This is a genomic window from Phreatobacter sp., from assembly GCF_016793595.1.
GTDB lineage: Bacteria > Pseudomonadota > Alphaproteobacteria > Rhizobiales > Phreatobacteraceae > Phreatobacter.
This window is the reverse complement of record NZ_JAEULY010000015.1, coordinates 280,640-335,852: the sequence shown is the minus strand read 5'-3', so window position 1 is coordinate 335,852 and position 55,213 is coordinate 280,640. Positions and strand designations below refer to the sequence as shown.

Below are 55,213 nucleotides of genomic sequence, written 5' to 3'. Positions count from 1 at the left end.
TCGCGCCGGTCGAGCCGCGCGAAGATGCCGAGGATCTTGGTCGCCCGCTGCGCGCCCATGATGGCGTAGAGCCGCGCGAAGGCGGCCATGTCGAAGGACGGGTCGGCAGCCTTCCGGGCGCTGGCGTAGCGGGAGAGGATCTGCAGCTCCAGCTCTTCGGAGACAGTGACACGGGCATCCTGCGCCAGCGAGGCGACGTCATAGGCCGCGGGCCCCATGACAGCGTCCTGGAAGTCGATCAGGCCGACCTTCTCGGCGCCGTCGCGCCCGGCGAGCCAGATCAGGTTCGGCGAATGGAAATCGCGCAGGACCCAGGTCTTGGGCGCCGCCTCGACCTCCTTGAACAGGTCCGTCCAGCGCTGGAGGAAGACGTATTTCTCGCTCGCCGGGATGCGGACATCCTTCATCGGCAGATACCAGTCGAGCAGCAGCTCCACCTCGATGCCGAGCGCCTCGCGGTCGTAGGCGGGCAGCGCATAGGGCCCCTTCGGCGTCGAGAGCGTCGCCGGGCGCGGGCGCGCATGGATCGCCGCCAGCACGTCGACGGCCGCCAGATAGCGCTCCGCCACCGGCGCGCCGTCCTTCAACACGCCGTCGCTGCCGAGGTCCTCGATGATCAGAAAACCCTGTTCGAGGTCGATGGCCTCGATCTCCGGCGGCGACAGGCCGGCATCGCGCAGGCCCTCGGCCATGGCCACGAAGGGCACCATGTCCTCGGCGAGATGGGCGATGCGGCTGTAGGGCAGGCCGTTTCTCACCGGCGGGCCGTCCGGCCTGCGCGGCGCGTTCATCAGAACGGCGCGACGCTGGCCGTCGAGCAGCCGCTCGTAGCTGCGGGTGGAGGCGTCGCCCTGGAGGTGGCGGCGGAGCGACCCGCCCCAGCCGGCATTGTCGAGGAACGTGCGCAGCGCCGCCATGCGGGCGAGACGCGCCGCCCAGGCTCCATGGCCGATCAGCTCGGCGCGGCGGGCGTTCGGCCCGTTGCCGGGGGCGAGCGACAGGGTGATCTCCAGCCGGTCGCCGGACAGCGCGCCGCCGAGCCGGTCGGGCCATTCGACGAGCAGCAGCGCGTTGTCCGACACCTCGTCCCAGCCGAGCTCGGCGATCTCGTCGGCCGAGGCGACCCGGTAGAGATCGGCGTGGACCACCGGCAGGCGTTTGAGGTCGTAGGGCTGGACCAGCGCGAAGGTCGGGCTCGGCACGTCGAGCTTGTCGTCCTCGGCGATGGCGCGGATAAGCGCGCGCGCCAGCGTCGACTTGCCTGTCCCGAGGTCGCCTTCCAGCGTCATGATGTCGTTGGCCTGCGCCGCCATGGCGAGATCCATGGCGAGACGGCGCGTCTCCGCCTCGTTGGCGAGGGTCAGGGCGAGGCGGAAGGGTTCTGTCATCGACGCTTCGGGCGGGGGAAACGCTGGCGGGAAATCTCGGGCGGGGGACGCGTAGGCGACGGACGCAGCGGGCATGGCGCTTGAACTCGGCGGCGATCGGGACGGCAAGCGATCGCGAACGATCTCGGCGCACAGTGAACTGCGTTTATCGTTAATGAAGCGTGTGCCTGAGCATATTTGCGGCCCGCGCGCGGCGGCTGGAAGGCAATCGAAGCGCCGTCCAATGTCCCGCCACACCGCCGATCAGGCGGTTCGCACGGCGCCCGCTGGCTATTCGGCGGCCTTGGAATAGTCGCCGAGATCGGCGGGGAAGGTCACCTTGACCTGGGTTCCGCGGCCCGGTGCGGAATCGACCTCGATCCGGCCCTTGTGGAGCTGCACGAAGCTCTGGACGATGGAAAGGCCGAGCCCGGCGCCGCGATGGCGCGTGCCGGTGGTGAGCGTCTCGAACCGCTCGAACATCCGCCCCATCATGTCAGGTGCGATGCCGGTGCCCTGGTCGCGGACCTTGAAGACGATGGTGTCGCCCTCACGCTCCGCGTCGAGCACGATCAGTCCGCCGCGCCCCGAGAAGCCGATGGCGTTCGACAGGAGGTTGAACAGCACCTGCCTGACACGCTGGGCATCCGCCTTGAACGAGCCGATGTCGCGCGCGACCCGCATCTCGATGCGGTTCTGGTTCTCCGCCAGCCGGTCCTTCACCGCATCGACGGCGGCCTGCATGGCCGCGCGGATATCGACGTCGGACAGTTCGAGCTGCATCACTCCGGCATCGATGGTGGCGAGGTCGAGCACATCGTTGATGATCGACAGCAGCGAGGCGGAGGAGGCGCCGATATAGCCGAGATATTCGCGCTGCCGTTCGTTCAGCGGCCCGATGGCCGGGTCGTCCAGCACCTGCGCGAAGCCGATGATCGTCGTGAGCGGCGTGCGCAGCTGGTATGAGACGTGGTGGACGAAGTCGTTGCGGATCTTGGCAGCCGCCTCCAGCGCCTCGTTCCGCTCGGTCAGAGCCCGTTCGACCATGACCATGTTGGTGACATTGCGGAACGTTACCAGCGTCGCCCCGCCAGGCAGCGGTGCCGTGACCGTGTCGAGAACCGAGCCGTCGGTGCGCTCGATGCGGAAGGAATGCTGGCGCCGCTCATAGGCGAGCGCCGTCACCGCGGAGCGGATCTCGGTCCACACCCCGCCGTCCCTGACATAGGGCAGGCAGAGACTGGCGATCTGGTCGATCCGCGGCTTTTCCGCCAGCACATCGTCCGCGAAATCCCATAGCGCGGCGAACGCGCGGTTTGAGAGCGACAGCCGCCCGTCCGAACCGAACACCGCCACCGCCTCGTCGAGATGGTCGATGGTCTCGCGCTGGACGCGCCCGAGCGCGGCCACCTGCGTCTCCAGCTGCAGGCGTTGGGTCAGGTCGTCGAAGACATAGGTGACGCCGCCTGCCGGGTCCGGATTCTGCACGACCCGCAGGAAGCGCCCGCTCGGCAGCGACCATTCGTGGAGGCGCGGCTCGGTATCCACGGCTTCGTAGACCGTGTGCAGGCCCTTCTTCCACTCGCGGTAGTTCGACTGCTCGGGCAGCTGGCCACGCTCGCGCAGGCGATCGAGAATATCGCCGTCGGTCGGGCCCTGATGCAGGAAGGCCGGCGGCAGGTCCCAGAGCTGGCGGAACGCCTCGTTGTGGAAGACCAGCCGCTTGGCCGAATCGAAGATGGCGACGGCGGTGGCGAGCTGGTCGAGCGTGCGCTTGTGCGTCTCCATCTCGACGGAAAGCTCGGAACGCACGGTCTCCAGCTCGGTCACGTCGATGGCCATCCCGGCCGCCCCGCCCGCTGCGGGCCGCTCGATCACGTCGAAGACGCGCCGCTGGCCGGCGGCGATGGCCGCGACGCGCCGCGCGAAGGGCTCGCCGGCGCCGCGCTGGCGAGCCGCTTCGGTGCGGTCGCCCGTCTCAAGCAGTTCCGCGCCGGCCGCCACCGCTGCAGCGCCCGTCTCCGCGTCGGTCGCCGTCGCATAGGCATCGTTGACCCAGGCGATCCGGCCGTCGGCGTCGCGCAGCCAGACCGGAACCGGGATGGAGCCGAGGAAGGAGCGGATCGTCTGCGTCTCGCGGCTCAGCGCCTCGTGGCGGGCGGCGAGCTGGATCAGCTCCTCGCGCACGCCCGAGACGAGGCGCAGGCGCAGCACGGCGCGCCCGCCGATGGCGCGCCCCTCGGCCTCGATGGGCCGTCCGGCGAGCGTCACAAGATCCGCCCGGAACGGCGTGCCGCCGCGGCGCAGCGCCTCCACGGCGCGCTCGAGTTCCGCCGCGCGTTCCGCCGGCAGCCAGGCACCGAAGGCCAGCGCCCGGCGGGCGGCCGGCAGCTCGGTGACCAGCGACACGTCGCCGACGATCTCGGGCTCGTCCTTGTCGCCGCCCCAGACGACGACAATGTGCGGATCGAGGGTCAGCAGCGCGTTCGTCCTGTCCAGGGCGAGCTTCAGCGCGTTGATTTCCTCGCGTGTGCGCACCTGGTCCTGCGATGCCTTGGTGCGGCTGCGCAGCAGCGCGATGCCGGTGATGACGCCGAACACGACGACACCGACATTGAGTCCGAACGCCGCCCATTCGTGTGCGCGGATTGCGGAGAAGGCATGGAAGACGTCGATCCCGGACTCTTCGGCCGAGACGAGCGCGGTGGATGACAGGAGCAAGGCGGTCGCGGCAGCCGCAAGACGGATCGGGCGCTGGAACAGCGCGCGTGCGGCGCGTTGCCCGCCGCCGGATGCATCGTCGACCTGATCCAGGCCCGGCATCGCTGATCCTTCACCACGCGGCCCGCATCATCCCCGCTTCAGCGGCATCGCAGCAACGCCGCCCCGCGCCGCGAATCACTGCCAATCTACCCTCTCGGCGACTCGCGGTTTAAGAGTCCGAAACGGGAACGTTGCGACGAAATTGCAAGGCGCGGAATCCGGGCAACACGGTCAGAGCGGCGGCAGCTCGCGCCGCATGGTAATCGCATCCGCCGCGCCGCTTGCTGACTTGTAGTAGCCTTTGCGTCTGCCGATCGTCGCAAAGCCCCGCCGTGCATAGAGTTTCAGCGCCGGAGCGTTCTCCGATTCGACCTCCAGGAACAGGTTGCGGATGCCCGCGCGCATCAGGTCCTTGACGTGCTCGTCGAGCAGGCGGCCGGCCAGCCCGCGTCCGCGCAGGCGCGGATCGACGGCGACAGTGAGAATCTCGGCCTCGTCGGCGGCGAGGCGGCTCAGCACGAAGCCGGCTGCCGGCGCGCCGGCACGGCGGCGGATGACATGGGCCAGTACGGCGCTCTCGCCCAGCATGGCGACGAAGTCGTCAGCGGGCCAGCCGCGATGGAAAGCGTCGGCGTGGATGGTGGCGAGGTCCTCGGCATCGGCGGTCTCGGCCCGGGCAATGACGAGGCTCGTCTGCGGCCACCAGGACCAGAGGTCGAGAAAGGGGCTCACCGCGCCCTCCCGAACAGCGGCGCGGACGCCTGCGGCTTGGCGTCGACGGCCTTGAGATAGAGCGGCCGGCAGGGCGAGGTTGCGGGATCTGCGGCAGCGCCGAGCCGCGCGACGACGGCGATGTCGGGATAGGCCGCCTCGTCGAGGATCACCGGCGGCGAGGCGCCGACCGGCCAGGCGCCGAGCACGGCATCCGCGCCGGGTCCCACCAGGGCCACGGGCGCGGCGGCAGCAAGTCCGGCGGCCTCGGCCACCGGCATATATCGCGGCGGCACGGCGAGCATCCGGTCATGGCCGGTCAGCGACGCATAGACATGATCGTGCCGGGCATCGATGGCGGCGAGGACCGCGACGGGTTCGGCGGTGGCAAGATGGGGTTCGGAAAGGGCGGCAAGCGTCGGAATGCCCACCGCGTCGCCGCCGGCCGCCAGAGCCATGCCGCGCGCCGCGGCGATGGCGACGCGCAGGCCCGTGAAGCTGCCAGGGCCGACGGTCGCGACGAAGCGCCGGCAGTCGCCCGCGCCGATGCCGGCCTCGCCGCACACTTCGGCGGCGAGCGGCACGAGCCGCTCGGCATGGCCGCGCTCCATCGGCTCGGAGCGCCGCGCGAGCACGCGGCCGGAGCCGGTGTCGAGGATGGCGGCCGAACAGGCGCCGAGCGCCGTGTCGAGTGCAAGAACGAGCATGACAGGGTGCTACACCCTCTGGCGCGCTGCCGGAAGGGTGTCGAACGGCGCCGTGGCGGCGATGGCCGACGGACGGTCCGGTCCGTCAGACGGACTGGACCTCGCGCACGTCCGGCAGGAAATGCCGCATCAGGTTCTGAATGCCGTGCTTGAGCGTCGCGGTCGAGGACGGGCAGCCCGCGCAGGAACCCTGCATGGCGAGATAGACGATGCCGTCCTTGAAGCCGCGGAAGGTGATGTCGCCGCCGTCGGCCGCAACCGCCGGGCGCACGCGCGTCTCCAGCAGTTCCTTGATCGTATCGACGGTCTCGGCGTCGGCGGGATCGAAGAACTCCTCGTTGCCGTCCGGCACGAGGCTCGCCTCGCCGCGCACCAGCGGCTGGCCGGACATGTAATGCTCCATGATCGCGCCGAGGATCGCCGGCTTCAGGTGCGGCCACTCGGCCGAGCCCTTGGTCACGGTGATGAAGTCGTTGCCGAAGAACACGCCAGCGACGCCGTCGATGGCGAACAGCTTCTCGGCCAGCGGCGACTGCTTTGCGGCCTCGGGCGTCGGCATGTGCAGGGTGCCCTCGTCAAGAACGACGCGGCCGGGCAGAAACTTCAGGGTCGCCGGATTCGGCGTGGCTTCGGTCTGGATGAACATGGCTGGCTCCTCGAACGCCCGGTTCAAGGCCGGGGCCGGTTTGGAATGATTCAATCGAACCATTCCACGAAACATGTGGCGAGGGCGGGGCGCGCCGTCAACCGGATTCAGGGGGCGACGATCAGGCCAGCGCCGCGATGTCGTCGTCGGAGAGGTGTCCCGGCACGATCGCGACCGGAATCGGGTAGGAACCGGCGGACCGGGCGAGGCTCGAGACCAGCGGTCCCGGCCCGTCCTTGCCGGTGCCGGCGGCGAGAATAAGGATCGCGACGTCCGGATCATCCTCGATCTGCGCCAGGATCGCGTCGGCCAGCACACCCTCGCGCACCACCAGTTCGGGCTCGACGCCGACGAGCTTCATGGTCCGGTCGGCGGCGGCGTCGAGCTTCGCGCGCGCCTCCGCGTGCGCCTCCGCGCGCATGACGTCCGCGACCCCGAACAGCGCCTGTCCGTCGCCGACGCTCGGTTCGATCACCGCCAGCATCAGCAGCCCGTGGCCGGTGCGCGAGGCACGGCGGGCGGCGAAGACGACGGCGCGGTCGCATTCGGGGCTCTCGTCCACCACCACCATGAATTTGGGGTTGTGTCCGCTCTGGTAGGCTTCGCGCTTGCGGGGCATCGGGGCCTCTCATCGACCGCAAGGCCACAATGTCGCACCCACCGGGCAGGCCGCGCAAGCTAGCCGGCGACGATGAGCCCGGCGAAACAGGCCAGCACCACGGCGGCGACGCGCGAAATCCCGTGCTGCGCCCTGCCTGCCGCCAGCCTGCCGATGCCGGCCCCGACCAATATCCATGCGGTCGCAACCACGACAACGAGGCCCGAGAAGGCGAGGAGGTAGGCCAGGGCGTCCGCCTCGGACAAGGGCAGGACGACGAGAGCGAAGATCGCCGCCTTCGGATTGAGCAGCGTCGTCACGAAGACGCGCGCCGGGCCGATGCCCTGGGCTTCGGCATCGGCGAGCACCGGCCGCCGCCACAAGGCGATGGCGACGAGGACGAGGTAGAGCCCCGCCACAAGGCGCAGGACCTGACCGAATGCCGGATAAGCGGCGATCGTCGGAGCGAGAACGACGTGTATTGTGAGGATCGCAAGCAGATATCCCGCGATCTCCGCGCCGATCAGCGGCAACGAGCGCATTGCGCCGACCAGTGCCCCGGAGGTCGCCAGCAACGTGTTGGTCGGTCCGGGCGTGCCGAGCAGGGCGAGGACGGCGAGGGCGAAGAGCATGGGATCGGTCATGGCGCGACCTTCGTCCAGTGGACGCCGGCCCGCCTTGATCTCGCTCAGCCGCCGTTCCGCCCCCCGAAAGCCCAGCACATCCTTCCAAACGGGGGCTGCTGCTGCTATGTGCGGCCCATGACCGACACGCCTCTCGACCTGATCCGCAACTTCTCGATTGTCGCGCATATCGACCACGGCAAATCGACGCTCGCCGACCGCCTCATCCAGGTGACCGGCGGCCTGTCCGAGCGCGAGATGACCGAGCAGGTCCTCGACAACATGGACATCGAGAAGGAGCGCGGCATCACCATCAAGGCGCAGACCGTGCGCCTCGAATACAAGGCCGAGGATGGCAAGACCTATGTCCTGAATCTCATGGACACGCCCGGTCACGTCGACTTCGCCTATGAGGTGTCGCGCTCTCTCGCAGCCTGCGAGGGCTCGATCCTCGTCGTCGACGCCAGCCAGGGCGTCGAGGCCCAGACCCTCGCCAACGTCTATCAGGCGCTCGATGCCGGCCACGAGATCGTGCCGGTGCTGAACAAGATCGACCTGCCGGCGGCCGAGCCGGAACGCGTCAAGCAGCAGATCGAGGACGTGATCGGTCTCGACGCCTCGGACGCGGTCGAGGTCTCGGCCAAGACCGGCCTCAACATTCCGGCCGTGCTGGAAGCCATCGTGAAGCGCCTGCCGGCCCCGAAGGGCGACCGCTCGGCGCCGCTCAAGGCCATGCTGGTCGATAGCTGGTACGACGCCTATCTCGGCGTGATCGTGCTGGTCCGCGTCATCGACGGCTCGATGAAGAAGGGCCAGCGCATCAAGATGATGGGCACGGACGCGGTCTACGACATCGACAAGATCGGCGTTTTCACGCCGAAGCTGAAGGATGTGCCGGATCTCGGTCCCGGCGAGGTCGGCTTCATCACCGCGTCGATCAAGGAAGTCGCGGATACCCGCGTCGGCGACACCATCACCGACGAGAAGAAGCCGACGGCGCAGGCGCTGCCGGGCTTCAAGCCGGCGCAGCCGGTGGTCTTCTGTGGCCTCTTTCCGCAGGATGCCGCCGATTTCGAGGATCTGCGCGCCGCCATGGGCCGGCTGCGTCTCAACGATGCCAGCTTCTCCTTCGAGATGGAGAGCTCCGCCGCCCTCGGCTTCGGCTTCCGCTGCGGCTTCCTCGGGCTTCTGCACCTCGAGATCATCCAGGAGCGGCTGGAGCGCGAGTTCAATCTCGATCTGATCGCAACCGCGCCCTCGGTCGTCTACCAGATCCTGCTGCGCGACGGCTCGTTGCTGGAACTGCACAATCCCGCCGACATGCCGGATCCGATGAAGATCGAGATCATCTCGGAGCCGTGGATTCGCGCCAAGATCATGACGCCGGACGACTATCTCGGCTCGGTCTTGAAGCTCTGTCAGGATCGCCGGGGCATCCAGGTGGACCTGACCTATGTCGGCTCGCGCGCCATGGTCACCTACGATCTGCCGCTGAACGAGGTGGTTTTCGATTTCTACGACCGGCTGAAGTCGATCTCGAAGGGCTATGCCTCCTTCGACTACCAGATCACCGACTATCGCGAGGGCGATCTCGTGAAGATGTCGATTCTCGTCAACGGCGAGCCGGTGGACGCGCTCTCCATGCTGGTCCATCGCAACCGCGCCGAGAGCCGCGGCCGCGCCATGTGCGAGAAGCTGAAGGACCTGATCCCGCAGCACCTGTTCAAGATTCCGATCCAGGCGTCGATCGGCGCCAAGGTCATTGCCCGCGAAACCATCTCGGCCCTGCGCAAGGACGTCACCGCCAAGTGCTATGGCGGCGACATCTCCCGCAAGCGCAAGCTTCTCGACAAGCAGAAGGAGGGCAAGAAGAAGATGCGCCAGTTCGGCAAGGTCGATATTCCGCAGGAAGCCTTCATCGCCGCACTCAAGATGGACGCCTGACGCAGGCGCGGAGCGCCCGGTCCGCCGGGTCGCATGCGGCGTCTGCGTGAAAGGAGAAATATCTTCTCCTTTCACGGACGACCGCCCCGCTGCGGAGAAGGACGCTCTCCTCAAGGCTGGCTGTTTTGCCAGATCGGGTCCATGGACCCACCGGCTGCTCCGGCTCGGGGGAGAAGCCTGTCCTCCTGACAGCGCGTCCAGACGACAAGACCCTTCCCCTTTCATCCGTGGATTCGACGGGTTTGGTCTTATTTCCCGGAACATATTGAATAGTCGTATGTTTTCGGACTTCCTCCGATCTCAGGTTGGCGCTTTCCGGCGCGGCCGCATCGAGGAAGACCGACATGTCGAGCCCGTCCGTTCCGTCCCGCCTGCGCGATGCCGCCGGCGTCCTGCTGGCCTTCGGGCTGGTGCTCGGCACCACGATCTATGCCCGTGGCCAGACGGCGCCCCCGCCGGTCAATCTGGTCAACGTCTCCTATGATCCGACACGCGAGCTCTACCGGGCCATCAACGAGGCCTTCACCCGCCACTGGCGCGAGACGGCCGGTCAGCAGGTCACCATCCGGGCCTCGCACGGCGGTTCCGGCCGTCAGGCGCGCTCGGTCATCGACGGGCTCGACGCCGATGTCGTGACGCTGGCGCTGGCCGGCGACATCGACGCCATCGCCCAGCATTCGCGCCGCCTGCCGGCCAACTGGCAGACCCGCCTGCCCAACAATTCCTCGCCCTACACCTCGACCATCGTCTTCATCGTCCGCAAGGGCAATCCGAAGGGCGTCCGCGACTGGGCCGACCTTGCCCGACCCGGCGTCGGCGTCGTGACACCCAATCCGAAGACCTCCGGCGGCGCGCGCTGGAACTATCTCGCCGCCTGGGCCTACGAGCTCGACCGCACCAGCAACGACCAGGCCGCCGCGAAGCGCTTCGTCGAGGCCATCTACCGCAACGTCTCGGTGCTCGACACCGGCGCGCGCGGCTCGCTCACCACCTTCGCCCAGCGCAATGTCGGCGACGTCTTCATCTCCTGGGAAAACGAGGCGCATCTGGCGCTGAAGGAATTCGGCGAGGACAAGTTCGAGATCGTCTTCCCGTCGCTGTCGATCCTCGCCGAGCCGCCGGTGGCCCTCGTCGACCAGGTGGTCGACCGGCGCGGCACGCGGGCGGTGGCGCAGGCCTATCTCGACTTCCTCTATTCGCCCGAGGCGCAGCGCATCATCGCGCACAATTTCTATCGGCCGAACCTGCCGCAGCATGCCGACGTCGCCGATCTCGCCCGCTTTCCCCAGATCAGGCTGGTGACCATCGATCAGGTCTTCGGCGGCTGGACCAGGGCGCAGGCCGAGCACTTCGCCGACGGCGGCATTTTCGACCAGATCCATCGTCCCTCGGCAGCCACGCGATGACCGCTTTCGCGCTACCCTCCCGCGCGATCGCGATCCCGAAGCCGAGCGCCTTGCCCGGCTTCGGGATCACTTTCGGCTTCGCGCTGGCCTACCTGTCGCTGATCGTGCTCATCCCGCTCAGCCTGCTCGTCTGGCGCGCGAGCGGCCTCGGCCTTGGCGGTCTCATCGGCATCGCAACCCAGCCGCGGGTGCGCGCGGCGCTGGAAACCAGCTTCTACCTGTCCTTCGCCGCGGCCGCGTTGAACGCCGTCTTCGGCCTCGTCATTGCCTGGGTCCTGACGCGCTACAGCTTTCCCGCCCGCGCGCTGATCGACGCCATGGTCGACCTGCCCTTCGCGCTGCCGACGGCGGTCGCCGGCATTGCGCTCGCCGCGCTTTACGCGCCGAACGGCTGGGTCGGCTCGTGGCTGGATGCGTGGTTCGACCTGAAAGTCGCCTTTACCCCGCTCGGCATTTTCGTGGCGCTGACCTTCATCGGCCTGCCCTTCGTCGTGCGCACCGTGCAGCCGGTCGTCGCCGAGCTCGACCGCGAGATCGAGGAGGCCTCCGCGACCCTCGGCGCAAGTCGCTTCCAGACCATCGCACGGGTCATCCTGCCGACGCTGGTGCCGGCCGTGCTGACCGGCTTCGCGCTCGCCTTCGCGCGGGCCGTCGGTGAATACGGCTCGGTGATCTTCATCGCCGGCAACATGCCCTTCGTCTCCGAGATCGCGCCGCTGCTCATCATCGTGCAGCTCGAGGAGTTCAACTATGCCGGCGCGACCGCCATCGCGACGATCATGCTGGCGCTGTCCTTCGCAACCCTCTTCTCCATCAACCTGATCCAGGCCTGGAGCCGACGGAGGCTCGGTCATGGCTGAGGCGCTCCACGCAGTCCGGGGGCAGGGCTGGCGACCGGTCGCGTCCGAGCAGCCCGTGGTGCGTTGGGCTCTCACTGTGATCGCGGTCGGCTTCGTCGCGCTGTTCATCCTTCTGCCGCTCGCCGCCGTCTTCGCCGAGGCGCTGCGCAAGGGCGTGCCGGCCTTCGTCGAGGCCTTCAACGACGAAGCGACGCTGGCGGCGGTGCAGTTGACGTTGCTGGTGGCGGCCATTGCCGTACCTGCGAACCTCGTCTTCGGCCTCGCTGCCGCATGGGCCATCGCCAAGTTCGAATTTCCTGGCAAGAGCCTTGTCATCACGCTGATCGACCTGCCGTTCTCGGTCTCTCCGGTCGTCTCCGGGCTCGTCTTCGTCCTGCTGTTCGGGTCGCACGGCCTGTTCGGCGAATGGCTTCAGGCGAACGACATCAAGATCATCTTCGCGGTGCCGGGCATCGTGCTCGCCACCATCTTCGTGACCTTCCCCTTCGTCGCGCGCGAACTCATCCCGCTGATGCAGGAGCAGGGCACATCCGAGGAGGAGGCGGCGCTGACCCTTGGTGCCTCCGGCCTGACCACTTTCCTGACCGTCACTCTGCCGAACGTGAAATGGGCGCTGCTCTACGGCGTCCTGCTCTGCAATGCCCGCGCCATGGGCGAGTTCGGCGCGGTCGCCGTCGTCTCCGGCCATATCCGTGGCCTGACCAACACAATGCCTCTCCACGTGGAGATCCTCTACAATGAGTACAATTTCGTTGGCGCCTTCGCCGTCGCTTCGCTTCTCGCCGGCCTCGCCCTCGTTACGCTTCTCGCCAAATCCCTCCTCGAATGGCGATACGGCGACGAGCTTGCGGGCGCGCACCGGCATTGAGGCGGCGCCCGCCGCCATCCACGTCGAGGCCATCACCAAGGCCTTCGGCGGGACGGCGGCGCTCGACGGCATCGACCTCGATATCCGTGGTGGCGAACTGCTGGCGCTGCTCGGACCGTCCGGTTCCGGCAAGACGACGCTGCTGCGCGTGATTGCGGGCCTCGAGTCGATCTCGTCCGGCCGCGTGCTGTTCGGCGACGAGGATGCGACGCGCCTTGCCGTACAGCGCCGCCATGTCGGCTTCGTCTTTCAGCACTACGCGCTGTTCCGGCACATGACGGTGGCCGACAACATCGCCTACGGCCTTTCCGTGCGCCCCCGCGCACAGCGCCCCTCGCGCGCCGATATCCGCCGGCGCGTGTCCGAGCTTCTCGACCTCGTCCGGCTGCCGGGACTGGAGAGGCGCTATCCCGGCCAGTTGTCCGGCGGCCAGCGCCAACGCGTCGCGCTCGCCCGCGCGCTCGCGGTCGACCCCAAGGTGCTGCTGCTGGACGAGCCCTTCGGCGCGCTCGACGCGCAGGTGCGCCGCGACCTCCGGCGCTGGCTGCGGGAGATCCACGAGCGCACCGGCCACACCACCATCTTCGTCACCCACGACCAGGACGAGGCCCTGGAGCTCGCCGACCGCGTCGCGGTGCTGAACCGTGGCCGCATCGAACAGATCGGCACGCCCGACGAGATCTACGATCGACCGGCCTCGGCCTTTGTTGCCGGCTTCGTCGGCGAGCCCTCGCGCCTCGACGTGCTGGTCGCGGACGGCAAGGTCCGCCTCGGCGACGTCACGCTTGCGCCCGCCATACCGAACGCACCGGCCGGTCCCGCAGCGCTGTTCATTCGGCCCGCCGATATCGACCTGGAAGCGGCAACCGGGCCGCGCATTGCGGCGACCGTCGCAGGCGTCCGTCGTGCCGGCGCCGTCCGTCGCGTCGAGCTGCTGGTCGCGGATGGTCACCCGCCCGTCGAGGCCGAGATTGCGCCCGGCCGCGTCATCGCTCGCGGCGATACGGTGGGCTTCTCCCTCAAGACCCTGCGCCTGTTTCCGTCGCATTGAGGAGCCGTCCCGTGTCGCGTTTCAGGTTCTTCCCCGTTTCCTACGATATCGCCGGCCGCCGGGTGGTCGTCGCCGGTAGTGGCGAACAGGCCTTGCAGAAGCTTCGGCTGCTGGTGCGCACGGAGGCGAACCTCGTGCTCTGCGCGCAGTCGCCCACGGCCGACCTCGCACGGTTTGCAGCGGCCAACGGTGTGGCGCTTGCCGACGCCGAACCTGACGCGGCTTTCCTCGCGGGCGCGGCTCTCCTCTTCGTCGCGATGGGCCATGAAGCCGAGGATGCCCGCATCGCGATGATCGGCCGTGCGGCCGGAGTGCCGGTCAATGTCGTGGACCGGCCGCATCTTTCCGACTTCGCCGTCCCCGCCATTGTCGATCGTGCGCCGGTCTCCATCGCCATTGCGACGGACGGTCATGCCCCGGTGCTGGCCCAGAAAGTGCGCGCGCTGATCGAGGCGCTGCTGCCGCCCGCCTTCGGCCGGCTCGGGGAACTCGCGGCGCGCATCCGCGGCGGCGTCAACGAGGCGCTGGCCGAGGGCGCGCCGCGCCGCCGCTTCTGGACGCGCCTGTTCGAGGGCCGTGCCGCTGACGTGGCGCTTGCCGGCGAACTCGACCGCGCCGAGATCATCGCCCGCAAGGCGCTCGGCTCGGCCGAAAGCGAGGCCGCCGAAGGCAAGGTGTTTCTGGTCGGTGCCGGCCCCGGCGCCGAGGACCTTTTGACCCTGCGCGCCCAGCGCCTGCTTCAGACCGCCGATGTCATCGTTCATGACGCGCTGGTGCCGGACGCCGTCATCGCCATGGGCCGCCGCGACGCGCACCGCATGTCCGTCGGCAAGCGCAAGGGGCGGCATTCGGTCACGCAGGGCGAGATCGACGCGTTGCTGGTCCATCTCGCGCATGAGGGCCGCCGCGTCGTCCGCCTCAAGGCCGGCGACCCCATGGTCTATGGCCGCGCCGGCGAGGAGATCGCCGCGCTGCGCGCTGCCGGCGTTCCCTACGAGATCGTGCCCGGCATCACCGCTTCGCTCGCCGCCGCCGCCGATGCCGCCGTGCCGCTGACCCTGCGCGGCGTCTCCCAGCACCTGATCCTCGCGACGGGCCACGGGGCCGATGGCGGAGAGCCCCAGGGTTGGGAACATCTCGCGGCATCGGGCAGCACGGTTGCGCTCTACATGGGCAAGTCGGTGGCCGACCGGATCGTCGCGCGCCTCGTTGGCGCCGGCCTTCCGCTCTCGACGCCGGTCCTCGCCGTCGAGAATGCCGGCCGGGCCAGCCGCCGCCTCTTCGCGGGAACGCTCGGCGAGCTCCGGAGCCTCGCCGCGCGCGACGATCTCTCCGGCCCGGTCCTCATTCTGATCGGCGAGGCGACCGCCCATGGCGACATCGCGGCAGCCGAGCCCTTCGCGCTGACGCTGGCCGAAGCGGCCTGAAGGAGACGCCCATGTCCGCCAATCCTCAGCAGGCCCGCAAGTCCAAGGTCTTCAAGCCGGTCGTCGCCACTTCCAACGATCTCGCCACTGGTGCGGTGGTCTTCCGTCACGGCGACGGCACATGGTCCATCGATATCGGCCGAGCCGAAGTCGCCGAGACGTCGGAAGACGCCGACGCCCTGCTCGCCCGCGCAAATGCCGATCAGGACGCCTGCCTCATCGTCGAGCCGGCGCTGATCGAGATCATCCGCGAAGGCGGCTTCGTGCGGCCCGTGTCGCTGCGCGAACTGATCCGCGCGACCGGCCCGACCGTGCCGCTGCCCCCCGAAGCCTACGCCCACCTCTGAAGGTCGTTCTGTCCATGTATCGCTATGACGAATTCGACCATGCCTTCGTGAACGAGCGGGTCGCCGAGTTCTCCGATCAGGTGGCGCGCCGCCTCTCGGGCGAACTGACCGAGGACCAGTTCAAGCCGCTCAGGCTGATGAACGGCGTCTATCTGCAGCTTCACGCCTATATGCTGCGCATCGCCATTCCCTACGGCACGCTGTCGTCGCGCCAGATGCGCCGGCTCGCCCATATCGCGCGCTCCTATGACCGCGACTACGGCCATTTCACCACGCGCCAGAACCTGCAGTTCAACTGGATCAGGCTGGCCGACATGCCGGCCATTCTGAAGGAACTCGCCGAGGTCGAGATGCACGCCATTCAGACCTCCGGCAACTGCATCCGCAACGTCACGGCCGATCATTTTGCCGGCGCTGCGGCGGACGAGGTGGGCGATCCACGTCCCTATGCCGAGATCCTCCGGCAATGGTCGTCGATCCACCCCGAATTCACCTACCTGCCGCGCAAGTTCAAGCTGGCGGTGACCGGCGCGCCGAACGATCGCGCGGCGATCCAGGTGCACGATATCGGTCTCGAGCTGAAGCGGAACGCCAAGGGCGAGCTTGGCTTCGCCGTCTTCGTCGGCGGCGGTCAGGGTCGCACGCCCATGGTCGCCAGGAAGATCAGGGATTTCCTGCCCGAAGCGGACCTGCTGACCTATTGCGAGGCGATCCTGCGCGTCTACAACCTCGATGGCCGGCGCGACAACAAGTACAAGGCGCGCATCAAGATCCTCGTCCACGAGATGGGCGAGGACGAGATGCGGCAGGCGGTGGAGCGCGAGTTCGCCGCCCTCGGCCGCACGGCACTCACTTTGCCGGCTGATGAGATCTCGCGCATCCAGTCCTATTTCGCGCCACCGGTGCTCGCCACCCTGCCGGCCCATTCGGACGTGCTGGAAAAGGCCAAGGCCGCCGACCCGGAGCTCGCCCGGTTCCTCCGCCGCAATCTCCATGCCCATCGCACGCCGGGCTACGGCATCCTCACCGTCTCGCTGAAGCCCACCGGCCTGCCGCCGGGCGATGCCACCTCGGCGCAGATGGACATGATCGCCGATATCGCCGAGCGCTATTCCGCCGACGAGATCCGCGTCAGCCACGAGCAGAATCTCGTCCTGCCCTGGGTGCACCTCGACGACATTCCCGCCGTCTATGCCGCGCTGAAGCGGGCGGGGCTCGCCACCCCGAATGCCGGCCTCGTCACCGACATCATCGCCTGCCCGGGCCTCGACTACTGCGCCCTCGCCAATGCCCGCTCGATCCCCGTCGCGCAGCGCATTTCCGAGCGTTTCGCGGCGCTCGACCGGCAGGAGGAAATCGGCGAGCTGAAGCTGAAGATATCCGGCTGCATCAATGCCTGCGGCCATCACCATGTCGGCCATATCGGCATTCTCGGTGTCGACCGGAAGGGTGAGGAATTCTACCAGATCACGCTGGGCGGCTCAGGCGACGAGATCACCTCCATCGGCGAAATCGTCGGCCGTGGCTTCTCCTCCGATGAGGTTGTCGATGCGGTGGAGACCGTCGTCGAGACCTATCTGAAGATCCGGACGTCGCCGCAGGAAAAGTTCCTCGATGCCTATCGCCGCGTCGGCGAGGCGCCGTTCCGCGAGGCGCTCTATGCCGAGGCTTGACCTGTCCCGCGCGCGTCCTGAGCCGCTCGCCGCGCTGTCCGAGGAGGCGGCCGCGCTAGAGCGCTTCCATGGCGGCCGCGAACCTGCCGCGCTTGTGGAACTGGCGCTGAGCCACCTGTTCGCCGGTCGCATCGCACTGGTCTCGTCTTTCGGCGCGGAATCGGCCGTGCTGCTGCACATGGCGGCGGAGGTCGACCGCCATGTTCCCGTGATCTTCGTCGATACTGGCCGCCACTTCCGCGAGACGCTCGGCTACCGCGACGCGCTGGTCACGCGTCTCGGCCTGACGGACGTCCGGTCGGTCGGTCCCTCTGCGGATGAGGCGCGCGTGCGCGATCCATGGCTGGCGCTGGCCGAACAGAATCCCGATGCCTGCTGCGGCTTCCGCAAGGTCGCGCCGCTCGCACGTGCCCTTGAACCCTTCGCGGCGTGGATGTCGGGCCGCAAGCGCTTTCAGGCCGAGACGCGGAGCAGCCTCGATGTCTTCGAGGCCGAGGGTGCTCGGATCAAGGTCAATCCGCTCGCGGGCTGGGGCGCGGCCGAGATCGCCGCCTATGCCGAGGCTCACGATCTGCCGCCGCATCCGCTGGTGGCGGAACGCTATGCCTCCATCGGCTGCGCGCCCTGCACCTCGCGGGTCGCCAGTGACGAGGACGTCCGCGCCGGTCGCTGGCGCGGCACGGCCAAGACGGAATGCGGCATCCATCGGCCGGCGGCAGCAACGGCAGGGTATTGATCATGGCACTCTTCCGACACGGGGTTCGCGTCACCGACGACTGGACCTTTCCAGCCGAGGGCGAGGCTTTCCCCGACAGTGGTCCCGTGGGCCTGCCCAAGGCGCGGCTTGTCGCCGAATGGCCCGCGCTGGAGGCCCGCAACGCGCCGCTCGGCGTCGTCATCGCCTCGGGCGAGAAGCTCGACGGGCTGGAGGCCATCCTGCCGCGGCTGTCGCTCGTGAAGCTGGTCATCCCGCGCTATGCCGACGGCCGCCTCTATTCCATCGCCCGACTGCTGCGTGATCGGCACTTATTTGCCGGCGAAATACGCGCATCCGGCGATGTGCTCCGCGACCAGGTCACGCTGCTCGCGCGCGCCGGCGTCGACGCGTTCGACGTGGCTCACGAAGGCACCGCCCGCGCCATCGAGACGGGACGCATCGTCGCCGTCTCCCGTCATTATCAGCCGGCGTCGAATGACACGGCCGAGGTTCCCGCCGCTCCCGGCGCGCGCCCCTGGCTGCGCCGCACGCCGGTCCCGTTTCCACCCGCCTGAGGCCTATCGGAGTATCCCGTCGTGACTGCTTCCGCCGCCCGCATTCCGGGCGCTGACACCTTCTCCTCCGGGGAGGGCCGCCGGCCGCTTTCGCCCCACCTTCAGCGCCTCGAGGACGAGGCCATCTTCGTCATGCGCGAGGTCGTGGCCGAATTCCGCAACCCGGTAATGCTCTATTCGGTGGGCAAGGATTCCAGCGTGATGCTGCACATCGCGCGCAAGGCCTTCTACCCCGCGCCGCCGCCCTTCCCGTTCCTGCACATCGCCTCCGGCTGGGACTTCCGCGCGCTGATCGACCACCGCGACCGGATCGCCGGCAAATACGGGCTGAACGTTCTCGTCCACAGCAACGAGGCGGCCGCGGCGGCGGGGGTCACGCCCTTCGACACCGAGACCGGCGAGTACTCCCGCCAGATGCTCACCGAGACGCTGAAGGCGGCGCTCGACCAGCACGGCTTCGACGCGGCCTTCGGCGGCGGGCGCCGCGACGAGGAAAAGGCGCGCGCCAAGGAGCGCATCTTCTCGCATCGCTCGTCGGGTCATGTCTGGGATCCGCGCAACCAGCGCCCCGAACTCTGGCGGCTCTACAATACCCGCCTCGCCCCCGGTGACACGATGCGCGTCTTCCCGCTGTCCAACTGGACCGAGCTGGATGTGTGGGACTACATCCGCGCCGAAGCCATCCCGATCGTGCCGATCTATCTCGCCGCCGAGCAGAAGGTGGTCGAGCGCGGCGGCGCGCTGATCATGGTCGACGACGAGCGCATGCGATTTCGGCCCGGCGAGACCGTCGTCACGAAGCGTGTCCGCTTCCGCACGCTCGGCTGCTGGCCGCTGACCGGCGCCATCGAATCCGAGGCCGTCACGGTCGAGGCCATCATCGCCGAGATCGTCGCCTCGCGTTCGTCGGAGCGGCAGGGCCGGCTCGTCGACGGCGCGCTCCAGGCCTCGATGGAACGCAAGAAGCGCGAAGGGTATTTCTGATGACCGTCTCGCTCGCCACCCGGCCACTCGGCCTCGATCCTGCCAATGACCTGCTCCCCGTTCGTGACCGCGGCGCGCTGCGCTTCATCACCTGCGGCTCGGTCGATGACGGAAAGTCGACGCTGATCGGCCGCCTGCTTCACGATTCCATCGGCCTGCTTGAGGATCAGGTCGCGGGGTTGGCATCGGATTCGCGCCGCTTCGGCACGACGGGCGAGGATCTCGATCTTGCCCTGCTGCTCGACGGACTGGAGGCCGAGCGCGAGCAGGGCATCACCATCGATGTCGCCTACCGTTTCTTCTCCACCGCGCGGCGCGCCTTCATCGTCGCGGACACGCCCGGCCACGCCCAGTACACGCGCAACATGGCGACGGGCGCCTCCACCGCCGAGCTGGCCATCCTGCTGGTCGATGCGCGCAAGGGCCTGCTTGAGCAGACCCGCCGCCATGCCGCCATCGTCTCGCTGCTCGGCATCCGCCATGTCGTGCTGGCGGTGAACAAGATCGACCTCGTCGATTTCTCGCGGGACGGCTTCGAAGCAATCGTCGCGGACTTCCATGCCTTCGCCGCGCCGCTCGGCTTCCGTTCGGTTGTCGCGGTGCCGGTCTCGGCGCGATTCGGCGACAATGTCACCATCCGCAGCCGCAATACGCCCTGGTATGAGGGGCCGACGCTGATCCGCCACCTCGAGCAGGTTCAGACGACAGGCGAGGATGCCGCCGCGCCCTTCCGCATGGCGGTGCAGTGGGTCAACCGCGCGAGTCTCGATTTCCGCGGCTTCGCCGGCACGATCGCTTCGGGTCGCGTCGCGGTCGGCGATCCCGTGGTGGTCGCGGCTTCGGGGCGCGCCTCGCGCGTCAGGCGCATCGTCACGCAGGACGGAGATCTGGCCGCCGCCGAGGCGGCGCGCGCCGTCACGCTCACCCTTTCGGACGAAGTCGACATCTCGCGCGGCGACCTCCTAGCCGACCCGCGCCAGCGTCCGGCCACAGCGCGCCGCCTTGCCGCCGACCTCGTCTGGATGGACGAGAAGGCCGGCCGCGCCGGCGACCGCTATCTCCTGAAGATCGGCAGCGCCACCGTGCCCGCCACCGTCACGCGCCTCGTGGACCGGCTGGACGTGGCGAGCCTCGCCCGCCTCCCCGCTCCGCAGGGGTTCGAGCTGAACGCCATCGGCCGGGCGGAGATCGAGACGGCAAGCCGCATCGCCTTCGACCCCTATTCCGATAACCGCGAGACCGGCGGCTTCATCCTCGTCGACCGCGCGACGCATCTGACGGTCGCGGCCGGCATGATCGTCGAGAGCCTCGACCGTGCGCGCGAGGTTCACCGCCATCCGACAGAAGTGACGCCGGCCGCGCGCGCTGGTCTCAAGGGGCAGTCTCCCCTTGTCGTCTGGCTGACCGGCCTGCCGGGCTCGGGGAAATCGACCATCGCCAATCTGGTGGAGCGCCGCCTCGTGGCGTTCGGCCGGCACACGGCGCTGCTCGACGGCGACAATCTCCGACAGGGGCTGAACGCCGATCTCGGCTTCGATGCGGCCGCGCGCTCGGAGAACGTCCGGCGCGTCGGGGAAGTGGCCAAGCTGATGACCGAGGCAGGGCTGATCGTGCTCGTGGCGCTGGTCTCGCCGTTTCGCGCGGACCGCGACCGGGTGGCGGCGCAGTTCGGCGGTGGGCAGTTCCTCGAAATCTTCGTCGATGCCTCGCCGGATACCTGCCGCGAGCGTGATCCGAAAGGCCTCTATGCGCGTGCCGAGGCGGGCAGCATCGCCCACTTTACCGGTCGCGCGCAGGCCTACGAGCCGCCGCTCGACCCGGCGTTGGTGCTGCGCTCGGACGTCGTGACGGCCGAGGATGCGGCGGAACAAGTGGTGGAACTGATCCTCGCGCGCTCGGAAGCTGCGCTGACCTCGCTCGATGCCTCGCAGCTGTGAGTGTTGATCAGTGGTGGATCGCTTACCCGATGGTTCGACGGAGAGGCTCGACCCCTTATTGGGGGGCTCCGAACCCTCTCCCCTTGCGGGAGAGGGTGCCCGCGCAGCGGGCGGGTGAAGGTGCCTGCTGATCCCCCTCATCCGGCGCTGGTGAGAGGCTATTGATCCACGCAGAGACGAGCTCGCCCTATGCCGCGACCGCCTGAAGCCGCACCGTGCCGCCGAGACGAGCGGACAGCTGGTTTTCCAGAACCGCGATGCCATCGGCATTGGCGAGCAGGTCGCGCGTCTCGGCCTCCCTGCCGACGAGGTCGAGCCGATAGCTGCCGCCCTCGCGCAGCAGCGCCCCGGCGACCGCTCCGTCCAGCGTCAGCGTCCAGAGCGCCAGATGGTCCGCCGGCGCGAATGTACGGCGGAGCGTGGCGAGCGCGCTCCTGAGGCCAGTTGCATGTGATTCGGCCACGCTGACGGACATGCCGCGCCTCCATCGAGGAAAACGCAGCGATTGTAAGGGGATGGATCAGCGACAGAAAGGGAAGGCATTTGCCTTTTGCGCCCGTCGGACAGCAACCCTCCTCTCCGGAGAGGGCGCTAGCCAGCCTATTCCTCTTCTTCCTCGTCGTCCTCCCGCGCCACGACGCGCCGGGCCGATTGCTGGCGTGACCACATCGTGGCGTAGAGACCGTCCTGCCTGAGCAGCGCGCTGTGCGTGCCGGTCTCGACGATATGGCCGTGCTCCAGCACGATGATGCGGTCGGCTGTGACGACGCTGCCGAGCCGATGGGTCACCGAGACCACGGTACGCGTCTCCGCGATCTTGCGCAGCGTGTCGTTGAGCTTCGCTTCCGTCGCGGCGTCGAGGGCGCTGGTCGCCTCGTCGAGGATCAGCAGCGCGGGGTTGCGCACGAGCGCGCGCGCGATGGCGACGCGCTGCCGCTGCCCGCCCGAGAGCTGGCCGCCGCGCTCGCCGACCACCGTGTCGTAGCCGGCCGGCAGCGAGATGATGAAATCATGCACCTCCGCCTGGCGCGCCGCTTCGTGGATCTCCTCGATCGTGGCGGCGGGATGCGCCATGCGGATGTTCTCGGCGATGGAGGTGTTGAACAGGAAGCTCTCCTGGAACACCACGGCCATCTGCCGACGCAGCGATTCCTGCGTCACCGTGCGGATGTCGGTGCCATCGATCGTCACGCGCCCCTCGCTCGGGTCGTAGAAGCGCATCAGCAGGTTGAGGAAGGTGCTCTTGCCGGAGCCGGAGGGTCCGACAATGCCGAGGAACGAACCCTTCGGCACCGTGACGTCGAGCCCCTCGGTCCGGAACGACGAACCCGGATAGGAGAAGGCGACCGTCTCGAAACGCACCTCGCGCTCGAACGGCTTCAGTTCGCCGGCGCCGGGCGGGTCGACCATGGTCGGCTTCACCGCGAGGAGGTCGTTGAGGTGGTGGATGGAGCCGGCGGCCTGCGCCAGCGTCGGCACGTATTGCGTGACGTTGGTGAGCGCATAGCCCATCGACAGGAACACGCCCTCGAAGGCGATGATCGTGCCGACCGTGATCCGCTCCGTATAGGCCCAGTAGGCGCCGAGCGCGAAGACCGCGATGTGGATGACATAGAGGCCGGTCTGCGCGGTGCGCTCGACCAGCGCCGAGGCGAAATTCGTGCGCCGCGCGATGCCGAACCATGATGTGTTCAGCGTCGAGAAGTCGATGCGCGCGCGGGGCGCGAGCCCGAACGCCTTGATCACCGGCTGGGCCGCGACGTTCTCCTGGACCGCGCCGATCAGGCGGCCCTCGGTCTGGCGCTTCTCATAGGCCGCGATGAAGGCCTTGCGCGCGAAGATGCGCGGCCACCACAGGATCAGCGGGAAGATCAGCGAGGCGATCAGGCCGAGCCAGATGTCGAACATGAACATCAGGATGGTCGCGTAGATGACCTCCATGAACGGCATGATGAATTGCGGCACCACGCCGACAATGCCGGCTTCCAGCGCGACGAGGTCGCCGGAGAAGCGCGACAGCACCGTGCCGGTCGGCGTCGTGTGGAAGAACGGCATCGACATCGACTGCACGTGGTCGAACAGGTGCTGCCGGATGTCCTTGGTCATCTGGGTGAACAGGCGCGTGTAGACGTAGTCGGCGATCAGCGCGACCACGGAGACCGCCAGCGCCGCCACGCCCATGAAGATCAGCGAGTTGATGAGCGCCCGCCACTCCTTCTTGATGAGGCCTTCGTCGATCAGATACTGGGTGACGAGCGGGAAGGAGAAGTTGAGCCCCGCCTCGATCAGGATCAGGACGCCGAGAAAGGCCAGCAGGCCCTTGTAGGGCGCGGCGAAGGGCGAGAGGAACCGCAGGATCGCCTTGATGTCGTCGGCGCTGACGTCCTCTTCTTCCTCCTCGTCGTTGTCCTCTTCGGGCTCGACGTAGTTCTTGTCCTGGATCATGTCCGGCTCTGGATCCTGCCTGCCCGGGGCGAGGGGTGCGAGAAGTGCGCTCCACCCGTCTTGCCTCATTCAACGGCGCGATGCACCCGAAATCCGTCGCGATGCAAGCCTTCTTCCGGCAGAAACGAAGAAGGCCGGGCAAAAAGCCCGGCCTCCGATACCGTTGAGATCGATTGCAGCGTGATCAGCGCTTGCCGCCGGCCACCAGCTTCAGCTTGCTCGTCGGGCCCTTCTCACGGCCCGCCATGAGCTTTTCCACCCACTTGCCGGCATCGGGCTTGGCGTAGAAGCAATAGCGCATGGTCTCCATATCCGGATACCAGGGGAAGTCGCCCTCGTTGGCGTCGCACTCGATCTTCCACGCCTTCTTGAGAATTTTCTGGTCGTGAACCGCCGGGCGCCAGCCGTGGCGCTGGAAGCGCTCCGACCACTGCCAGGTCGATTCCAGCGTCAGCACGCCGTCGAAGACGTCGTGATACTCGATCACTTCGCGGGTCATGTCGGCGGTGATGCCGCCGAAGAAGATGCCGATGCGGGTGACGCGGTAGAGCTCGGCGATCGCCTTGTCGATCAGCTCTTCCGGTACGTAGCAGAGGCACGTGTCGTAGATCACGTCGAAAGACTGGTCCTCGAACGGCAGGTTGGTGACGTCGCCGAGCAGGTTGCGGTGCAGCCAGTCCTTCGGCGTCTGGGCATGGACGTGACGCGAGTTCTCGATGCCCCAGGCGTCGATGCCGATATCGGCGAAGCACTTCAGCGTCAGGCCGGAGGCCGAGCCGACATCGAGGAGCGTGTAGGGCGCCTTGATGCCGAAAATGCACTCGTAGAGGTCGGCATTGTACTGCTCGTCGAAATACTCGCGGAAGCTCTCCTCGTAGGAGAGGCCGACGGCATATTTGTCGTGGTAGTCGTCGGTGAGCGTCGACTCGACGAAGCCCTCCTCGACCACGCCCTTCTGCTTCTCGAGATCGGCCTTCTTGCGGGCGCCCGAATAGGCGGCTCCGCGCAGCTTGCCCATCATCATGTCGACGGCGAAATTGGCCGAGTCGTAGGCGCCGTTGACGGTCGAGTCGAACAGGTAATCGCCGACCAGATAGAGGTTCGGCAGCACCTTGCCGTCCGGCTGGTGCCGCTCGCGCAGCTCGGGAGCCGGATGGCCGCCCGGGAGGCCCGAGATCGTGCCGACCCAGCGCTGCACCTTCGCGTCGAGATACTGCTTGCGGGCGGTGGCGATCAGGTCCTGCGGCAGCGAGTCGAGCGCGAGCTCGATCAACCTGTCATCGTCGAGGTTCGACAGCGCGAGGGCCTGCGTCGCCGGGATCAGCCAGCTGAGCACGCCGTGCTTGGAGGGATGGCGCGAGGACTCGTCATAGAGGCAGGCGCCGCCGAAGGCGTCCGTCATGATGTAGCTGCCCTGGAAATGCTCGTTCCAGAACGGCTTCTTGAACTGGATCGTCACCCGCAGGTAATGAGCGGGATTGTCATAGCGCGCCTGGTGCTTCTGGATCGCCATGCGGGCGCCGCGGCCCTCGAACTCGATCTGGCTGACCCAGTAGTTCGGCAGCGCGACCACGACATGGTCGAACTCGTGCACCTCGTCGCGACCCTTGCGGCGCACCGTCAGATTGTAGGTGCCGCCCTCGTTGCGGGTGATCTTCGAGACGCGGCTTTCCAGCATCACCTTGGCCGAGATGCGCTCGGCGAGGCCGTCGATCAGCCGCTCGTTGCCGCCGACGATGGAATAGAGCCGCAGGTACTTCGGATCGTCCATCAGGACGTTCTTGAGGCCGTTCAGCGCGTTGGTCAGCTGCGATTCGGTGGCGACGTCGGACTTGGCGGCGACCTCGATATATTTGCGCGCGGTCTCGTCCGGAATTTCGTCCAGCACGTCGCGGAAGGTCTTGCCCGCCCAGGGGTGCTTGTTGTCGTCGCCGGAATAGCCCTCGTAATACTCGTCCGGAGAGCACAGTTCGCGACATTTGGCGTGGAACTCGTCCAGCGCCTTCAGCGTCGCCTCGCCGCAGTGCTTCTTGATGTCCCGGCGGTTGTTGAGGATGTTGCCGTCGAGAATGACGCCCTTGCCGTCCATCGGCACCACGTCGAGCTCCATCACCTCGGTGATGATCCGCTTCAGCGGATCCGGGCCGAAATGCGAGTAGTCGTAGTACTCGGCGACACCACGCTCGAACAGCGACTTGCCCTTGTCGAACTGGTCGGTGACCACCTTGCCGCCGAGGCGGTCGGAGGCCTCGAACAGCGTGGCCGTGAACAGGCCATCGCAGAACCGGTCGAGGAGGTAGTTGGTGAACAGGCCACCCGGCCCGCCACCGACGATCGCGACACGTGTCATATTCGAGCTTTCGTCTCTTGCCGGCCTGGTCGCAGCCGACTTTGTGCGTTGATTTCCGGGCATGTGCTATAGCGATGGTCTGCGCACGAATAAAGCGTTGGCGGGCAAATCCCCGCAGCAACGGTTATTCCCGGAAGACCCCTCGCCGCACGACCCGGTGGGGTTGTGAGAGCCGATCAATGGACGCGGAGAACTGAACGCCACCTGAACCGCCATGTCAGGCAACGCGTTCCGCTGATTGAAAGCGCAATGGGGCCTCAAGATGGCGGCGCTTCACCGCCGCCGCCGTAGCACGCCACCTAACGCATCACTGTCGGCAGCCATAGCGCGATGGACGGGAAGATCATCAGGATGCCCACCGCGAGGATGTAGACGAGCATAAAGGGCAGCACGCCGGAGAAGACATCGGTGATCGGCCCGCCATCCTTTCTCATGCCCTGCAGCACGTAGAGCACCGTCCCGTCCGGTGGCGATATCAGCGCGATCTCGACCAGCATGACGACGATGACGCCGAACCAGATCGGATCGTAGCCGAGCGCCGTGACGACCGGGAAGATCACGGGGATCGTGGTGATCATCATGGAGAAGCCCTCCATGAAGGTGCCGAGCGCCAGGTAGAAGCCGATGATCAGCAGCATGATCGCCCAGGGCGGCAGCGGCATTTCGGAGACGAGCTTGGCCAGCGCCTGCGGCACGCCGAGCGCCGTGAAGACGTAGTTGAGCAGATAGGCGCCGAACAGGATCAGGCCGATCAGCGCGGTGTTGCGCGCGGTCGCCTCGGCCGAGTCGTTGAGCATCTTGAAGCTGAGCTTGCCGTCGATCGCCGCCAGCACGATGGCCGCGATGACGCCGAGCGCCGCGGATTCCGTCGCCGTGGCGAGGCCGCCATAGATCGTGCCGAGCACGATCAGGATGAGGATGGCGGTGGGCAGGAGGTCGATCAGGCTGCGGAATTTCTCGCCCCAGGAATAGCGCGGCCCGTCCGGATCGCGCGGGGCGGCGGTCTTCGCCTTCATCAGGATGATGGCGATGAACAGCGCGACCACCAGGATGCTCGGCCCGATGGCCGCGACATAGAGCGCGCCGACCGACGTCTCGGTGATCAGGCCATAGATGATGAAGGTGATGCCCGGAGGGATCAGGTTGCCGAGCGCGCCGCCGGCGGCGAGCGAGCCGAGCACCATTTTCGGGTCGTAGGGCTTGTCCTTGAAGAAGGGCAGCGCGACCGAGCCCATGGTCGCGGCGGTGGCGACCGACGAGCCGGAAATGGCCGAGAACACGCCGGATGCCGCGATATTGGTGTGAAGGAGGCCGCCGGGCATCCGGTTCAGCCAGATGTTCAGCGTCCGATAGAGCCGGTCGGAGAGGCCGGCGCGCAGCAGGATCTCGCCCATCAGCAGGAACAGCGGCACGGCCACCAGCACGAAGGACGAGGACGGGTTCCAGATGGTCTGGCCGATGAACAGCCAGAACGGCCGGTCGGAGAAGGCATAGCCGACGATCAGGCCGAGCACGCCCAGCGCCGCGCCAACATAGATGCCCATGCCGAAGAACAAGACGAACAGGCCGACGAGCAGCAGGATCTCGCCCATCAGTTCGCCGGAGGGAGCATGACCTGTGAAGGTCATGCCGAACATGATGCCGACGAGGATCAGCAGAAAGACGACGGCGATCACGGCTTCACCTCGGGCTGGATGGACTTGGCGATCTCTTCCGCATTGGGCTCGCCGACAGCTTCCAGCGCTTCGGCGACCTCCTCCTGATAGGTGCGGCTGTGCAGCAGCGATTCAGCTTCGCCGCCACGGCCCGCGACGATCAGCAGGAAGCACTCGATCAGGAGGGCGAGGATAAGCAGCAGGAAGATGCCGATGCCGAAGGCCCACAGCCCCTGCGGAATGGCGAGCGGCGTGCGGATGACGGAGATGTCGGTGGCGTTGAACAGCATGGATTCCTCGACCAGCGTCCAGGCTCCGTAGAACAGGTAGCCGGCCAGCACCGCGAGGAAGGCGAGGCTCGTCAGGTGCAGCCAGTAGCGGATGCGGTCGGGGAACAGGTTGACGATCACGTCGATGCGGACATGCGCGCGCATGGACAGCGTGTGCGACAGCCCCCAGGCCATGCCGAAGGCCAGCGCATAGCCGGAGAGCTCCGTCGTCGCCTGTGTCGAGAAGCCGAGGAACCGGCGCGCCAGCACGTCGAAAGTGATAAGTCCCGCCGTGCCGATGAAGCACCAGCCCGCGGCATAGCCCATCATCCGGCCGAGCCAGGCCACGGAACGCCGCCCGGCGCCCGCGGCGTCGATCAGGGTGTTCAGCATTGACGGTCCCCTCGGCCGGTTGCGGCCATCAGAAGCGATCCTTGACCGGATCGCCTTGTCTTGTCGTCAGGGCTTTCACGCGGGCGGCGGCTGCTGCCCGCGTGAGAGCGGTTCGATATCCGGTCAGTTGCCGGCGTAGCGAACGCCGGTGATCGGCGCGACGAGACGGTTGTAGGTCTCGCCACAGCGCGCGCCGCAGCGCTTCACCCAGTTCGGCAGGATGGTCGAGGACAGCGTCGCGCGCATCACCTCGGTATCGGCCGGGACCGGGCGGAACACGCGCATCGGATTGGCGTCCGGCACGCGGCCGAGCTTGCAGCCCTCGCGGTTGCCGGTGTTGCAGGCGATGCCGTCCTCGGTCTGCTCGAGGCCGAGCTTCCACTGCGCCTCCTCCACCTCCTTGATGGTCGCTTCCATCAGGGCGCGCACGGCCGGATCGAGCCGGTTCCACCACTGGATGTTCACGACATAGGCGGAGACCGACCAGAACAGCGGCAGCGCGTAGAGGCTCTGGGTCACTTCGTACCAGCGGGCCGAGTTGCCCGAGCCAGTGCCGGTGATGGCGCAGTCGACCACGCCGCGCTCCAGCGCTGAATAGACCTCGGGGAAGCCGATGCCGGTCGGCTGGCCGCCGATCGAGGTGACGAAGTCGTTGGACGAGCCGCCGCCGGTGCGGATGCGTTTTCCCCGCAGGTCGGCGAGGCTGGTCACCTGGCCACGGCAGAAGAACTCCTGCGCCGCGAAGGGATACATGGCGAGGATGCGGACGCCGAAGCGCTCCAGCTCCTTGTTGACCTCCGGCAGCATGGCGGCGGCAACCTTGCGCGCCTGCTCGAGGTCCGGGTTGAGGCCGGCGAGATCGATGACGTCGAGCAGCGGCACGTCGCCGGCGACCGTGTTCAGCGGCACCGCGCCGATATCGACCTGACCCGAGCGGACGAGACGCAGGATCTCCGGGCCGTTCAGGTTGCGCTCCGGCCAGGAGGCGAGCGTCACGCGAATACGGCCGTTCGACTTGGTGGCGAGGCCGTCACGCAGCAGCGGCTGGTCGACGCGGGTGAACTGCGGCATGGCAGGTCCCGGCTGGGTGACGATCTGCATGTTGATCGGCGGGCCCGGCGGAATGGTCTGCGCGAGCGCGGGCGCAGCCAGCCCCAGTGTCAGCGCGGCGGCGGCCGCGGCGGATCGCAATCCGGTCATGGTGGTCTCTCCTCGTGGGTCCGCCGCTTTGCGCGGCAGGGGTCGGTCGGCGGTCTCTGGAATGCTTGTTATGAATGCGGAGGGTAGTACATGAATTCGATCAGCAGGCAGCCGTCGTCGCTGAAGAAGGGACCATGCACGATGTCGGGTGGCCTGACGGCATAGGTGCCGGCGGGCAACCGAACGCCGTCCTGCTTTGCAGCAAGCGTGCCAATCGACAGCGATCCCGAGACGATGAACACCTCCTCGCACCAGTCATGCGCGACCGTGCGGTCGACCGCCGCGCCCGGCTGCCAGCGGGCGAGGCGGGTCACGGCGCCGGTGCGGGCCTGATGGTCGAGCGTGCCGGAGAGGATCTTCTCCTCGACGCCAGAATAGCCGGCGATCGGGGTCCAGCCCTCGTCGGCGAGGGCGTCGTGGAACTCGCGATGGACTTTCGCGAACACCCCGAAGCCGGGGTGGGGCGTCGAGGCGGGGGCCGTCACAGCGCGGCGATCCGGCTGTTGGACAGGTCCGTCACCAGCATCGAGCCCGGCGCGTGGGTGATGGCGAAGGGCGGCTTCGCGGCCGCGATGACCGATTGCGGGGTGACGCCGCAGGCCCAGAAGACCGGCAGTTCGTCGGCCTTCACCTCTATCGGGTCGCCGTAATCGGGCTTGCTGATGTCTTTGATGCCGATGGATTCGGGCAGGCCGATATGAACCGGCGCGCCGTGCACTGCGGGGAAGCGCGAGGTGATCTGCACCGCACGGATCGCGTCGGCCGGCTTCAGTGGCCGCATCGAGACGACCAGCGGACCGGCGAAGGGGCCGGCGGGCTGGCACTGGATCGAGGTCCGCCACATCGGCACGGTCGTATTGTTCTCGATATGGCGCATGGGCAGGCCGTCCTGCAGCAGCGCTTCCTCGAACGAGAACGAGCAGCCGATGACGAAGGCGACGAGGTCGTCGCGCCACACCGACCGGATGTCGGTCGGGTCATCGACCATCACGCCGTCCTTCCAGACCCGGTAGCGCGGAATATCCGTGCGGATGTCGAGGTCGGCACCAAGCGCGGGGATCGCGGCATTGCCGGGCTCCGACATGCCAATGATCGGGCAGGGCTTGGGGTTCAGCGTGCAGAAGCGCAGGAAGTCGGCTGCGAGGTCCTTCGGCAGGATGGCGAGGTTACCTTGCACGCGGCCGGGCGCGAGGCCTGCGGTATGGCCGGTAATGTCGCCGCGCCGAACCGCCTGGCGGACCTTCACCGGGTCGGTGACGTCGACGTTCGGTGCGCGGAACTGTGCGATGGCCATGGCCGATCCCCAAGGAACTGTGGTCCGAAGTTGGTCCTTGGGATTCTACACCATCATTCCGCTTGCATTGCGTCCAATCCGAAGTTTGGATCGGTATCGATAGAATTTTCTTATCGATCAGAACGCCGATGGTAGATTTCAAGGCTCTGGAGACGCTGGTCTGGGTGGCGACGCTGAAGAGCTTCAACCGAGCGGCGGCGAAGCTGAACACCACCCAGCCGGCGGTTTCCCAACGCATCGCGCAGCTGGAAGCCGATATTGGCCACCGCCTGCTCGAACGCGAGAAGCGGACGGTCATGCCGACCGAGGCCGGTCGGCGCGTGCTCGACTATGCCGAGCGTCTGCTCAAGTTGCGCACCGAGATGATGCATGCCGTTGCCGACCGGACGGCCATCCGCGGCACACTGCGCCTCGGCGTCGCCGAAACCATCGTCCACACCTGGCTCTCCCGCTTCGTCGAGCGCATGGCCAAGGCCTATCCGGGGCTGGCGCTGGAGATCGAGGTCGATATCACGCCGAACCTGCGCGACCGTCTGGTAGGGCAGGAACTCGACCTCGTCTTCGCGCTCGGAGCCTTCGCGGCGACGCAGCTGAAGAACATGCCGCTCTGCACATACCGGATGGCCTTCCTCGCCGGACCCGGCCTCGCCCTGCCGCAGCCGGCGCCGCTGGCCATGCTGGCGGCCCATCCGATCCTGACTTTCTCGCGCAACACGCGGCCCTATCTGGTCATGCGCGAACTGTTTTCGGCGCCGGGCTTGCCGCCGGTGCGCATCCACGCCTCGTCCTCCATGGCGACGATCCTGCGCATGGCCGAGGATGGTCTCGGCATCGCCGCCGTGCCCGAGGAGATCGCGGGGCCGGAGCTTGGCTCCGGTCGCCTGCGTGCGCTGCGCACCAGCGTGCCGCTGCCCGATCTCGACTTCTTCGCGTCCTGGCGCATGACGCCGGCTGCCGCGACCGTCGAGGCCGTGGCGACCATTGCCGCCGAGGTGGCAAGGGCGGCGTAGGATCGGCCTCAGCCGTGGTTCGGCGTAGGCTGCACGGGGCCGAGCGCGCCGAGGTCGTCCATCGCCGCCTCGATGCAGTCGACGTCGAGGCGCAGCCCCGCACCGCCGGCGAAGACGAGTTCGATGACGCCGGCGGGCGCCGTGCCCGGCTCGAACCGCAACGCGAGCAGTTGCAGCGGCGCTTCCGAGCCCTGCGGCACGTCGCGGGCCTTCACAGCGCGGACGCGCTCGAAGCGCAGTCCCGTGCGCCTGCGCGCGCACGCGAGGCCGTCGGCCGCGCCCCAGTCGAACCGGTCGCAGACGAGAGCGAAGCGCTGCTCGCGCGCGAGGAAGGCGACATCGGCGGCCGTCAGCACCGCGTCCTGCAGGTGCATGGACACGACGGAAAGGTCGTCGGCGTCGAAAGCGAGGAGCCTGAGCGGCGGTCCGTCCATTGGATTTCCCGTTTCGTCGGCACTATAGGACGTGAACAACCGACGCCACGCAATCGTTGCCTCCCGGACACCCGCCATGACCATCCGCTCGCATGTCGACGACCTGCCCGATCTCTCGCACTACCGCGTCGGGGCCGTCGCGATCGATACCGAGACGCTCGGTCTCAACCCCCACCGCGACCGCCTCTGCGTGGTCCAGCTCTCGCCCGGCGACGGCACGGCCGACGTGGTGCAGATCCGCCCGGGACGGCCGGCGCCGAAGAATCTCTGCGCCCTCCTGACCGACCCCGCCATCGTCAAGCTGTTCCATTTCGCCCGGTTCGACGTCGCGGTGCTGAAGAACGCCTTCGGTGTCGTCACCAGCCCGGTCTATTGCACCAAGATCGCCTCCAAGCTCGCCCGCACCTATACCGACCGGCACGGCCTGAAGGATCTCGCCAAGGACCTGATCGGCCTCGACATGTCCAAGGCCCAGCAGAGCTCGGACTGGGCGGCGGAGACATTGTCGCTGGCCCAGCTCGAATATGCTGCCTCCGACGTGCTGTACCTCCATGCGCTGAAGGACCGGCTGGACATGATGCTGGCGCGCGAGAACCGCGCGGCGCTGGCCGAGGCCTGCTTCGCCTTCCTGCCGACCCGCGCCGAACTCGACCTCGCGGGTTGGCCCGAAACGGATATCTTTGCCCATTCCTAAGGATTTGGAGGTAGCAGAGGGTTCCCAGAGGCGAATTGCTGCCAATCCGGGCGCGGTTCGCCTTTGCTCTCGCCACGCTCGGGCCATAGAATAATGATGAATGCGTCGCGCGAGGCCGCACCGGAAGGGGCGGTCAGGTCACGGCGAACGGGATCGGGCATGGCTGCACGCCGCATCGAGGATATCGGGGGCTCCATCGGGGGCGGCCGCGCGCAGGGCGCCGAGGCCGACCGCGAGGCTGCCTTCGCCCGGGCCTACCGGCATTCGCGCCGGGTCCGCCGCCTGCGCGTCGCGGTGCCCATCGTGACGATCGGGCTGTTCTCGCTGGTCGTTTTCATCTCGTGGTGGGATCCGCTCAAGGCGCTGAACCTGCCGGTTTCGATCGGCTCGATCTCCATGTCGGGCTCGAAAGTGACCATGGAGGCGCCGCGCCTCACCGGCTACACGACCGATAACCGCTTCTACCGGGTCGCCGCGACCCGCGCCGAGCACGACATCACCCAGTCCCACATCGTCGCCCTCTCGGCCATCGACGCCGAGATGGAGATGGAAGGCGGCGGCACGGCCCGTGTCATCTCGCCGGCTGGCGTGCTCGACACCAAGACCGGCCGCGTCGAGCTGAACCAGGAAGTCTCCGTCACCACGTCCAACGGCCAGTCCGGCAAGGTCGGTCACGCGCTGATCGACACGCGCGGCGGTACCATCCAGTCGAACGGGCCGGTCGCGCTGGCCTCGCCGCGCGGCGAGCTCTTCTCCGAGCGGATGGACATACGAGACAATGGCAAGGTGATCGTGCTTGAGGGCCGCGTGCGTGGTAACTTCATGCCCGAACCGCCCGACCCGACCATCACAGACCTGTCGGCGCCCTCGCCCGAGACCGCGCGACCCTGATCCGGAGACACCCATGCCGCTCGCCGGCTCGCCCGCCCGCCGCTTCAAGAGCTTGACCGTCAAGGCGCTGGCCGTTTTCGGCTTCGCCAGCCTCATGATGCCGGCCGCCATGGCCCAGCAGTCAGGCAGCCCCTTCGTCGGCTTCACCCAGAACCGCAGCGAGCCGATCAATTTCGAGGCCGACCGCGCCGAGGTCTTCGACAACGAGAAGCGCGCCGTGCTCTCCGGCAATGTCCGCATCCGCCAGGGCGAATCCACCCTCCAGACCGCGCGCCTCGTGATCTTCTACGAGGGCGGTGATAGCGGCCAGCAGACGCGCGCCTCGACCACCACGCCGCGGCAGGGCAGCGGCGCGGGCGCGGCGTCCCCGACCCAGAATGTCCGCCGCTTCGAGATGCAGGGCGGCGTCATCGTCTCGTCGCGCAACCAGCAGGCGACCGCCGAGCGCGGCTCCTTCGACGCCCGCCGTAATGAGGCGATCATGGAAGGCAATGTCGTCCTGACCCAGTGCGAGAACGTGCTGCGCGGCGGGCGCCTGCACGCCGACCTTACCGCCAACCGGGTCCGGCTCGATTCGGCGCCGTCCGGCGGCCGCGTTTCCGGCGTCCTGTCGGGCACGGCCGGCGGTGGCGGCGCGCGCGGCGCGGCCAATCCCGACTGCGCGCCCGCGCGCCCGCAGCAGCGCTCGTCGCGGAGCTGACCGGCTCCATGTCCGTCCTCGATCGCGTTTCCGGTCTGCTCGGCCGCCGGGCGGAGCCGCCGCCGGCGGAGATCGATTCCGACTGGCTGGTGAAGGAAATGGCCGCCGACGTGGCGCTGCTCGACGCGCCGCCCCCGGTCCCCGTGCCGGCGGAGCAGCATGAGCCGCGCTCGGGACAGGGCGTGCTTGGCGTCCACGGCGTCTGGAAGAGCTACAAGGGTCGCGCGGTCGTCCGCGGCGTCAGCCTCGACGTGCGCCGTGGCGAGGCGGTCGGCCTGCTCGGCCCCAACGGCGCTGGCAAGACCACCGTGTTCTATATGATCACGGGGCTGGTCGAGGCCGACAAGGGTCATATCGAGCTCGACGGTCACGACATTACCGCGCTGCCCATGTATCGCCGCGCCCGCCTCGGCATCGGCTACCTGCCGCAGGAGGCCTCGATCTTCCGCGGCCTCAATGTCGAGGACAATATCCGCGCCGTCCTCGAAGTGACCGAGAAGGACAAGGCCAAGCGCGAGCGCGAACTGGACGAGCTGCTCGACGAGTTTACCATCACCAAGCTGCGCAAGAGCCCGGCCATCGCGCTCTCCGGCGGCGAGCGGCGTCGCCTCGAAATCGCCCGCGCGCTGGCCACCAAACCGTCCTTCATGCTGCTCGACGAGCCCTTCGCCGGCATCGACCCCATCGCGGTCGGCGATATTCAGAACCTCGTCAGGCATCTGAAGGAGCGCGGCATCGGCGTGCTCATCACCGACCACAATGTCCGCGAGACGCTCGGCCTCATCGACCGCGCCTACATCATCCATTCCGGCCAGGTGCTGATGGAGGGTTCGCCCGCCGAGATCGTCGCGAACCCCGACGTGCGCCGGCTCTATCTCGGCGAGGAGTTCCGGCTCTAGCCTCTACCGCCGCGTGGCGGAGTGCGGCGACGAATGGTGGTGCAGGATCATCCAGCGCCCCTCGCGCCGGACCACCAGCATGGAGAAGCGCGACGGACGCGGGGCATTCCCCTCCGCCGCGCGCGCGAAAGCATAGAAGCCGGTGCCCAGCACCGCGTCTGGCCCGAGAACGAGCGTGCGCCGTTCGGTGATTCGGTTCGACCTGCCGCTGCCGGGCAGTTCGTCGAAGTAGGTTCTGATCTGTTCGGTGCCCTCGGAGATCACCGGGCTGGTCGTGCCGAGCAATATCGCGTCGGGCGCATAGAGCCCGACCACGCCGTCCCTGTCATTGGCGCTGTAGCGCGCGACCCAGGCGTCGATAACGGCATTGGCTTCGTCGGCCGGGGCCGGGGAGGGCGGGAAACGCCGATGCGCTCACCAGCAGGCAAACGGCAAGAACAAGGCGCGCGACCATGGTCTCTCTCTCGTGAGGTCTGCCGGAAGAGAATAGGGAAACGGGTCCGCTGATTGAATCCGGCGTCATCCGGGGCCCTTAACCGATCCGTCATCTGATCTATGGCATGAACCTTGCTAACCGCGCCCGCCCATCTATGATGCAGCGCGGTAAACCCTAGGGACGCTCCTGATCCGATGGCGCTGTCAGCCAGACTAGAGCTTCGCGTCGGCCAGTCGCTGGTCATGACGCCCCAGCTCATGCAGGCCATCAAGCTCCTGCAGCTGTCGAATCTCGACCTCGTCGCCTATGTCGAGCAGGAGCTGGAGAAGAACCCGCTTCTGGAGCGCGCCGACGCGCCCGAGCCCGCCGTGGACGGCGAGGCGGCCGATGCCGCCCCTGCTGCCGCCCCCGGCGATGCCCAGGACGGCGACTGGCTCGGCGACGACATGGGCAACAGCCGCACCGAGATCGAGGAGCGGCTCGGCACCGATCTCGAAAACGTCTTCCCCGACGACAAGGGCCCCGAGGCCAAGCATGTCGACGCCGCCTCCGATCCGATGACCTCGTCCTGGGCCAATGTCGGCTCCGGCGGCAGCGACAACGAGGACTACAACCTCGAAGCCTTCGTCTCGGCCGACCTGTCGCTGGCCGACCATCTGTCGAACCAACTCGTCCTGGCGGTCGAGACCCTGTCCGACCGGCTGATCGGCCAGATGCTGATCGACTCGGTCGACGATGCCGGTTACCTGACCGTCACGGTCGAGGATGTCGCCGACCGGCTCGGCGCGGAAGCCGCCGATGTCGAGAGCGTGCTGGAGGTGATCCAGAGCTTCGAGCCATCGGGCGTCGCCGCGCGCAATCTTGCCGAATGCCTCGCCATCCAGCTCCGCGACAAGAACCGTTTCGACCCGGCCATGCAGGTGCTGGTCGCCCATCTCGACCTGCTCGGCAAGCGCGATTTCGCCGGCCTGAAGAAGCTCTGTCAGGTGGACGATGAGGACCTCGCCGACATGGTGTCGGAAATCCGCCGGCTGAACCCGAAGCCGGGCCTCGCCTTTGGTTTCGCGCCGGTCCAGCCGCTGGTGCCGGACGTCATGGTGCGCTCGGGCCCCGATGGCGGCTGGATCGTCGAGCTCAATACCGAGACCCTGCCGAAGGTGCTGGTCAACCAGAGCTATTACTCGCGCATTTCCAAGACCGCGAAGAACGACACCGACAAGACCTTCCTCGCCGATGCGCTGCAGACGGCGACCTGGCTGACCCGCGCGCTCGACCAGCGCGCCCGCACCATCCTGAAGGTCGCGACCGAGATCGTCCGCCAGCAGGACGCCTTCTTCGCGCTCGGCGTGCAGTATCTGAGGCCCTTGAACCTCAAGACCATCGCCGACGCCATCGGCATGCATGAATCGACGGTGTCGCGCGTCACCTCGAACAAGTCGATCGCCACGAGCCGCGGCATTTTCGAGATGAAGTACTTCTTCACCTCGTCGATCGCGAGTTCGGAAGGCGGCGAGAGCCATTCGGCCGAGGCCGTGCGCTACCGCATCAAGCAGATGATCGATGCCGAGACACCGGACGACGTGCTCTCGGACGACGCGATCATGGACAAGCTGAAGGAAGCCGGGATCGACATCGCCCGCCGCACGGTCGCGAAATATCGCGAGGCCCTGCGCATTCCGTCCTCGGTGCAGCGCCGGCGCGAGAAGCAGGCCATGGCGGTGTGAGCTGTTACTCCGCCGCCAGCGCCAGGTCGTCGCGGTGGATCATCTCGGTGCGGCCCTTGTAGCCGAGCACAGCCTCCACGGCCTGCGAGTTGCGGCCCATGATCTGCACGGCGGCGACCGCGTCGAAGGCGACGAGGCCGCGGCCGACCTCAGCTCCGTCCGGACCGCGCACGATCACGGCGTCGCCGCGCTCGAACACGCCATCGACCTTCTTCACGCCTGCGGGGAGGAGGCTGCGCCCCTTGCGCAGGGCGTCGACCGCGCCGGCATCGAGCCAGAGCACGCCGCGCGGCTCCAGCGAGCCGGCGATCCACTTCTTGCGTGACGTGACCGGGCTCGCGGGTGCCAGAAACCAGGTGCAGGGGCCACCGCCCTCGATGCGCGCGAGCGGAGCCTCGTGCTTGCCGGAGGCGATGACCATGGCCGTGCCGCCGGTGGTCGCGATCTTGCCGGCCTCGACCTTGGTGGTCATGCCGCCGCGCGAGGTCTCCGAGGCGGCTCCCCCGGCCATGGCCTCGATCTCGGCGGTGATGCGCGGCACGACCGGGATCAGCGTCGCGGCCGGGTCCTTCTGCGGCGGCGCCGTATAGAGCCCGTCAATGTCGGAGAGCAGGACGAGGCAGTCGGCGCCGACCATGGTCGCGACACGCGCCGCCAGCCGGTCATTGTCGCCGTAGCGGATTTCGTCGGTCGCCACCGTGTCGTTCTCGTTGACCACCGGCACGGCGCGCACGGCGAACAGCGTCTCGACGGTGTTGCGGGCGTTGAGGTAGCGGCGGCGCTCCTCGGTGTCGTTAAGGGTCACGAGGATCTGGCCGGCGACGATGCCATGGCGGCCAAGCACTTCGGACCACGCGCGCGCCAGCGCGATCTGGCCGACGGAGGCCGCCGCCTGGCTCTGTTCGAGGCCAAGCGGCCCCTTCGGCAGTTTCAGGATGGTGCGGCCGAGCGCGATGGCGCCGGACGAGACGACCAGGATGTCGGCCCCGCGCGCGGCGTGGCGGGCGATGTCCTCGCCGAGCGTATCCAGCCACGCCTGTTTCAGCGCGCCCTTCTCGCCGTCGACAAGCAGCGACGAGCCGACCTTCACGACGATGCGGCGGAACGAGGAGAGGGTGGGAATGGCGGTCATGGGCGGCAGACGGATAAGCCCGCCGCGGGAGGCGGCGGGCCATTGAGGACTGCGGTTTAGACGATTGCGCGCCGCGGAGGCAACGGTCCCGTCAGTTCGCCGCCGGCACCCGCTCGTCGATGCCGCGGATGTAGAAGTTCATGCCGAGGATCTGCGGGTCGGACAGCGTGCCATTGCCCTCGCAGGGCACGGTCGTTCCGTCCTGCCGCACCACGGGACAACGGAACGGATGCAGCGTGCCCGCCTTGATCGCGGCCTCCGTCGCTTCCGCCATGGCCTTCACGTCGGCCGGCATGTTGGTATAGGGCGCCATGTGGACGAGGCCGGTATTGAGGCCGCCCCAGGTGTCGCCGGAGGTCCACTTGCCGTCCAGCATCGCCTGCACGCGCTGGGTGTAGTAGGGCACCCAGTCGTTGACGATCGAGGTCAGCTGCGCCTTCGGGCCGAAGCGGATCATGTCGGAATCCTGCCCGAAGGCGAGGATGCCGCGCTGCTCGGCGATCTGCATGGCGGCCGGCGAATCCGTGTGCTGGGACAGGATGTCCGCGCCCTGGTCGGCCAGCGCCTTGGCGGCGTCCGCCTCCTTGCCGGGATCGTACCAGGAGTTCACCCAGACGATCTTGATCTTGATGTCCGGCCGGATCGACTGAGCGCCCAGCATGAAGGCGTTGATGCCGGACACCACCTCGGGGATGGCGAAGGAGCCGATATAGCCGACGGTGCCCGTCTTGGAGAGGCGCGCGGCGATCTGGCCGAGGATGTAGCGGCCCTCGTAGAAGCGGCCGGCATAGGTGGCGAGATTAGCCGAGCGCTTGTAGCCGGTGGCGTGCTCGAAGCGCACGTTCGGATGGCGGCGGGCGACGCGCTCGGTCGGGTCCATGAAGCCGAACGAGGTCGTGAAGATCAGGCGGTGGCCGGTGCGTGCGAGCTGTTCGATGACGCGCTCGGCATCCGGCCCCTCGGCCACCTTCTCGACGAAGGTCGTCTCCACCCGGTTGCCGAACTGGCGCTCGATGGCCTGCCGGCCGACATCGTGCTGGTAGGTCCAGCCGTGGTCGCCGACCGGGCCGACATAGACGAAGCCGATCTTCAGCTTCTCCTGCGCGTAGGCGTAGCCGAGGCCCGCCGCCGCGCCGGCGGCGGCCACCGCCGCCACGGCCAGCATCTTCCATCGTCCGAAGGTCTTCAGCGTCATTGCCTGCGCTCCCCTGCGAGCATGGCCGTTGTGGCCTGTGGCGGCGATGGTGCAGCGCCCGCGCGAAGCGATCAAGCGGGGAATGGCGTCACGAAAGTCGGATGGGTCAAGACCGCAATGCCGGCAAGCATCCTGCCGGTCTGCTGACACGCTTCGGGTAGCCGCCCGACAAGGTGCGCCGCCATTCGAGCCGCTGAGGAGAGACGCCATGACGACGCAGAATATAGCCAGTGATTTCGTGGCGCTGCTGAAGGTGGGCAAGGACCACGAGGCCGCCGCCAGGTACAATGCCGACGACATCGTCAGCTACGAGGCGATGGACGGCCCGATGGCCGAGATGCGCGGCAAGGAGGCACTGCGCCAGAAGGGCGAGTGGTGGGTGACCAGCCACGAAGTCCACAGCGCCGCGGTCGAGGGGCCTTATGTCAACGGCGACAGTTTCTGCGTCCGCTTCACCTATGACTTTACCCGCAAGGAAACCGGCGAGCGGCTGAAGATGGACGAGATCGGCGTCTATCAGGTGAAGGGCGGCAAGATCGCGAGCGAGCGGTTCTTCTACGCGACGTGAGGCCCGTGCGGGCGGGCGGCACAGATTTGGAAGGGCGCAAAGCTACCCATCATGCCCGGGCTTGGTCCGGGCATCCACGAATTCCTTCATTGCCCTGCCCAGGTCGTGGATGGCCCGGCCATGATGATGAGGTTCCGGCTATTCACCGAGTCTCCCAGCCGGCCTGGGTCCCTCACTCCTTCGCGACGCTCATGTCCGGCGCGTAGGGGTTCTTCATGCCGACGACATTGTAGCCGGCGTCGACGTGGTGAATCTCGCCGGTCACGCCGCGCGACAGGTCCGACAGGAAATACATGCCGGAATCGCCGACCTCCTCGATGGTCACGGTGCGGCGCAGCGGCGCGTTGTACTCGTTCCACTTGAGGATGTAGCGGAAGTCGCCGATCCCGGAGGCCGCCAGCGTCTTGATCGGGCCGGCCGAGATGGCATTGACGCGGATGTTCTTCTCGCCGAGGTCGGCCGCCATGTAGCGCACGCTCGCTTCAAGCGCTGCTTTCGCGACGCCCATGACGTTGTAGTGGGGCATCCACTTTTCGGCGCCGTAATAGGTCAGCGTCAGCAGCGAACCGCCATCCGTCATCAGCTTCTCGGCGCGCTGGGCGATGGCCGTGAAGGAATAGCAGGAGATCAGCAGCGACTTCGAGAAATTGCCCTCGGTCGTGTCGACATAGCGGCCGGTCAGCTCGTCCTTGTCGGAAAAGGCGATGGCATGCAGCACGAAATCGAGCTTGCCGCCGAACACTTTCGACGTTTCCGCGAAGACAGCATCGATGGTCGCCGCGTCGGTCACGTCGCAATGGCCGACGACATGGCCGCCAACCTCGGCCGCCAGCGGCCGCACGCGCTTCTCCAGCGCATCGCCCTGATAGGTGAAGGCGAGCTCGGCGCCCTGGTCGGCGCAGGCCTTGGCGATACCCCAGGCGATGGAGCGGTTGTTCGCCACCCCCATGATGAGGCCGCGCTTGCCCTGCATGATGCCCGCCATGTCGTTCCTCGCCCGGCGTTTTTGACTGAAAATCAGCCGGACCCTATGCCATTGCGGGCGCTGCGGTGCAAGGCGAGAGGCCCGGAAAGCGGCGCTGCCGTCAGGTCAGCTCCCTGATGCCGCCGGCGGTCTCGATCCGCGCGATGTAGCGCGACCGGGCTCCTGCGCGCACGACAGGGGCGCCGATCGCGCCGAGTTCGCGATGGAGAGCGTCGATACGGGCGGAATCCGGGTATTCCAGCGTGAAGGAGACCAGTCGCGCGCCGAGGTCGGCGATGGTCGCCATGGATCGCGGCTGGCCCCGGCGGTCGATGATCGAGGGCGCGGCGCCTCCCAGCGGCAGCGAGCCGTCGTGGGGAATGGCGAAATCGAAGGCCGGTGTGTCGTGTGGCAGCGCCACTTTTCGCCCGAAGGTCGATTCGCGGCCTGCCAGCACGGCATCGATGGCATCGGTCCGCGCGACCCAGCCCTTGAGCCGGCGGCCGGCGTCCCAGTCGGCGCGAACCTGCGCCCCGTCGTCGAGGCCGAACCAGCGGCGGTGCGGCGGCTGCGCGCCTGAAGGGTCGAGCGCGATGATTTCCAGATAGACGGAACCGCCGAGCTGAATCAGGTGATTATGCGTGCCCATGGTGAGGTGCCGCTGGCCGAATGGCACGTCGAGGCCGAGACAGCCGCGCACATGCGCGACGCCTTCGACAAGACTTGGCGCGACGACGGAGAGGTGGTCGAGCTGAATCATGGGGGATGGCGGCCGGACCTAGAGTCCCTCGCGGGGATTGGTCTTGCGACGGTCCTTCAGGACGCGCGCGAAGCCCTCGAGATCGGGACTTGCTTCCGGCAGCACGATTCGCACGGTCACGTAGAGATCGCCCGGATTGCCTTCAACGGGCAGGCCCTTGCCGCGCAGGCGGAAGGTCTTGCCCGACGAGGTCATGGCGGGGAGCGTCAGCTCCACCTCGCCGTCGAGGGTCGGCGCGCGCACCTTGCCGCCGAGGATCGCCTCGTCCAGCGCAACCGGCAGATCAAGCGTCAGGTTCCGGCCCTCGGCCTTGAAGGCGGAATGCGGCTCCACCGACACCACGACATAGGCGTCGCCCTGCGGGCGGCCGAGGCTGCCCGGCTTGCCCTTGCCCCGCAGGCGCATGCGGTGCCCCTCGCGCGTGCCGGGCGGAACCTTCACGTCGACGGCCTCGCCGGTCGGCAGCACGACGCGCTGGGTCGAGCCACGGGCGGCGTCGAGGAACGGCACCTTGATGGTCAGCGTGATGTCCTCGCCGCCGGCGCGGGGCGGCGGACCAGGCTCGAACGGATCGGGGCCGGCGCGGCCCGCCCGCCCGCCGGTCATGCCGGAGAGGATGTCGAAGAAATCGTCCATCGGCGGCGGGCCGGCCTGGCCGCCACCGGGCCGGTTGGTCGAGCGGCGGAAGCCGTCCGGTCCGAACGAGAAGCTCTCGAAAATGGTTTCGCCGGAGGGTCCGGCCTGCGGACCGGCGCCCGGCCGGCCGCGCGAGAAGCCCTCGAAGCCGGTGAAGCGCGGCTTGCCCTCGGCATCAATCTCGCCGCGGTCGAAACTCTTGCGCTTGTCGGCATCCGACAGCAGTTCGTAGGCATTGTTCAGTTCCGCGAAGCGGTCCTGGGCTTTCGGATCGTTCGCATTGGCGTCCGGGTGCAGCTGTTTCGCCTTCTTGCGGAAGGCCTTCTTGATCTCGTCGGCGCTGGCCGAGCGCGCGACGCCGATCACGTCGTAGGGATCGCGTGCCATGGTGGTCCTTGAAAAGCCGGCGCGCGGGCATGCGGCCGGCCGTGGGAATGGATTTGCTGCCCTGCAATGTGGGTAGCTTCCGCCAGCTTCACAAGTTCGCGAAGCCGCGAAGCCGGACGCCTGTCAGGTCCGCCGCCAGGGACGCAGTTCCACGACGGCCCAGGGGCCGACCGTACGGCAGGCGCGGCCGTCGAACCAGACCTCCTTGCCGTCCTTGATGGCGCTGCCGAGGAAGTCGCGGCAGGTCTGGCCGTTCGTGCCGCTGGCGCGCTGCATCGCGGTCACCGTGCCGCTCATGCCGCTCTGCGGATTGTCCCACGGCAGGCTCGGCGTGTCGGCGCGGTCGGCGAGAGCCTCCATCAGCTTCGCCTTGGCGGCGTCCCAGTCGGCCTGCGGGATCGGCAGACCGCCCTGCGCGGCGGGCGCTTCGCTCGCTGCCGGGGGCCGGCGAACCGAGCCGGTGGTCACGGGGTCGGTGGCCTGCGCCGCCATCTGCGCGGTGCCGGGGGGTGTCGTATTGGTGCGTTCCCAGAGGGAGGGCAGCGTCATGGCGCAGCCCTGAAGGCCGAGGAAGCCGGCGAGAACGGTGGCGAGGCGCGCCCTGCGGCGGCCGCATGGGCGAACGTCGGCGGGCGGGCATGGGCTGCCCCCCGCGCTTTCGCTATAGATGCGGCGGACGCCTGCCGTTTCACCCATACGCCTGCAACTCCCGAGCTTTTGATGGCTCTGGAGACACTCAACATCGGAGTTGGTTAATGTCCGGTTCGGATCAGGACGATTTTACGCAAATCGACGAGCCCTTCGTCCTGTTCGACCGGTGGCTGGCCGACGCCACCGCGTCGGAGCCGAACGACCCGACCGCGATGGCGCTCGCCACCGTCGATGGCGATGGTCTGCCGAACGTGCGGATGGTGCTCCTGAAGGGCGTCGATGTCAGGGGTTTCGTCTTCTACACCAACACCGAGAGCGCCAAGGGCACCGAGCTGATCGGGCAGGGCAAGGCGGCCGCCGTATTCCACTGGAAGTCGCTGCGCCGGCAGGTGCGGGTGCGCGGGCCGGTCGAGCGTGTCACCGACGCCGAGGCCGACGAATATTTCGCGACGCGCCCGCGCGGCAGCCGCATCGGCGCCTGGGCGAGCCAGCAGTCGCGGCCGCTGGAAAGCCGCTTCGCGCTGGAAAAGGCGGTGGCGACCTACACGGCGAAATACGCCATCGGCGAGGTGCCGCGTCCGGCGCACTGGACCGGCTTCCGCATCCTGCCCGTCTCCATCGAGTTCTGGCACGACCGGCCGTTCCGCCTGCACGACCGCGTGCAGTTCCGTCGGGACAGGCCGGAAGGGCCGTGGGCGGCGAAGAGCCGGCTCTATCCGTGAGGCGATAGCGACGGGTCTGCTGGGGCTGCCGGCAGAGCCTCGCTCTCGTCCTTCAGTGCCACTCCGGTCAGCCTCCTGCGGAAAGCCTCGCCGATCAGCCAGCCGAGCCTGAGGGCGGCGGCCTCCACGGGCAGCCCCTCGGGTCGGATGTTCGAGACGCAGTTGCGCTCCGAATCCATCCGGCCCGGGCGTGCGTCGAAGGTGAGATAGGCGCCGAGGCTGTCTGGGGAGGAGAGGCCCGGTCGCTCGCCGATCAGCACCAGAACCGCCTGCGCGCCAAGCGCCTGGCCGATGGCATCGCCAAGCGCGACGCGCGCGCCGGTGGCGATGACGGCCGAACTGAGCGGAATGCCCATCTTTTCCAGGAGCGGGCGCAGGGCTTTCACCAGCGGCACGGCATGGGCCTCGACCGCCGTTGCCGACAGGCCGTCCGCCACCGCGACGACGAGTTCGCCGGCTGCGCCATCGGGCTTCAGCACCGCACGCGAGGCCTCCGACAGGTCACGCCCCCAGTCCGGTCGGCGCAGATAGGCGGCGCGATCCGCCGCCCGGCTCGTCGCGTCAACCGTGACGAGCCCCTCCGCGCGCAGCATATCCGCGAGCGTCCGGCTGTCGAAATCGGCGTGAACGGCATCGCGCGCCCGTGCGTGCGCCAGGGCAAAGCGCAGCACCTCGCGCGTCGGCAGCGAGCCGCCGGCCCGTCCCAGCGCGATGCGCGCGGGCGTCGCCGCCGTGAGATGCCGCCAGGGATCGGCGGGGTTGCGGTCGGGCGGCTGGGCCATGGCCTATTCCGCCGCGATCAGCCGATGGCCGGGATCGGGTGGCCTCAGGCGGCCTTCCGCATCCGCGATGCCCATGCGCTGAAGCCAGCCCTCGAATTCCGGCGCGCGTTTCAGGCCGAAAGCCTCGCGCACATAGAGCGCGTCGTGGAACGAGGTCGACTGGTAGTTGAGCATCACGTCATCCGCGCCCGGCACGCCCATGATGTAGGAGACGCCGGCCGCCGCGAGGCAGGTGAGCAGCGTGTCCATGTCGTCCTGATCGGCCTCGGCGTGGTTGGTGTAGCAGACGTCGCAGCCAAGCGGCACGCCCATCAGCTTGCCGCAGAAATGGTCCTCCAGCCCCGCCCGGATGATCTGCTTGCCGTCGTAGAGATATTCCGGGCCGATGAAGCCGACGACCGTGTTGACGAGCAGCGGCGAGAAGGCCCGGGCGACCGCATAGGCGCGCGCCTCCAGTGTCTGCTGATCGATGCCGTGATGGGCTTCCGCCGACAGGGCCGAACCTTGGCCCGTCTCGAAATACATGACGTTGTCGCCGACCGTGCCGCGCTTCAGCGAGCGGGCCGCGTCGAGCCCCTCCTTCAGCACCGACAGCGAGATGCCGAAGGCTTCGTTCGCCTTCTGCGTGCCAGCCACCGACTGGAACACGAGATCGACCGGCGCGCCGCGCTCGATCAGCTGGATTGACGAGGTGACGTGCGTGAGGATGCAGCCCTGGGTCGGGATTTCGTGACGCTGGATGATCGCGTCGATCAGCTTGAGCAGGTCGCCGATGCCGGGGAGCGAATCCGAGGCGGGGTTGATGCCGATCGTGGCGTCTCCCGCCCCGTACATCAGCCCATCGACGATGGAGGCGGCGATGCCGGCGGCATCGTCGGTCGGGTGGTTCGGCTGGAGCCGGACGGCCATGGTGCCTTTCCGGCCGATCGTGTTGCGGAAGCGGGTGACGACCTCGCATTTCCGCGCGGCGAGGATCAGGTCCTGGTTGCGCATCAGCTTGGAGACGGCCGCCGCCATTTCCGGCGTGATGCCGGGCGCCAGCGCCGCGAGCGCGCCGGTCGTCGCGGCCTCCGACAGCAGCCAGTCGCGGAATTCGCCGACGGTCAGATGCGCCACGGCCGCGAAAGCGCCGATGTCATGGCTGTCGAGGATGAGGCGCGTCACCTCGTCGGCCTCGTAGGGGATCAGCGGTTCGGCGAGGATCGCCTTCAGCGGCAGGTCGGCCAGCACCATCTTCGCCGCGACGCATTCCTCCATCGTTGCTGCGGCGATACCGGCGAGCTGATCGCCCGACCGAGGCGGCGAGGCCTTGGCCATGAGGTCCTTCAGGTCCGCGAAGGCATAGGTGGTCCGGCCGGCATTGGCACGGAACGGCATTGTTGATCCTCGCTGGATGCTTATCTGTCCGAACTGGTCTATGGAGTGTAGCCCACGGGCCGCCGAGGTCCATTCCTCCGCACAGCGATGACATGCCCAAGGATCCGACGATGAACCAGCCGCGTCGAACCATGCTCCTGACCGGTGCCAGCCGCGGCATTGGTCACGCCACGGTGAAGCGCTTTTCCTCGGCGGGATGGCGGGTCATCACCTGTTCGCGCCAGTCCTTCCCGGAGAACTGCCCGTGGGAGATGGGGCCGGAGGATCACATCCAGGTCGATCTGGCGGACCCGGCCGACACCGAGCGCGCCATCGACGAGATCAGGACGCGGCTCACCGGCGGCCGGCTGGAAGCCCTCGTCAACAATGCCGGCATCTCGCCGAAGGGCGAGGGCGGCGCGCGGCTCGATTCGCTGCATACCCCGCTGAAGGTCTGGCAGCAGGTCATGCAGGTGAATTTCTTCGCCTCGATCCTGCTGGCGCGCGGACTTCTGAAGGAGCTTGCCGAGGCGAAGGGATCGGTGGTGAACGTCACCTCCATCGCGGGGTCGCGGGTCCATCCCTTCGCGGGCGCGGCCTATGCCACCTCCAAGGCGGCGCTCGCCGGCCTCACTCGCGAGATGGCCGCCGATTTCGCGCCGCACGGCATCCGCGTCAACGCCATCGCGCCGGGCGAGATCGACACCTCGATCCTGTCGCCGGGCACCGAGAAGATCGTCGAGCAGATTCCGATGCGCCGCCTCGGCACGCCGGACGAGGTTGCGAAGATCATCTACGTGCTGTGCACCGAGACATCGAGCTATCTGAACGGCGCCGAGATCCACATCAATGGCGGCCAGCACGTCTGAGCGATTGTCTCAGAAGTAGCGGCGCAGCTCCTGCGCGACGGCCGCCGGGTCGCGTGCGACGTCGAAGGTCGAGATGAAGCGACCGCTCTTGTCCATCAGATACACGAAGACCGTGTGGTCCATCGTGTAGTTGCCGCCTTCCAGCGGCACCCGGCGGCCATAGGCCCGATAGGCGCGCATGGCGGCCTGCACCTGTTCGTCGGTGCCGGTGAGGCCCCTGATGGTGGGGTGGAAACTGCCCATATAGGCGGCCATCAGCTCCTGCGTGTCGCGGGCGGGATCGACGGTGATGAACACCGTGTTGACCTTCGCGGCATCGGCGCCCATCCGGTCGAGCGCCTGGGTCATCTCGAACAGCTTGGTCGGGCAGATGTCCGGGCAATGGGTGAAGCCGAAGAAGATCAGGCTCGGCTTGCCGGCGAGGTCCTGTTCGGTGAACGGCTTGCCGGTCTGGTCGGTGAGCTGGAACGCGCCGCCGATGGCGGAGGGCGCTGTTGCCATCTGGCCGCCACGCGGCATGGTGAAGTGCACCACCAGCGCGAGAATGCCGAGGCCACCAACGAGAAGCGCCAGCGACAGGATCAGCGCGGCGGAGCGGGAGCGGCGGCCGGGGGCGCCCGGGGGCGAGGAGGTCATGGCTGTCTCAGAAGCACCAGGCGAGGCCGGCGGCGAGCGTGTCGAGGAACACTTTCGTGCCCTGCGTCCACCACAGGAGGCCCGAGGTCAGGGCGAGCGCCACTATGCCGATGCCGGCCGCCCAGAGGGCGATCCGCGGCGTCTCCGCTTCCAGGTCCGGAACCGTGTCGGGCGTCATGACGTCTATGTAATCCTTGGCGAGGCCGGACGCAAAAGGCGCTTGCGCGCGGCTGGTCCCGTTTTCGTGAGTGAGTCGGATGAGAAAACAGGCCCGCCTCCTTGCGTCATGTCCGGGCGCGGCCCGGGTATCCACGAATTCCTGTCATGTCGTGTTCAAGTCGTGGGTGGCCGGGACAGGCTCGGCCATGACGCGATAATGCTGCCCCGGAAGGCGCTCTTCGATCGATGATCCGCCCGGACGACCTCCTCCTGCCGACGCCGCAAGGGCTCTACTGTCCGCCCGCCGGCATCCATATCGACCCGGTGCGGCCGGTCGGGCGAGCGCTGATCTCGCACGGCCATTCCGACCACGCGCGCGCCGGCCACGGCGCGGTGCTCGCGACATCGGCCACGCTGAAGATCATGGCGATCCGCTATGGCGAGGATTTCGCCGGCAGCGAGCAGGCGGCGGAATGGGGCCGGCCGGTTACCATCAACGGCGTCACTTTCACCTTCCACCCCGCCGGCCACATCCTCGGTTCGGCGCAGATCGCGGTCACGTGGCGCGGCCTGACCATCGTCGCTTCCGGCGACTACAAGCGCGCGGCGGACCCGACGGCCGAGGCTTTCGAGGTCGTGCCCTGCAACGTCTTCATTACCGAGGCGACTTTTGGCCTGCCGGTCTTCCGCCACCCGTCCGCGCGGGACGAGGTGGCGAAACTGCTCGCCTCCGTGCGGCTGTTCCCGGAGCGCGCCCATCTGGTTGGAGCTTATTCGCTCGGCAAGGCGCAGCGGATCATGGCGCTGATCCGCGCCGCCGGCTACGCGCGGCCGATCTACATTCACGGCGCGGTCGAGAAGCTGACGCGATTCTATGAGAGCGAGGGCATTGCGCTCGGCGACATCCGCCTCGCCAAGGAGGCGTCGAAGGCCGATCTCGCGGGCGCCATCGTCATTTGCCCGCCGGGCTCCATGCGCGACCTCTGGGCGCGGCGATTTCCCGATCCGGTGACCTGCTTCGCCTCCGGCTGGATGCGGGTGAGGGCGCGGGCGCGGCAGGGCGGCATCGAACTGCCGCTGATCGTCTCCGACCATGCCGACTGGGACGAGCTGGGCGAGACGATCCTTGACACCGGAGCGGAGGAAATCTGGGTCACTCACGGGCAGGAGGACGCGCTCGTCCACTGGTGCGGTACGCGGGGATTGCGGGCGAAGCCGCTGCGGCTGGTGGGATACGGCGACGAGGGAGAGACGGAGCCTGCTATTGGCGATGCGACGCCGGCGGAGCCTTCGCCATGAACCGATTCGCCGCCCTGCTCGACCGCCTCGCCTACGAACCGCGCCGCAACGGCAAGCTGGCGCTGATCGCGGACTACCTGCGCAATACGCCGGACCCCGAGCGCGGCTTCGCGCTTGCCGCCATGACCGGCGCGCTGTCGTTCAGACACGCCAAGCCCGGCCTGATCCGCGGCCTCATTGCCGAGCGCACCGACCCCGTTCTGTTCGCGCTGTCCTACGACTATGTCGGCGACCTCTCGGAGACGGTCGCGCTGATGTGGCCGGCTCCGCCCAAGGCGGCGAACGACGATGTTGCCCGCCCCGGCCACAACGCCCCGCCCGCGCCAACGCTCTCGGAGGTCGTCGGGACGCTCGCCACCGCCTCGAAGACCGAACTGCCGAGGCTCATCGCCGGCTGGCTCGACCATCTCGACGAGACCGGCCGCTGGGCGCTGCTGAAGCTGATCACCGGGGCGCTGCGGATCGGCGTCTCCGCGCGCCTCGCCAAGACGGCGGTCGCCGCGTTGGGAGCGAGGGAGCCGGACGAGATCGAACTGGTCTGGCCGGGTCTCGCGCCGCCCTACGAGGACCTGTTCGCCTGGGTGGAAGGCCGCGCGCCTCGGCCGGAAGCTACCGATCCCGCGCCGTTCCGGCCGCCCATGCTGGCTCATGCCATCGAGGACGGTGATTTCGACAAGCTGGACCCTGTCGACTTCACCGCCGAGTGGAAGTGGGATGGCATCCGCGTTCAGGCAGCGGCTGGGGCCACAGCCGCCGGCCGGCGCGTCGCGCGGCTCTATTCGCGCACCGGCGAGGACATCTCCGGCGCCTTTCCCGATCTCGCCGAGGCCATGGATTTTGACGGCGCCATCGATGGCGAACTGCTGATCCTGCGCGAAGGCCGCGTGCAGAGCTTCAACGTGCTCCAGCAGCGGCTGAACCGGAAGCAGGTGACGGCAGCCATGCTCGCCGATTTCCCCGCCCATATCCGCGCCTATGACCTGCTGTTCGAGGCTGGCGAGGATCTGCGGGACAAACCCTTCCTCGAACGGCGCGCGCGGCTGGAGGCGCTGGTCGCCGGCCTCGCGAATCCGCGCATCGACCTCTCGCCCCTGGTGCCCTTCGCGTCGTGGGGCGCGCTTGCCGGGTTTCGCGCAAACCCTGAGGCGGCTGGGGCGGGCGAGGACGCCGCCGCCATCGAGGGGCTGATGATCAAGCGGCGGGATGCGTCCTATCTGCCGGGCCGACCCAAGGGGCTCTGGTACAAGTGGAAGCGCGACCCGATGGTGGTCGATTGCGTGCTGATGTACGCCCAGCGTGGCCACGGCAAGCGCTCCAGCTTCTACTCCGACTTCACCTTCGGCGTCTGGCGCGGCGAGATGGGCGCGGACGAGCTCGTCCCCGTGGGCAAAGCCTATTTCGGCTTCACCGACGAGGAACTCGGCCAACTCGACCGCTTCGTGCGCAACAACACGATCAACCGCTTCGGACCGGTGCGCGAGGTGACGCACACCGCGCGCGAGGGGCTGGTTCTGGAGATCGCTTTCGAGGGATTGCAGCGCTCGACGCGCCACAAGTCCGGCATAGCCATGCGCTTCCCGCGCATCTCGCGCATCCGCTGGGACAAGCCGCCGGGCGAGGCCGACCGGATCGAGGCGCTGGAGAAGAGGTTGGTCGGCTAGCCCGGCATCATCTTGCGCAGCGCCTCGGCGGTCGTGGCATCGGCCGGCAGGAAGGTCTCGATGGCGAGTTCCGATAGCGTCACGTCGATGGGCGTGCCGAACACCGTCGTCGCGGAAATCAGCGTCAGGAGCCCACCCGAAGTCTTCAGCCGGATCGGCACGAACAGCTCGCCTGCCTCCTGCCCCTTCTTCGGATGCGGGTGCGAGAACGGCACGGGATAGCCGGAGACCTCCTTCAGCAGACCTTCTAGCACCGGATCGGCGGTCAGTTCGATCTGCCGCCTGAGTCGCGCCAGCAGGTGGCCGCGCACCTCCCCCAGATTATCGATGCGCGGCGAGATACCCTTCGGGTTCAGCGCCAGGCGCAGCATGTTGATCGGCGGCGTCAGAAGCGCGGGATCGCAGCCTTCGAGGAAGGGCGCGATAGCGCGGTTATGCGCGACCAGCGTCCAGTGCCGGTCGAGCGCCACGGCGGGATAGGGCTCGTGGCCGGCGAGCACGATGTCGATGGCCTTGCGGGCGTTGGCGAGGCCGGGATCGTCCAGCCCGCGCTCGGGGAAGATCGGCGCGAAGCCGGCGGCCACGAGCAGCACGTTGCGCTCGCGCAAGGGGATGTCGAGCTGTTCGGCGAGGTTCAGGAGCATCTCCCGGCTCGGCGCGGAGCGGCCGGTCTCCACGAAGGAGAGGTGCCTGGTCGAGATATCGGCTTCCATGGCGAGGTCCATCTGGCTCATCCGCCGACGCTGACGCCATTCGCGCAGGTGATCCCCTACAGGGCGCGCATCTTGGCGGGCGGGAGCGGCGGCGGTCTTGGTGCGGGCTTGGTTCATCATGGACTCACATTAGCGGGGCGCGGGGCGCGCAACCAATGACCTCAGAGGTAATCGACCAGCGCACCGCCGGCCGTCAGCATGGCGACAGTCGCGGAACACAACGGACCGCGCCGGACCCCAACAGGAGCATCCCGTGTCCTTCGCCCTCAACCTCTTCCGCGCCGCCGACACCGCCACCTTCCTGCGCCGCCTGATGGCCTTCGACGCGATCACCTCGGGCGCCATGGGCGTCATGCTGGTGGTGGGCGCCGGCATCCTCGGGCCCCTGCTGAACCTGCCGGTGCCGCTGCTGCGCGCCTCCGGCGCCATCCTGATCCCCTTTGCCCTCTGCGTCGGCCTCGTCGCCGCCCGCGCCGCGACCAGCCGGCCGGCCGTGCTGACCATCGCACTCGTCAACGCCGTCTGGGTGGGCGGCAGCCTCGGCCTGCTGTTCTCCGGCTACGTCAGCCCGAACCTGTTCGGCATGGCCTTCGTCGCCGCCCAGGCAGCCTTCGTCGGCGTCCTCGCCGAACTGCAGGTGATCGGCGCCAAGCGCCTCGCCGCGGAGTGAAGCAAACTCCCCAGGCGCAGCCGTCTCGTCATGGCCGGGCTTGTCCCGGCCATCACGCTTTGAACAGGACGAAGAAGGAAGGCGTGGATGCCCGGCGCAAGGACGGGCATGGCGCATGAGGGGCCGCGGGAAACCGGCTACAGCCAGCCCTTCTTGCGGAAATAGAAATAGGGGCCGATCCCCGAAACCAGCATCAGCGCGATGGCCATGGGGTAGCCGAACTCCCACGCAAGCTCCGGCATGGCCTTGAAGTTCATGCCGTAGATGGTGCCGACCAGCGTCGGCGGCATGAACACCACCGAAAGCACCGCGAAGATCTTCACGATGTTGTTCTGCTCGATGCCGATGAGGCCGAGCGTCGCGTCGAGGAGAAAGGTGATCTTGTTCGACAGCGAATCGCAGTGCTGGGTCAGCGATTCCACGTCCCGCGTCTGGGTCTTGACCAGGGTGCGCACGTCCTTGGACACCTTGCTGCCCTCGATCTCGGTGGCGAGGAACAGCAGCAGGCGGTTGATCGAGACGAGGCTCTCGCGGGCCTTGGAGACCAGTTCGCCCTTGGTGCCGAGAAATTGCAGCACTTCCTGGAAAGGCTTGTCGCGCTGCGTGCCGGTCTTGCGGAAAATGCCGGTCGAGACCTGCTCGATCTCCTCGCTGACCTTTTCGAGGATGTCGGCGACGCGGTCGACGATGGTGTCGAGCAGACCGGTCAGGATCGATTCCGGGCTGCCCTGCACGGTGCCGGGCTTCTGCGCGCGGTTGAGGAACAGATTGATGGGTTTCGGCGTGTCGTAGCGAACGGTGACCAGCCGGCCGGGCGCGAGCACGAAAGAAATCTGCGTCAGTTTCGGCGTGCCGAGCTCGGTGTTGCAGAGCAGGGTGGCGGTCATGTAGCGCACGCCGTGATCGACATAGAGCCGGCTCGACGGTTCGATCTCCAGCATTTCCTCGTGGGTCGGGATCTCGATGCCGAGGCAGCGCTCCAGGAGCTTGTCCTCGCCGGTCCCGGGTGTCAGCAGATCGACCCACTTCACCTCGGGCGGCACTGCGTCATGCGTCGTCTCGACCCTGACGAGCGCTTCGTTCTGGACCGCATAGGCATTGAGCATGAGGGACGCACTCCGCGGGTGACGGCTCGGCTTCCGTAGCCGGTTCGGCCGAGGCTGGAAAGCCGGCCGAAGATCAGGGACGCCGGACATGGGCCCGACAACATGACGCGAGCGTGACGATTTGTGGCGGCGCGTCGCCATTGCGGCCGATAGGGGAAGATCGGCTATGAGACCGTCATGCCCGCATTTGCCGCCACGCTGCTGCAGCCCGCCATCACCGGTTTCCTCATCGGCCTTGGCCTGATCGTCGCCATCGGCGCGCAAAACGCCTTCGTATTGCGGCAGGGGCTGCTGCGCCGGCATGTCCTCGCGGTGACGACGGTCTGCGCGCTGTCGGACGCGCTGCTGATCGTTGCCGGCGTCGCGGGGCTGGGGACGCTGGTGCAGTCCTCGCCGGTGCTCATCGCGGCTGCCACGCTGGGCGGAGCGGCGTTTCTCGCCGCCTATGCCGTGAAGGCGGGCCGCCGGGCGCTCGATCCCGGCCGGCTCACCGCCGAAGCGGGACCGGCGTCCGCCGCGCTCGGCCCGACGCTGGCCGCGGCTCTCGCCTTCACCTTCCTCAACCCGCATGTCTATCTCGACACGGTGGTATTGGTCGGCAGCCTGTCGGCGCAGTTCGAGGGACCGGCGCGCGTCGCCTATGCCGTCGGCGCATGCGCCGCCTCGGCCCTGTGGTTCTACGGGCTCGGCTACGGCGCGCGGCTGCTGGCGCCGGTCTTCGCAAGGCCGGCTGCCTGGCGAATTCTGGATGCGCTGATCGCGCTGGTCATGGCGGCGATCGCCGCGAGCCTGTTTCTCGCGTGGTGGCGGGGACCGTGACGCCAGGCAAACAGCGGCCGGTCTTGCGACCGGGCTCAGCCCTTTCCCGGACAAAAAAAGGGCCGGTCTTGCGACCAGCCCTTTAAGTCATTCAGGAGAGGCATGCGGGAAGTCCAAACGTTGCCCGGCCATCGCCGGAAAAACGTCAGTCCATGGCGACGATGTCGCGCCGCGGCTGGGGGGCCGGGGCCGGCTTGCGGGCCGGGATGAAAGGTGCGGCAGCAGCGACCGCGGAAATGCCGATCTGGCCATAGCGCTCCGCGAGGGCGTCGCGCTTGGGGGTGGGAAGGGCATTCGGGGCCGCCGTGGCGGTTTTCATGTTTCGTCTCCATCGGGTCGTTTGCGGGTTGCATGGGCCCGGTTCCGACACCCACGACACTCGCCGCCCGGTGCGGCGTGCGTTCGGCCCGATCGTGAAAGGATCGTGGCAATGCCATGCCGTCTTCTGGACAGGGGTTGGCGACCTCACCTGCAACGGCATGGCAGAAATGCAACAGTTTCAGGGGTTTCGCCGCATTGCGGTCGCTGAATGCGTTGACCCGGCGTCATG

54 protein-coding genes and 1 pseudogene (1 of these 55 only partly in view) are annotated in these 55,213 nt (G+C 67.8%); 25 read left to right on the top strand and 30 right to left on the bottom strand.

Features of this window, described 5'->3' with window-relative positions; genetic code table 11:
- The 7 genes from tsaE to JNK84_RS16555 form a co-directional block, all read right to left on the bottom strand.
- Positions 1-1,388: the 5' portion of a tRNA (adenosine(37)-N6)-threonylcarbamoyltransferase complex ATPase subunit type 1 TsaE gene (gene tsaE / locus JNK84_RS16585; protein WP_293425787.1), read on the bottom strand. Its footprint begins 121 nt before the window's first position; only the first 1,388 of its 1,509 coding nucleotides appear in the window; the start codon lies at positions 1,386-1,388; its stop codon lies beyond the left edge, outside the window.
- Positions 1,389-1,658: 270 nt separating this feature from the next.
- On the bottom strand, positions 1,659-4,190 hold the full coding sequence (locus JNK84_RS16580; RefSeq protein WP_293425786.1) for a sensor histidine kinase: 2,532 nt from the start codon (positions 4,188-4,190) through the stop codon (positions 1,659-1,661).
- Positions 4,191-4,361: 171 nt separating this feature from the next.
- Entirely contained in the window at positions 4,362-4,862 is a 501-nt protein-coding gene (gene rimI / locus JNK84_RS16575) for a ribosomal protein S18-alanine N-acetyltransferase (protein ID WP_293425785.1), read from the bottom strand.
- Positions 4,859-5,548 (bottom strand): tRNA (adenosine(37)-N6)-threonylcarbamoyltransferase complex dimerization subunit type 1 TsaB, encoded by a 690-nt coding sequence (gene tsaB, locus JNK84_RS16570; protein WP_293425784.1) that lies wholly within the window; start codon positions 5,546-5,548, stop codon positions 4,859-4,861. The genes rimI and tsaB overlap by 4 nt, the downstream gene beginning before the upstream one ends.
- An 85-nt stretch (positions 5,549-5,633) precedes the next feature.
- The gene (locus tag JNK84_RS16565) at positions 5,634-6,194 is read right to left on the bottom strand and encodes a NifU family protein (protein ID WP_293425783.1); all 561 of its coding nucleotides are present in this window, start codon (positions 6,192-6,194) and stop codon (positions 5,634-5,636) included.
- A 121-nt stretch (positions 6,195-6,315) separates the two neighbouring features.
- Positions 6,316-6,813, bottom strand: a complete 498-nt coding sequence (locus JNK84_RS16560) for a universal stress protein (protein ID WP_293425782.1) — start codon at positions 6,811-6,813, stop codon at positions 6,316-6,318.
- A gap of 59 nt (positions 6,814-6,872) precedes the next feature.
- Complete coding sequence (locus JNK84_RS16555) at positions 6,873-7,436, bottom strand: LysE family translocator (RefSeq protein ID WP_293425781.1); 564 nt, start codon at positions 7,434-7,436, stop codon at positions 6,873-6,875.
- 117 nt (positions 7,437-7,553) lie between these two features.
- On the opposite strand from JNK84_RS16555, the gene lepA reads away from it, so the two are divergent.
- The 12 genes from lepA to cysN all read left to right on the top strand — a co-directional run bounded on the left by lepA (position 7,554) and on the right by cysN (position 21,184).
- Positions 7,554-9,359 (top strand): translation elongation factor 4, encoded by a 1,806-nt coding sequence (gene lepA / locus JNK84_RS16550; protein WP_293425780.1) that lies wholly within the window; start codon positions 7,554-7,556, stop codon positions 9,357-9,359.
- 344 nt (positions 9,360-9,703) lie between these two features.
- Positions 9,704-10,765, top strand: a complete 1,062-nt coding sequence (locus JNK84_RS16545; protein WP_293425779.1) for a sulfate ABC transporter substrate-binding protein — start codon at positions 9,704-9,706, stop codon at positions 10,763-10,765.
- Positions 10,762-11,625, top strand: a complete 864-nt coding sequence (gene cysT, locus JNK84_RS16540) for a sulfate ABC transporter permease subunit CysT (protein WP_293425778.1) — start codon at positions 10,762-10,764, stop codon at positions 11,623-11,625. The genes JNK84_RS16545 and cysT overlap by 4 nt, the downstream gene beginning before the upstream one ends.
- Positions 11,618-12,493 carry a sulfate ABC transporter permease subunit CysW gene (gene cysW, locus JNK84_RS16535; protein ID WP_293425777.1) on the top strand — a complete coding sequence of 292 codons (876 nt, stop codon included), beginning with the start codon at positions 11,618-11,620 and terminating at the stop codon, positions 12,491-12,493. The genes cysT and cysW overlap by 8 nt, the downstream gene beginning before the upstream one ends.
- Positions 12,494-12,509: 16 nt before the next feature.
- Entirely contained in the window at positions 12,510-13,544 is a 1,035-nt protein-coding gene (locus JNK84_RS16530; protein ID WP_441343265.1) for a sulfate/molybdate ABC transporter ATP-binding protein, read from the top strand.
- 11 nt (positions 13,545-13,555) lie between these two features.
- Complete coding sequence (gene cysG / locus JNK84_RS16525) at positions 13,556-14,971, top strand: siroheme synthase CysG (protein WP_293425776.1); 1,416 nt, start codon at positions 13,556-13,558, stop codon at positions 14,969-14,971.
- An 11-nt stretch (positions 14,972-14,982) separates the two neighbouring features.
- Complete coding sequence (locus JNK84_RS16520; RefSeq protein WP_293425775.1) at positions 14,983-15,318, top strand: DUF2849 domain-containing protein; 336 nt, start codon at positions 14,983-14,985, stop codon at positions 15,316-15,318.
- 14 nt (positions 15,319-15,332) lie between these two features.
- Positions 15,333-16,991 (top strand): nitrite/sulfite reductase, encoded by a 1,659-nt coding sequence (locus JNK84_RS16515; RefSeq protein WP_293425774.1) that lies wholly within the window; start codon positions 15,333-15,335, stop codon positions 16,989-16,991.
- Positions 16,978-17,727, top strand: coding sequence for a phosphoadenylyl-sulfate reductase (locus JNK84_RS16510; RefSeq protein WP_293425772.1), 750 nt, complete (start codon positions 16,978-16,980; stop codon positions 17,725-17,727). Before JNK84_RS16515 ends, JNK84_RS16510 begins: the two co-directional genes overlap by 14 nt.
- A 2-nt stretch (positions 17,728-17,729) precedes the next feature.
- Positions 17,730-18,263, top strand: coding sequence for a DUF934 domain-containing protein (locus tag JNK84_RS16505; protein WP_293425770.1), 534 nt, complete (start codon positions 17,730-17,732; stop codon positions 18,261-18,263).
- 132 nt (positions 18,264-18,395) lie between these two features.
- Positions 18,396-19,247, top strand: a complete 852-nt coding sequence (gene cysD / locus JNK84_RS16500) for a sulfate adenylyltransferase subunit CysD (protein WP_441343264.1) — start codon at positions 18,396-18,398, stop codon at positions 19,245-19,247.
- Positions 19,247-21,184, top strand: a complete 1,938-nt coding sequence (gene cysN, locus JNK84_RS16495) for a sulfate adenylyltransferase subunit CysN (protein ID WP_293425768.1) — start codon at positions 19,247-19,249, stop codon at positions 21,182-21,184. Before cysD ends, cysN begins: the two co-directional genes overlap by 1 nt.
- 187 nt (positions 21,185-21,371) lie before the next feature.
- Here the strand turns inward: cysN and JNK84_RS16490 are convergent, their stop codons facing one another.
- From JNK84_RS16490 to JNK84_RS16455, 8 genes are all read right to left on the bottom strand, one after another.
- On the bottom strand, positions 21,372-21,659 hold the full coding sequence (locus JNK84_RS16490; RefSeq protein ID WP_293425767.1) for a hypothetical protein: 288 nt from the start codon (positions 21,657-21,659) through the stop codon (positions 21,372-21,374).
- A gap of 125 nt (positions 21,660-21,784) precedes the next feature.
- The gene (locus tag JNK84_RS16485) at positions 21,785-23,629 is read right to left on the bottom strand and encodes an ABC transporter ATP-binding protein (RefSeq protein ID WP_293425765.1); all 1,845 of its coding nucleotides are present in this window, start codon (positions 23,627-23,629) and stop codon (positions 21,785-21,787) included.
- 184 nt (positions 23,630-23,813) lie between these two features.
- A complete protein-coding gene (locus JNK84_RS16480) occupies positions 23,814-25,979 on the bottom strand; it encodes an FAD-dependent oxidoreductase (RefSeq protein ID WP_293425763.1) in 2,166 nt (721 codons plus the stop codon).
- Between the two features lie 299 nt (positions 25,980-26,278).
- Positions 26,279-27,655, bottom strand: coding sequence for a TRAP transporter large permease (locus JNK84_RS16475; RefSeq protein ID WP_293425761.1), 1,377 nt, complete (start codon positions 27,653-27,655; stop codon positions 26,279-26,281).
- Entirely contained in the window at positions 27,652-28,296 is a 645-nt protein-coding gene (locus JNK84_RS16470) for a TRAP transporter small permease subunit (protein ID WP_293425759.1), read from the bottom strand. Before JNK84_RS16470 ends, JNK84_RS16475 begins: the two co-directional genes overlap by 4 nt.
- A gap of 123 nt (positions 28,297-28,419) precedes the next feature.
- A complete protein-coding gene (locus JNK84_RS16465; protein WP_293425757.1) occupies positions 28,420-29,496 on the bottom strand; it encodes a TRAP transporter substrate-binding protein in 1,077 nt (358 codons plus the stop codon).
- A gap of 68 nt (positions 29,497-29,564) precedes the next feature.
- Entirely contained in the window at positions 29,565-29,981 is a 417-nt protein-coding gene (locus tag JNK84_RS16460; RefSeq protein WP_293425755.1) for a cupin domain-containing protein, read from the bottom strand.
- Complete coding sequence (locus JNK84_RS16455; protein WP_293425753.1) at positions 29,978-30,790, bottom strand: putative hydro-lyase; 813 nt, start codon at positions 30,788-30,790, stop codon at positions 29,978-29,980. Before JNK84_RS16455 ends, JNK84_RS16460 begins: the two co-directional genes overlap by 4 nt.
- Before the next feature lie 128 nt (positions 30,791-30,918).
- On the opposite strand from JNK84_RS16455, the gene JNK84_RS16450 reads away from it, so the two are divergent.
- On the top strand, positions 30,919-31,800 hold the full coding sequence (locus JNK84_RS16450; protein ID WP_293425751.1) for a LysR family transcriptional regulator: 882 nt from the start codon (positions 30,919-30,921) through the stop codon (positions 31,798-31,800).
- A gap of 8 nt (positions 31,801-31,808) precedes the next feature.
- Here JNK84_RS16450 and JNK84_RS16445 read toward each other — a convergent pair whose 3' ends face one another.
- Entirely contained in the window at positions 31,809-32,234 is a 426-nt protein-coding gene (locus JNK84_RS16445; protein ID WP_293425749.1) for a DUF2948 family protein, read from the bottom strand.
- Positions 32,235-32,310: 76 nt separating this feature from the next.
- Between JNK84_RS16445 and JNK84_RS16440 the strand changes: the two genes are divergently transcribed.
- The 4 genes from JNK84_RS16440 to lptB all read left to right on the top strand — a co-directional run bounded on the left by JNK84_RS16440 (position 32,311) and on the right by lptB (position 35,418).
- The gene (locus tag JNK84_RS16440; protein WP_293425747.1) at positions 32,311-32,928 is read left to right on the top strand and encodes a ribonuclease D; all 618 of its coding nucleotides are present in this window, start codon (positions 32,311-32,313) and stop codon (positions 32,926-32,928) included.
- A gap of 159 nt (positions 32,929-33,087) precedes the next feature.
- Positions 33,088-33,819 carry an LPS export ABC transporter periplasmic protein LptC gene (gene lptC, locus JNK84_RS16435; RefSeq protein ID WP_293425745.1) on the top strand — a complete coding sequence of 244 codons (732 nt, stop codon included), beginning with the start codon at positions 33,088-33,090 and terminating at the stop codon, positions 33,817-33,819.
- Positions 33,820-33,832: 13 nt separating this feature from the next.
- The gene (locus tag JNK84_RS16430; RefSeq protein ID WP_293425743.1) at positions 33,833-34,519 is read left to right on the top strand and encodes an LptA/OstA family protein; all 687 of its coding nucleotides are present in this window, start codon (positions 33,833-33,835) and stop codon (positions 34,517-34,519) included.
- 98 nt (positions 34,520-34,617) lie between these two features.
- Positions 34,618-35,418: an LPS export ABC transporter ATP-binding protein gene (gene lptB, locus JNK84_RS16425; protein WP_441343263.1), complete on the top strand. Its 801-nt coding sequence runs from the start codon at positions 34,618-34,620 to the stop codon at positions 35,416-35,418.
- Between the two features lie 3 nt (positions 35,419-35,421).
- Here the strand turns inward: lptB and JNK84_RS16420 are convergent.
- Positions 35,422-35,781 (bottom strand): annotated as a pseudogene (locus JNK84_RS16420) (SgcJ/EcaC family oxidoreductase); the annotation flags it as partial.
- 267 nt (positions 35,782-36,048) lie between these two features.
- On the opposite strand from JNK84_RS16420, the gene rpoN reads away from it, so the two are divergent.
- The gene (gene rpoN / locus JNK84_RS16415; protein ID WP_293425739.1) at positions 36,049-37,578 is read left to right on the top strand and encodes an RNA polymerase factor sigma-54; all 1,530 of its coding nucleotides are present in this window, start codon (positions 36,049-36,051) and stop codon (positions 37,576-37,578) included.
- A gap of 4 nt (positions 37,579-37,582) precedes the next feature.
- Here rpoN and proB read toward each other — a convergent pair whose 3' ends face one another.
- Entirely contained in the window at positions 37,583-38,710 is a 1,128-nt protein-coding gene (gene proB / locus JNK84_RS16410; protein WP_293425738.1) for a glutamate 5-kinase, read from the bottom strand.
- A 91-nt stretch (positions 38,711-38,801) separates the two neighbouring features.
- Complete coding sequence (locus JNK84_RS16405; protein ID WP_293425931.1) at positions 38,802-39,875, bottom strand: BMP family ABC transporter substrate-binding protein; 1,074 nt, start codon at positions 39,873-39,875, stop codon at positions 38,802-38,804.
- A gap of 238 nt (positions 39,876-40,113) precedes the next feature.
- Between JNK84_RS16405 and JNK84_RS16400 the strand changes: the two genes are divergently transcribed.
- A complete protein-coding gene (locus JNK84_RS16400) occupies positions 40,114-40,473 on the top strand; it encodes a nuclear transport factor 2 family protein (RefSeq protein ID WP_293425736.1) in 360 nt (119 codons plus the stop codon).
- 172 nt (positions 40,474-40,645) lie between these two features.
- On the opposite strand, the gene fabI is transcribed toward JNK84_RS16400, so the two are convergent.
- The 4 genes from fabI to JNK84_RS16380 all read right to left on the bottom strand — a co-directional run bounded on the left by fabI (position 40,646) and on the right by JNK84_RS16380 (position 43,769).
- Positions 40,646-41,458 (bottom strand): enoyl-ACP reductase FabI, encoded by an 813-nt coding sequence (fabI, locus tag JNK84_RS16395; RefSeq protein WP_293425734.1) that lies wholly within the window; start codon positions 41,456-41,458, stop codon positions 40,646-40,648.
- Between the two features lie 100 nt (positions 41,459-41,558).
- Positions 41,559-42,197, bottom strand: coding sequence for a VOC family protein (locus JNK84_RS16390; protein ID WP_293425732.1), 639 nt, complete (start codon positions 42,195-42,197; stop codon positions 41,559-41,561).
- 18 nt (positions 42,198-42,215) lie between these two features.
- On the bottom strand, positions 42,216-43,220 hold the full coding sequence (locus JNK84_RS16385) for a J domain-containing protein (protein WP_293425730.1): 1,005 nt from the start codon (positions 43,218-43,220) through the stop codon (positions 42,216-42,218).
- 123 nt (positions 43,221-43,343) lie between these two features.
- A complete protein-coding gene (locus tag JNK84_RS16380; RefSeq protein ID WP_293425728.1) occupies positions 43,344-43,769 on the bottom strand; it encodes an RT0821/Lpp0805 family surface protein in 426 nt (141 codons plus the stop codon).
- 206 nt (positions 43,770-43,975) lie between these two features.
- On the opposite strand from JNK84_RS16380, the gene pdxH reads away from it, so the two are divergent.
- The gene (gene pdxH, locus JNK84_RS16375; protein WP_293425726.1) at positions 43,976-44,593 is read left to right on the top strand and encodes a pyridoxamine 5'-phosphate oxidase; all 618 of its coding nucleotides are present in this window, start codon (positions 43,976-43,978) and stop codon (positions 44,591-44,593) included.
- Here the strand turns inward: pdxH and eutC are convergent.
- Both eutC and JNK84_RS16365 read right to left on the bottom strand, forming a co-directional pair.
- Positions 44,584-45,375, bottom strand: a complete 792-nt coding sequence (gene eutC, locus JNK84_RS16370; protein ID WP_293425724.1) for an ethanolamine ammonia-lyase subunit EutC — start codon at positions 45,373-45,375, stop codon at positions 44,584-44,586. The two genes, pdxH and eutC, sit on opposite strands and share 10 nt — an antisense overlap.
- 3 nt (positions 45,376-45,378) lie before the next feature.
- A complete protein-coding gene (locus tag JNK84_RS16365) occupies positions 45,379-46,752 on the bottom strand; it encodes an ethanolamine ammonia-lyase subunit EutB (RefSeq protein ID WP_293425722.1) in 1,374 nt (457 codons plus the stop codon).
- Positions 46,753-46,862: 110 nt separating this feature from the next.
- Here JNK84_RS16365 and JNK84_RS16360 point away from each other — a divergent pair, with 110 nt between their 5' ends.
- Positions 46,863-47,600, top strand: coding sequence for an SDR family NAD(P)-dependent oxidoreductase (locus JNK84_RS16360; protein WP_293425720.1), 738 nt, complete (start codon positions 46,863-46,865; stop codon positions 47,598-47,600).
- Between the two features lie 9 nt (positions 47,601-47,609).
- Here the strand turns inward: JNK84_RS16360 and JNK84_RS16355 are convergent, their stop codons facing one another.
- Both JNK84_RS16355 and JNK84_RS16350 read right to left on the bottom strand, forming a co-directional pair.
- On the bottom strand, positions 47,610-48,236 hold the full coding sequence (locus JNK84_RS16355) for an SCO family protein (protein WP_293425718.1): 627 nt from the start codon (positions 48,234-48,236) through the stop codon (positions 47,610-47,612).
- 7 nt (positions 48,237-48,243) lie between these two features.
- Complete coding sequence (locus tag JNK84_RS16350) at positions 48,244-48,414, bottom strand: hypothetical protein (protein ID WP_293425716.1); 171 nt, start codon at positions 48,412-48,414, stop codon at positions 48,244-48,246.
- Positions 48,415-48,644: 230 nt separating this feature from the next.
- Here JNK84_RS16350 and JNK84_RS16345 point away from each other — a divergent pair, with 230 nt between their 5' ends.
- A complete protein-coding gene (locus tag JNK84_RS16345) occupies positions 48,645-49,694 on the top strand; it encodes a ligase-associated DNA damage response exonuclease (protein WP_293425929.1) in 1,050 nt (349 codons plus the stop codon).
- Complete coding sequence (locus tag JNK84_RS16340) at positions 49,691-51,355, top strand: cisplatin damage response ATP-dependent DNA ligase (RefSeq protein ID WP_293425714.1); 1,665 nt, start codon at positions 49,691-49,693, stop codon at positions 51,353-51,355. The genes JNK84_RS16345 and JNK84_RS16340 overlap by 4 nt, the downstream gene beginning before the upstream one ends.
- Here the strand turns inward: JNK84_RS16340 and JNK84_RS16335 are convergent.
- Complete coding sequence (locus JNK84_RS16335; protein WP_441343257.1) at positions 51,352-52,188, bottom strand: helix-turn-helix domain-containing protein; 837 nt, start codon at positions 52,186-52,188, stop codon at positions 51,352-51,354. The genes JNK84_RS16340 and JNK84_RS16335 overlap by 4 nt on opposite strands.
- A 133-nt stretch (positions 52,189-52,321) precedes the next feature.
- On the opposite strand from JNK84_RS16335, the gene JNK84_RS16330 reads away from it, so the two are divergent.
- Positions 52,322-52,738, top strand: a complete 417-nt coding sequence (locus JNK84_RS16330) for a hypothetical protein (protein ID WP_293425710.1) — start codon at positions 52,322-52,324, stop codon at positions 52,736-52,738.
- 137 nt (positions 52,739-52,875) lie between these two features.
- On the opposite strand, the gene corA is transcribed toward JNK84_RS16330, so the two are convergent.
- Entirely contained in the window at positions 52,876-53,844 is a 969-nt protein-coding gene (gene corA / locus JNK84_RS16325; protein WP_293425708.1) for a magnesium/cobalt transporter CorA, read from the bottom strand.
- A 177-nt stretch (positions 53,845-54,021) separates the two neighbouring features.
- Between corA and JNK84_RS16320 the strand changes: the two genes are divergently transcribed.
- Complete coding sequence (locus tag JNK84_RS16320) at positions 54,022-54,663, top strand: LysE/ArgO family amino acid transporter (RefSeq protein WP_293425706.1); 642 nt, start codon at positions 54,022-54,024, stop codon at positions 54,661-54,663.
- A gap of 145 nt (positions 54,664-54,808) precedes the next feature.
- Here the strand turns inward: JNK84_RS16320 and JNK84_RS16315 are convergent, their stop codons facing one another.
- A complete protein-coding gene (locus JNK84_RS16315; RefSeq protein WP_293425705.1) occupies positions 54,809-54,982 on the bottom strand; it encodes a hypothetical protein in 174 nt (57 codons plus the stop codon).
- Positions 54,983-55,213 lie beyond the last annotated feature (231 nt).

Excerpts from the sequence above, each read along its gene's own strand:
- JNK84_RS16470 (WP_293425759.1), bottom strand. The coding sequence starts at position 28,296 with ATGCTGAACACCCTGATCGACGCCGCGGGCGCCGGGCGGCGTTCCGTG.
- JNK84_RS16365 (WP_293425722.1), bottom strand. The coding sequence starts at position 46,752 with ATGCCGTTCCGTGCCAATGCCGGCCGGACCACCTATGCCTTCGCGGAC.
- JNK84_RS16455 (WP_293425753.1), bottom strand. The coding sequence starts at position 30,790 with ATGGCCATCGCACAGTTCCGCGCACCGAACGTCGACGTCACCGACCCG.
- JNK84_RS16560 (WP_293425782.1), bottom strand. The coding sequence starts at position 6,813 with ATGCCCCGCAAGCGCGAAGCCTACCAGAGCGGACACAACCCCAAATTC.
- JNK84_RS16565 (WP_293425783.1), bottom strand. The coding sequence starts at position 6,194 with ATGTTCATCCAGACCGAAGCCACGCCGAATCCGGCGACCCTGAAGTTT.
- JNK84_RS16355 (WP_293425718.1), bottom strand. The coding sequence starts at position 48,236 with ATGACCTCCTCGCCCCCGGGCGCCCCCGGCCGCCGCTCCCGCTCCGCC.
- corA (WP_293425708.1), bottom strand. The coding sequence starts at position 53,844 with ATGCTCAATGCCTATGCGGTCCAGAACGAAGCGCTCGTCAGGGTCGAG.
- lptB (WP_441343263.1), top strand. The coding sequence starts at position 34,618 with ATGGCCGCCGACGTGGCGCTGCTCGACGCGCCGCCCCCGGTCCCCGTG.
- JNK84_RS16350 (WP_293425716.1), bottom strand. The coding sequence starts at position 48,414 with ATGACGCCCGACACGGTTCCGGACCTGGAAGCGGAGACGCCGCGGATC.
- eutC (WP_293425724.1), bottom strand. The coding sequence starts at position 45,375 with ATGGCCCAGCCGCCCGACCGCAACCCCGCCGATCCCTGGCGGCATCTC.
- cysN (WP_293425768.1), top strand. The coding sequence starts at position 19,247 with ATGACCGTCTCGCTCGCCACCCGGCCACTCGGCCTCGATCCTGCCAAT.
- JNK84_RS16505 (WP_293425770.1), top strand. The coding sequence starts at position 17,730 with ATGGCACTCTTCCGACACGGGGTTCGCGTCACCGACGACTGGACCTTT.
- JNK84_RS16380 (WP_293425728.1), bottom strand. The coding sequence starts at position 43,769 with ATGACGCTGCCCTCCCTCTGGGAACGCACCAATACGACACCCCCCGGC.
- JNK84_RS16450 (WP_293425751.1), top strand. The coding sequence starts at position 30,919 with ATGGTAGATTTCAAGGCTCTGGAGACGCTGGTCTGGGTGGCGACGCTG.
- JNK84_RS16400 (WP_293425736.1), top strand. The coding sequence starts at position 40,114 with ATGACGACGCAGAATATAGCCAGTGATTTCGTGGCGCTGCTGAAGGTG.
- lepA (WP_293425780.1), top strand. The coding sequence starts at position 7,554 with ATGACCGACACGCCTCTCGACCTGATCCGCAACTTCTCGATTGTCGCG.
- JNK84_RS16385 (WP_293425730.1), bottom strand. The coding sequence starts at position 43,220 with ATGGCACGCGATCCCTACGACGTGATCGGCGTCGCGCGCTCGGCCAGC.
- JNK84_RS16360 (WP_293425720.1), top strand. The coding sequence starts at position 46,863 with ATGAACCAGCCGCGTCGAACCATGCTCCTGACCGGTGCCAGCCGCGGC.
- rpoN (WP_293425739.1), top strand. The coding sequence starts at position 36,049 with ATGGCGCTGTCAGCCAGACTAGAGCTTCGCGTCGGCCAGTCGCTGGTC.
- JNK84_RS16555 (WP_293425781.1), bottom strand. The coding sequence starts at position 7,436 with ATGACCGATCCCATGCTCTTCGCCCTCGCCGTCCTCGCCCTGCTCGGC.
- JNK84_RS16440 (WP_293425747.1), top strand. The coding sequence starts at position 32,311 with ATGACCATCCGCTCGCATGTCGACGACCTGCCCGATCTCTCGCACTAC.
- JNK84_RS16390 (WP_293425732.1), bottom strand. The coding sequence starts at position 42,197 with ATGATTCAGCTCGACCACCTCTCCGTCGTCGCGCCAAGTCTTGTCGAA.
- JNK84_RS16490 (WP_293425767.1), bottom strand. The coding sequence starts at position 21,659 with ATGTCCGTCAGCGTGGCCGAATCACATGCAACTGGCCTCAGGAGCGCG.
- JNK84_RS16480 (WP_293425763.1), bottom strand. The coding sequence starts at position 25,979 with ATGACACGTGTCGCGATCGTCGGTGGCGGGCCGGGTGGCCTGTTCACC.
- JNK84_RS16465 (WP_293425757.1), bottom strand. The coding sequence starts at position 29,496 with ATGACCGGATTGCGATCCGCCGCGGCCGCCGCCGCGCTGACACTGGGG.
- cysT (WP_293425778.1), top strand. The coding sequence starts at position 10,762 with ATGACCGCTTTCGCGCTACCCTCCCGCGCGATCGCGATCCCGAAGCCG.
- JNK84_RS16340 (WP_293425714.1), top strand. The coding sequence starts at position 49,691 with ATGAACCGATTCGCCGCCCTGCTCGACCGCCTCGCCTACGAACCGCGC.
- cysW (WP_293425777.1), top strand. The coding sequence starts at position 11,618 with ATGGCTGAGGCGCTCCACGCAGTCCGGGGGCAGGGCTGGCGACCGGTC.
- fabI (WP_293425734.1), bottom strand. The coding sequence starts at position 41,458 with ATGGCGGGCATCATGCAGGGCAAGCGCGGCCTCATCATGGGGGTGGCG.
- JNK84_RS16520 (WP_293425775.1), top strand. The coding sequence starts at position 14,983 with ATGTCCGCCAATCCTCAGCAGGCCCGCAAGTCCAAGGTCTTCAAGCCG.
- JNK84_RS16515 (WP_293425774.1), top strand. The coding sequence starts at position 15,333 with ATGTATCGCTATGACGAATTCGACCATGCCTTCGTGAACGAGCGGGTC.
- pdxH (WP_293425726.1), top strand. The coding sequence starts at position 43,976 with ATGTCCGGTTCGGATCAGGACGATTTTACGCAAATCGACGAGCCCTTC.
- JNK84_RS16320 (WP_293425706.1), top strand. The coding sequence starts at position 54,022 with ATGCCCGCATTTGCCGCCACGCTGCTGCAGCCCGCCATCACCGGTTTC.
- JNK84_RS16545 (WP_293425779.1), top strand. The coding sequence starts at position 9,704 with ATGTCGAGCCCGTCCGTTCCGTCCCGCCTGCGCGATGCCGCCGGCGTC.
- JNK84_RS16335 (WP_441343257.1), bottom strand. The coding sequence starts at position 52,188 with ATGATGAACCAAGCCCGCACCAAGACCGCCGCCGCTCCCGCCCGCCAA.
- JNK84_RS16430 (WP_293425743.1), top strand. The coding sequence starts at position 33,833 with ATGCCGCTCGCCGGCTCGCCCGCCCGCCGCTTCAAGAGCTTGACCGTC.
- JNK84_RS16445 (WP_293425749.1), bottom strand. The coding sequence starts at position 32,234 with ATGGACGGACCGCCGCTCAGGCTCCTCGCTTTCGACGCCGACGACCTT.
- proB (WP_293425738.1), bottom strand. The coding sequence starts at position 38,710 with ATGACCGCCATTCCCACCCTCTCCTCGTTCCGCCGCATCGTCGTGAAG.
- JNK84_RS16315 (WP_293425705.1), bottom strand. The coding sequence starts at position 54,982 with ATGAAAACCGCCACGGCGGCCCCGAATGCCCTTCCCACCCCCAAGCGC.
- tsaB (WP_293425784.1), bottom strand. The coding sequence starts at position 5,548 with ATGCTCGTTCTTGCACTCGACACGGCGCTCGGCGCCTGTTCGGCCGCC.
- lptC (WP_293425745.1), top strand. The coding sequence starts at position 33,088 with ATGGCTGCACGCCGCATCGAGGATATCGGGGGCTCCATCGGGGGCGGC.
- JNK84_RS16510 (WP_293425772.1), top strand. The coding sequence starts at position 16,978 with ATGCCGAGGCTTGACCTGTCCCGCGCGCGTCCTGAGCCGCTCGCCGCG.
- JNK84_RS16580 (WP_293425786.1), bottom strand. The coding sequence starts at position 4,190 with ATGCCGGGCCTGGATCAGGTCGACGATGCATCCGGCGGCGGGCAACGC.
- JNK84_RS16405 (WP_293425931.1), bottom strand. The coding sequence starts at position 39,875 with ATGCTGGCCGTGGCGGCGGTGGCCGCCGCCGGCGCGGCGGCGGGCCTC.
- JNK84_RS16485 (WP_293425765.1), bottom strand. The coding sequence starts at position 23,629 with ATGATCCAGGACAAGAACTACGTCGAGCCCGAAGAGGACAACGACGAG.
- cysD (WP_441343264.1), top strand. The coding sequence starts at position 18,396 with ATGCGCGAGGTCGTGGCCGAATTCCGCAACCCGGTAATGCTCTATTCG.